Genomic DNA, 55477 nt, shown 5'->3' with positions numbered 1-55477 from the left:
CCTTCTTGGCAGCGCCCCAAGATGAGCGATTGGTTCCTTTCCCTTGTTCCACTGCTTGGCCTCTACCTGATTTTCGCAACGACGTTGCTGTCATGCCTTGCCTTGCCGGCACCCGCCTCGCTGCTTTTGCTCAGCGCGGGCGGCTTTGCTTCGGGGGGCGAGTTGGATATTTACGAGGTCGTGGCTGTCACGCTTGCCGCGGCATTGATCGGCGATAACATCATCTATTGGCTGGGGCGGCGCGGCGCGGGCTGGCTTCAGAAAAAGGCGGGGCCAATGGAACGGGCATCGGCCTTTGTTCACAAGCGTGGCGCGCTTGGCGTGTTTCTCAGCCGCTGGCTGGTCAGCCCGCTTGGCCCCTATGTCAATATCGCGGCCGGAGCCGCGCGCCTGCCCTGGCTGCGCTTCGTTATTCCGGCGTTTCTGGGCGAAATCATCTGGATCTCGATCTATACCGGGCTTGGCTACTGGTTTTCAGGCCAGGTTGTTGAAATTTATAACATTCTGGGCAATGCCAGCGGGTTCCTGGCCGCTTTGGCGCTGACAATCGGCCTGGGTATATGGCTACGCAGCGCCCTGCGTGCCGGCACTCGCAATTCGCAAAATAAACCCTAGATTAAGGCCATGTTGCGCTTGCTTCCCATTTTGCTGGCCGTGGTCATGGGGCTGGTCATGTATACCGTATCGGCACGGCGGCTGCGCCATGCGCTCAACGCGCAATCAACCGCGCTGACCGACCCGGCGCTATTGGCACATTGCGCCGTGTTCCAGCGCGAGCTTGGCCTCAAATCGCTGCCCGTGCGGGTTTACGAGGTTGAAATGCTCAACGGGCTTGCCGCGCCCGATGGCCGGGTTTTCATCACCCGCGGTTTCATGAATGCGCTGAAGGCCGGCACCTATACATCGGCCGAGCTTGCCTCGGTCATTGCGCATGAGCTTGGCCATGTCGGTCTTGGCCATGCCCGCCGCCGGATGGTCGATTTTTCGGCCCAGAACGCGCTGCGCACGACGCTGATGCTGCTTGTCGGCCGTTTCCTGCCCTATATCGGCATTTACGTGGTGAATTTCCTGATTTCACTGATCGCGGCGCGCCTGTCCCGCCAGGACGAGTTCGAGGCCGACAGTTTTGCCACCGCCTTGATGCTGCGCAGCGGGCTTGGCATCGGCCCGCAAATCAGCCTGTTTGAAAAACTGGGCAAAAAGAGTGGCATGGCGGCACCTGCATGGCTGCTCAGCCACCCCAAGGCCGACCAGCGCATCGCCGCCATTCGCGAGATCGCCAGGCAAGGCTAGGCCAGGTGCTTGCCCAATCGCGGCAGGCCCGCGCGGCGCAACAGCGGGCGCAGCGGCTGGGGACGGCCCGAAATCGCCTCGGTGCGGGCCTGCACCTCGGCCACCACGCGCGCAATCGCATGGCCTTCGGCACACAGGCTTAGCAGCAGCACATCGGGGTCGGTCACCTGAATGCCCAGTCGGCCCACCACGCGTGTGGGAAAGTCGCGCAGGTTCTTGGTGGCAAGGTAGTCGGCCTGCCCGGCCACGGCGGCACCCAGCACATGCAGATCATCGGCATCGGGCAGGGTAAGGTCATCCAGCGGGGCGGGGCGCGTTTCAGCATCGGGGAAGCGGGCGCGCAGCAGCGCAATTTCGGTGCGGGCAATGCCCTCTGCCTCGGCTCCCAGCCGCGCGGCGGCATGTTGCCATTCGCCAAGAATGCGGGCCGACCAAAGTGGCTGGAAAGCCCCTGAATGCGCCGCGCCCATCAACACCTCGCGCAGCACACTGGGCAACAGCACGCAAGCGTCGAGCAATACGCGCATTACTCCAGCGCCAGGAAGATAGCCTTCAGATAGCTGCTTTCCGCCAGATGCGGATGCACCGGATGATCCGGCCCCGCCGCGCCTTCGTGCAGAATGCGCCCGCTGCGCCCGGCCTTGCCAAGCCCGCGCAAACAGGCGGCGCGGAATTTTGCCAGATCGGCGGCGTGCGAACAGGAGCATAGCACCAGATAGCCGCCCGGCGCCACAAGCCCAGCGCCCAGGCGTGCCACACGCTCATAGGCGCGCAAGCCCGCCTCAAGCGCCGGTTTGGCGGGGGCAAAGGCGGGCGGGTCGCACACGACCAGGCCATAGCTTGCACCCTCTTCTGCGAGGCTTGTCATAATCTCGAACGCATCGCCGCGGCGCGTGCCGAATGTTTCGGCATGGCCCGACGCCGCCGCGCCGCCTTCGGCAAGCGCAAGCGCGCCAGCCGAAGCATCGACGGCCAGCACCGACTTGGCCCCGCCCGCCAGCGCCGCCAGCCCGAAGCCGCCGACATGGCTGAACACATCCAGCACATTGCGCCCCCTGGCCAGCCGCGCGGCAAAGGCGTGGTTCGGGCGCTGGTCGTAGAACAGCCCGGTTTTCTGCCCGCCGGTAATATCGGCCAGATAGGTGGCGCCGTTCATCGGCACCGGCACGGGCTTGTCATGCCTGCCAAGCAGCCAGCGGCTTTCACCCTCCAACCCCTCCAGCTTGCGCGCGCGCCCCGATGTATTGGCATAGATATGCGCCACTCCGGTGACCTCGGCCAAAGCCGCGGCAAGCTCGGCCAGCAGCAGGTCGGCCCAGGCGGCATTGGGCTGGATCACCGCGACATCGCCAAAGCGGTCGATGATCACGCCGGGCAAGCCATCGCCTTCGGCATGGATCAGCCGATAGAAGGGCGCATCGAACAGATCGTCGCGCAGCGCCAGCGCACGGGAAAGCTTCTCGGCAAACCACGCCTGGTTGATCTCGGCATCCATATCGCGGCCCAGCACGCGAATGCCGATTTTCGAGTTCGGATTGAAGCCGCAAAGCGCCAGCGGGTTGCGCTGATCATCCTGCAATTCGACAAGTGTGCCGGGGGCAAGGGCGCGGCTCCGGCGGTCCATCACCAGATTGTCGGTAAAAACCCAGGGCGCACCAAAGCGCACAAGCTGCGCAGGGCCTTTGGGCTTCAGGCGAATGACGGGGCGGGTTAGTGCTGTGGTGTCCATGCCATGCCCATAGCGCGGCGCGGGCTAATGCGCCAGTGCCAGATGCCGCAGATATTTGGTCTCGAGCCAACGAAAGGTCATGACCAGCGCAAGGGTCAGCGCCATATACAGCACCGCGGCGGTGAGAATACCCTCATAGGCCAGATAGTAACGCGCGCTCAACGTGCGCCCGGCCCCCAGAATATCCTGAATGGTGATCACGCTTGCCACGACCGAGCCATGCAGCATGAACACCACCTCATTGCCATATTGCGGCAGCGCACGGCGCAGAGCCGATGGGATAAGCACAAGCCGCGCCACCTGAAACCTGGTCAGCCCCAGCGCGGTGGCCGCCTCGATCTCGCCTTCGGGCGTGGTTTCTATGGCACCGCGAATAATCTCGGTCGCATAGGCGCCGGAATTCAGCGAAAAGGTGATCAGCGCGCACCAATAGGCTTCGCGCAATACCGGCCAGGCAAAGCTGTCTTTCACCACGTCAAACTGCGCCAGCCCGTAATAGACAAGGTAAAGCTGCACCAGCAGCGGCGTGCCGCGAAAGGCGTAGACATAGGCGTTGATCAGCGGTGACAGGAACCTTGTCCGCCGCGCCCGCGCCAGCCCGCAAGGCAGGGCAATACAAAAGCCGAAGAACAGTGCCAGCGCGGTCAACTGCATGGTCATCCAGGTGCCTTCAAGGAAAATATCGAAGTTATCAACGATCCGGTCAAGCTGCATCATTGCGCCCCTTGATCGTGTAACGCCGCTCGGCCCAGTTGAAAATGCTCTGGCTTACGAAGGTGAAGAGCAGATAGATAACGAAAACCGCCGCGAAAAACGTGAAGGGCTCGCGCACCGATTTACCGGCGTCATTGGCAAGGCCCACAAGGTCTTGCAGGCTGATGACCGACACAACGGCGGTGGACTTGATCAGCACCTGCCAGACATTCGCGTAGCCGGCAATGGCAAAGCGCACCAGTTGCGGCAGCGTGACCTTCCACAGGATGACGAAGCGCCGCAGGCCAAGGGCGCGCGCCGCCTCTATCTGGCCGCGCGGAATGGTCATATAGGCGCCGCGAAAGGTTTCGGTCAGGTAAGCGCCGTAGAAAAAGCCGATGGCCGTAACCCCGGCCCAGAATTTGGAAATGTCGATATAGCCAAAGCCGAACCAGCCGCCCAGAACGCCCAACAGACGCTGGCCACCGAAATACACCAGCAAGATCAGCACAAGGTCGGGAATGCCGCGCACAAGGCTTGTGTAGCCAAACACCACGTTGCGCGCGACCGGCCCGCCACCAATTTTGCCCGCCGCGCCAAGCGCGCCCAGAATTGTGGCCAATAGCAGCGAGGCCAAGGCAAGTTCCAGCGTGACCAGCGTGCCGCGGGCCAGCAATGGCGCGTATAATATGAGATTTTCCATAGGGGCGGCTGCGCCCCGCATTCAGGGCGCAGCCATTTCCTGTTTAGCCGCCGTAAATGTCGAAGTCGAAGTAGCGGTCGTTGATCTCGCCATATTCGCCAGATTCACGGATTGCGGCAATCGCCGCGGAAAACGCGTCGCGCAGGGCTTCTTCGCCTTTGCGCACGCCAATGCCGGCACCGTCGCCATGATATTCCGGAATGGAATAGGATTCGCCAAAGAAGCCATAGCCCTCACCGGCTTCGGTTTTCAGAAAGCCATCATCCATTGCAACCGAATCTGCCATCACCGCATCGACACGGCCGGCCACAAGGTCAAGATAGGCCTCGTCTTGCGTGCCATAAAGGCGCAGTTCAACATCGGGAAATTCGCCTTCCATAAAGTCCTGGTGGATCGTGCCGCGCTGAACGCCCACAACCCCGGCCTGCATGGCTTCCATTGTCATGCCGTCGGCGCCGATGAAGGCGGCTGGCGAATTGTAATAGGCGGCGGTGAAATCGATCACCTCCATACGGTCGGGCGTAATCGACATGGATGCGATGATCGCGTCGCATTTGCCTTCCAGCAATGCGGGGATAATGCCGTCCCAATCGGTTTTCAGCATGGTGCAATCATAGCCCATTTCACTGCAAAGCGCGTTGGCGATGTCGATGTCAAAGCCGGCAACCTCGCCCGAGGCTTCGGTATAGGAAAACGGCGGATAGGCCCCTTCCACACAAATGTTGAGCGATTGCGCCATTGCGCCGGTTGCCAAAGTGCTTGCCAAAGTGCTTGCCACAAGGGCCGCGCCAAATATGCGTTTCATATATGTTCTCCCTGAACATGTGCGTCGGTGCCTCATGCACCAATCTTTATGCCATTAGCTTTATCGCCTGGTCTGATTTGTTCAAGCTAAAACACGCAAATCAGGTGTTTATTGGAAATAGCCGGGCAGGGTTTTTGGGGCGGCTGCGGTTTTCAACCAGTCAAAAACAAAGGCTGCGACCGAGCGAAAGCAGACCAGTTCGCAGCTTTGATCATCCACCATCCAGAATGCCACGGCCACCTGCCCAAGGCGTGACCGGCGCATATCATCAGGGCCAAAGGCTTGCGCGGCAAGGTCAACCGGCGCGCCCTTGGCCAGAACCTCGCGCCAGCCGGCGCCTGTCAGCGAAAAAACGGCGCGGGCATCAGATACGACCTCGGCCAGATGGTGCTGGCCCGCAAGCGCGGTGCGCAGATCAGCAGCCAGCTTCGGCGCGGCGCCATACTCCACCACGGCAAGCAGCTCGTCGGGTGACATCCAGACCACGCGGCCCGCCTTGCCCATTACCGTTTTGCGCTGTGCAGGCAGTGCGGCGCCAAGCACTTGCCAGACTGCCGCCGCAAAATCCTTGCTGGCAAAATCGCCGCGCAGCGAGATCATGCCGCGCAAGCCTGTTTCGGCCACATCGACCGCACCGCTATAGCTGGCCCCGTTCAGGGCGGATATTGCACTAAACATTCTGGCGCGCTCCTTCAGGGTCTAGAAATACCGGGTTCACCACCTTGGCCTGCACCACCTTGCCACCGCCAATGGGGAAGTTCAGCACCTCGCCCATCCGGTTGGCCCCGCCCTTGATGATTGCCATCGCAATCGAGCGTTCCAGCGTGGGCGAATAATAGGTCGAGGTGACATGGCCGATCAAGGCATCGCGCCCATCGGGGGTTTTGCCTTCAATCGCATGGGCGCAATCGGGCAACACCACCTGCGGGTCGAGCGTTTCCAGCCCCACAAGCTGCTTGCGCATCGGGTCAACCATATGGCTGCGCATCTGGCCGCGCTTGCCAAGGAAATCCGCCTTCTTCTTGGACACGGCCCAATCCAGCGCCAGATCTTGCGGAATGACCGTGCCGTCGCTTTCATCACCGATCATGATGAAGCCTTTTTCGGCGCGCATCACATGCAAAGCCTCGGTGCCATAGGGCATGATGCCAAATTCCTGCCCGGCAGCATGGATCTTTTCCCACAATTCCAGCCCGCGCCCGGCGGGCACGGCAATTTCGTAAGAAAGCTCGCCCGAAAACGAAATGCGATAGGCGCGCACCGGAATGCCCGCAAGCACGCCATCGGCAAAACCCATAAACGGCAGGGTTTCGGCGGAAACGTCCATGCCACCGAGCTTTTCCAGCAGCTTGCGCGCCTTGGGGCCAACCACGGCGATCTGCGCGAATTGCTCGGTCAGGTTGATGGTGTAGGCCTGCAAATCCCACCATTCGGTTTGCAGCCATTCTTCCATATGCGCGTGAATCCGGTCCGACCCGCCCGAGGTGGTGTGGCACAGGAACTCATCCTCACCAATGCGCGCAACAACACCGTCATCTATGAGGAAGCCGTTCTCATTGCACATCAGCCCGTAGCGGCAGCGCCCGACCTTCAGGCTCGACATCATATTCGTATACATCAGGTCGAGAAACTTGCCCGCATCCGGCCCCTTGACGACGATTTTGCCAAGGGTCGAGGCATCGAGCATCCCCACCCCGCCGCGCGTGTTCAGAATTTCGCGGCGCACGGCATCTTGCTTGGACTCGCCGCCGCGCAGATAGGTATAGGGGCGGCGCCAATCCGCCACCGGCTCCCAATCGACACCATTGGCATCGTGCCAGTCATGCATGGGGGTGCGACGCAGAAGCTTGAACAGATCACCCCGAGCCTCGCCGGCAATCGCGCCCATAGAAATGGGGTGGTAGGGCGGGCGGAAGGTGGTTGTGCCCACGGCCGGAATGGGCGCTGCAAGCTGTTCGGCCAGAATGGCCAGCCCGTTGATATTGGAAAGTTTGCCCTGATCGGTGGCCATGCCCAGCGTGGTATAACGCTTGGTATGCTCGACCGATTCATAGCCCTCGCGCGCGGCAAGCCGCACATCGGAGACTTTCACATCGTTCTGATAATCCAGAAATGCCTTGGCCATTTTGGTTTTGTCGGCACCCTGTGGCATGGTCCAGACCGGCAAAATGGGCCTGATTGCAACCGCATCGCTGCTAGGTGCGGTCGCCTTGCCGGGGCTTTGCCCCAACGCGGCAACCGCCTGGCGCCCGGCCTCATGCGCCTGCATCAGCGCATGGTCTTGCGCCAGCGCCCCGGCGGCAGCCCCGGCGGCGATGACCATGCCCGTGCCATCGGCCCCCAAAGGCGGGCGGCTTGGATCGGGCGAGAACATGGCGTTTTCCGCGTCCCATGTGAGCTTGCCGCCGCAATGGGACCACAGATGCACGACCGGCGACCAGCCACCCGACATGGCGACGCAATCACAGGCTATGGTTTCAAGCACCGCGCCTTCGCCAGCCTGATCGCAAATATCCACACCGCGCACACGCTTGCCGCCAATCACCCGCGCCACGGCCTTGCCATTCTCAACGCGAATGCCGCGCGCGCGGGCTTCATCGGCCAAAGCGCCACCGCCTTCGGGGCGGGCATCCAGCACGACAGGCACCGACAGCCCGACATCGAGCATTTCCAGCGCCGTGCGGTAGGCATCGTCGTTATTGGTGACGACCACAGTGCGATCACCGCAGCTTACGCCATAAAGCGATGCATAATCGCGCACGGCCCCGGCCAGCATGACGCCCGGAACATCGTTGCCCGCAAAGGAGAGCGGGCGTTCGATTGCGCCAGTGGCCGTAACAATCCGGCCCGCACGAATGCGCCAAAGCCGGTGGCGGGGGCGTTCGGCACTTGGGGCCAGATGGTCGCCCACACGCTCATATCCCAGCACATAGCCGTGGTCATACACGCCCGCCCCCATTGTGCGCAGGCGCAGCGTGACATTGGGCATGGCAGCCAGGGCCTTGGTTTCTGCGGCAATCCAGGCGGCAGCGGGCTGGCCGTTGATCGGCGCGCCATCCACCAGCGCCCTCCCGCCGGCATGGGGGTTTTGTTCCAGTATCAGCACGCGCAAACCGGCCTCGGCGGCGACACGCGCGGCAGCCAAACCTGCCACACCCGCACCGATGACCAGCACATCGGTATGGGCGTAGAAATACTCATACCTGTCGGCATCGCGCTCTACCGGCGCACGGCCAAGGCCGGCGGCGCGGCGGATGAACGGCTCGAACAGATGTTTCCAGGCAAAGCGCGGGAACATGAAGGTTTTGTAGTAGAACCCCGCCGGCATGAAGCGCGCAAAGCGGGCGTTGATGGCGCCAATGTCGAAATTCAGGCTTGGCCAATGGTTCTGGCTGGCCACGGTCATCTGGGTCACAAGCTCGGTTGTCGTGGCGCGCTGGTTGGGCTCAAACCGCCCGCCCTCGCCCAGATTCATCAGCGCATTCGGCTCTTCCGGCCCCGCCGCCACAATGCCGCGCGGGCGATGATATTTGAAGCTGCGCCCGACCATGACCTTGCGGTTGGCCAAAAGCGCGCTGGCCAGCGTATCGCCGGCATAACCCCACAACCGTTCGCCGTTGAAGGTAAAGGCGCGCTTCTCGCTGCGGTCAATCAACTGGCCGCCGGTTTTCAGTCGCGTACTCATTTGTAGCCTTTCCAGTCGGGGCGTTGCGCCTTGATGGCCTTGATGATGTCGGCGGGTGGCTCGGTGGTTTGCGCCGGATAGGTGCCGAAAACCTGCAAACTTGCCGTGCAACGCGCCGCATGAAACCACTTTCCGCAGCCAAAAGCATGGCGCCAACGCTCGAAATGCACCCCTTTAGGGTTTTTTCGGCGAAACATGTAATCGGTAAAGTTGTCATCGGCTGATTCGGGACCATACCGCTTCAGATGCGCTTCGCCGCCAGCAGCAAACTCTGTTTCCTCGGCGGTTACACCGCAATTTGGACAATTTAGCATCAACATGGCGAATTCTCTCTGAAAAGTGAGTGCCCAGCACTTGGCGCAGGATTTACGTTTCTTGTGATCTCGCAGCGCGTTACGGGCCACTGCTTACATTTCACACCAAGAATACTGTTGCATACATCGACAATCTTGCGCCGAACCGCATTGAATTGTGGCAAAATCAAGGCAAAATGTGCTAATCTGTGAGGCACTGTAGTGAGTGATTTCAGAAACACAGGGAGAGAGACATGTTGGGCGACTTCGCGACAACACTGCTCGGTTTCTGGAGCGATTTTAGTACCGCGTGCCAATTGTGGATCGGCTCCGCCGTCTATGACATGACCGGTTACGTATCGAGTAACATTCTTAACGGAGTAATTTTTTACGGGTTTGTCGGAGCGACGCTGTTGGCCCTGCGGGCCTATGTCCTCCAATTCCGCAAGGTTGAACGCCGCATCAAGCACAGCTAGCTTTGATGCTGCAAAAATCGGGTTGGCCGCACAGGCTGTTTGTGCGGCCAATTCCTTTTGGGAAAGCAGATTGCGCGCCATCAATGCGCCACCCCGGCGGCCACGCTTTCATCGATGAAACGACCCTCCTTGAAACGATCAAGCGAAAAGGGTGCGGCCAGCGCGTCTGGCTCGCCCTTGGCCACGGTCGCCGCCATCGCCCAGCCCGAACCGGGGATGGATTTGAACCCGCCCGTGCCCCAGCCGCAATTCACAAATATCCCCTCGACAGGCGTTTTGCCGATGATGGGCGAACGGTCGCCCGTCATATCGACAATCCCGCCCCATTGACGCAGCATTTTCAGGCGTGAGATCATCGGGAAGGTCTCAACCAAAGCGCGCACCGTTTCCTCGATATGGTGGAAAGAGCCGCGCTGGGTGTAGTTGTTGAACCCGTCGGTGCCGCCGCCGATAACCATTTCGCCCTTGTCCGACTGGCTCATATAGCCATGCACGGTATTGGCCATTACCACCACATCCATGCAGGGCTTGATCGGCTCGGATACCAGCGCCTGTAGCGCAAGGCTTTCAATCGGCAGGCGGAACCCGGCCATTTCAGCCAGAACCGATGAATGCCCCGCCACGACCAGCGCCAGCTTCTTGCAGGCAATCGCGCCTTTTGTGGTTTGCACGCCTGTAACCTTGCCAGCTTGCACATCAACGCCCGTCACCTCGGTCTGCTGGATGATGTCTACGCCCATCGCCGCGCATTTGCGCGCATAGCCCCAGGCGACGGCATCATGCCGCGCGGTGCCGCCACGTGCCTGCCAAAGCGCGCCCAGAACCGGGTAGCGTGGCCCGTCGATATTGATGATCGGCAGGCGGCGTTTGATTTCCGCAGGACCAATGAACTCGGTCGCAACCCCTTGGGCGCGGTTGGCATGGACCGTGCGCAGATAGCCGCGCTTTTCATGCTCGGTTTGCGCCAGCATCATCACGCCGCGCGGGCTGAACATGATATTGTAGTTCAGATCCTGGCTCAGATCCTCATACAGGCTGCGCGCCTTTTCATAGATCGCCGCACTTTCATCCTGAAGATAATTCGAGCGGATGATTGTGGTGTTGCGCCCGGTATTGCCACCGCCCAGCCAGCCCTTCTCGATCACCGCGATATTGGTCATGCCGTGGTTCTTCGCCAGATAATAGGCCGTGGCCAGCCCATGCCCGCCCGCGCCGACGATCACCACATCGTATGCCGCCTTGGGTGTGGGCGAGGGCCATGCGCGCTCCCATCCGGTGTGGTAACGCATCGCCTCGCGGGCAATGGCAAAAGCGGAATAGCGGCGCATGGGCAAATCCTTCAGCTGACTTGCGCGATATGTAGCCGCGCAGCGATGGCCCCGAGCCTATTAGACCGTCATTCCCACAGTCAAATCCGACATATGGGCTGCGCCGATTGGTCGCTTGCCGCGCTTTTCACGACCCGCTAGGTTATGGCCAATTCCGAACAGCAGGACAGTTAGGCAAGGCATGGACATTTTCTGGATATTACTGGCGCTGATAACGCTTGTGCTGGCCGTGGCAATACTGGCCCCCCTACTGGCCGGCAAGGGCGAGACGGCGCCGCGTGCCGCCTATGACATGCAGGTCTATCGTGACCAACTTGCCGAGATCGACCGCGAATTGGCGCGCGGTGTGCTGGACCCGGCCGATGCCACCACCAGCCGCGCAGAAATTGGCCGCAGGCTTCTGGCCGCCGATGCTGAATTTACCGCAAGCCAGGCGGCCACCAGCGCGCCGCGCAAACTGAACATGATTGCCGTGGCCGTGCTGTCGCTCGCGTCGGTTGCGGGTATTTTCTATACCTATGGCCGTATCGGCGCGCCCGGCTACCCCGATTTTCCATTGGCCGAGCGGCGCGCGGCTCTGGCCGAAAGCCGCCCCAGCCAGGACGTGGCCGAAGAGGCCGTGGCACGCAACGGGCTGGACGACCCGGCCCAGTTTTCGCCCGACCCGCGCCTGCCAGAACTTGTTGCCCAGCTTGAGGCAGCCACGGCTGACCGGCCGGAAGATTTGCAGGGCCAGGTCCTGTTGGCGCAATTCCTGCCCCAGCTTGGCCGGTTTGCCGATGCACGGCGCGCGCAGCAACGCGTGATCGCGCTGAAAGGCACGGCAGTCACCGCAAGCGATTATATCGAGCTGGCCGAACTGATGATCTCGGCCACGCAGGGCTATGTCTCGCCCGAAGCGGAAGCCGCGCTGCGCCAAGGCCTGTCGCTGGATGGCAGCGACATGCGCGGCCGCTATTATGCCGGGCTGACAATGGCGCAAACCGGCCGCCCCGACCTTGCGCTGCAAATCTGGACCGTGCTGTTGCAAGACAGTCCGCCCGATGCGCCCTATGTGGCTGCGATTCAGGCACAAATCGACAATTTGCGCGGCGCCGCAAGCACAGCGCCCGGCCAGGCCGATATATCTGATCTGACAGCCGAAGAGCAGGCACAGGTGCGCAGCATGGTCGAAGGCCTGGCCGCGCGGCTGGCCTCGGACGGTGGCAGCGCCGATGAATGGGCCCGGCTTGTGCGCGCGCTTGTCGTGCTGGGCGAATATGACCGCGCCCGCGCCATTGCCGCCGAGGCCGAGGTGAATTTCGCCGACAATCCCGAGGCGCTGGCGCTGATCCGTGCCGAAGCCGCCAATCTGCCATGATCCTGACCGATGATATTGGCGCATTTGCGGCGGCTCTGCCGGGCTTTGGCGCCCTGGCCGGGCTGGACCTTGGCACCAAAACCATCGGTGTGGCGGTTACCGATCGCCTCCGCAGCATTGCATCGCCGCTCTCAACCATCCGGCGCAGCAAGTTCACCGCCGATGCCGAAGCCCTTGCCGCATTGCTGAAGGCGCGCGATATTGCCGGGCTGGTGCTGGGCCTGCCGCGCAATATGGATGGCTCTGAAGGGCCGCGCTGCCAGTCGACCCGCGCATTCGCGCGCAATTTCGCCAAAATCCACCCCCTGCCCCTGCTGTTCTGGGATGAGCGCCTGTCCACCGTTGCCGCCGAACGGGCGCTGCTTGAGGCGGATATGTCTCGCAAGCGTCGCGCCGAGGTGATCGACCATGTCGCCGCCGGGTATATCCTGCAAGGCGCGCTGGACCGGCTGGCGCATTTGGGGCGAAGCGTATGAGCGATGAAATCTGGGCCCGTGACGAGGTTGAAAGCCCCTGTGTCAAAATCTGCGTGGTGCATCCGGCGGCGCGCATCTGCATTGGCTGTTTTCGCACGCCCGATGAAATTGCCCGCTGGTCGCGCCTGAGCGCCGAGGCGCGCCGCGAGATCATCGCCGCCCTGCCCGCGCGCGAGCCCATGTTGCGCAGCGAGCGCCGTGGCCGTGCCGCGCGGCTGAAAGGCTAACCCGCCAGCGCCTTGCGCAGCATATTGGCGGCCATCAGCGCGATGAACAGCGCAAAGGCCAGTTTCAACGGGCGCGGATTCATGGCATGGGCCAGGCGCACACCCAGCGGCGTGGTGAGCATGGTCATCGACACGATCACCCCAAAGGCCACAAGATTCACATAGCCAATGGTCAAGGGTGGCTTGTCGGCCACATCCCAGCCGCTGAGCATGAAACCGATGACCGATGGCACCGCGATCAGCACGCCAAACCCCGCCGCCGTGGCCACCGCGCGGTGGATGGGGCGGCCATAGAGTGTCATCATCGGCACCCCGAAAGAGCCGCCGCCAATGCCCATCAGCACCGAAAGAAAGCCCAGAACCGGGCTGGCAATGGCCCGTGCCATACCTTTCGGCATGTCCGTGCCCAGCCGCCAGTGTGACCTGCCAAAGGCCATGTATAGCCCGACGATCAGCCCAAGCACGCCAAATACCAGCATCAGGCTGGAAGATTTCAGCCCCGCGGCCGCCAGCACCCCGACCAGCGCGCCCGCCACAATGCCGGGTGCCCATTGGCGCAGAATATCCCAATCCACCGCGCCTTTTTTGTGGTGCGACAAAACCGAGCGGAGCGAGGTGACCGTGATCGTCGCCAGCGAGCTTGCCACGCAAATCTGCATCAGTTTCGGGCCGCCATAGCCGAGTTGCACGAAGGCAAAGTAAAAGGCCGGCACCAGAACAATGCCGCCCCCCACGCCCAGCATTCCGGCAATAACGCCTGCGACGCCGCCAATGGCCAGCATCAGCGCCAGCAGCCCAAAATAGTCCATACACGCCCCCGTTTGCGCGCCACAAAACCAGCGCGCCCGCCGCCGCGCAAGCGGATTATGCAGCAGCCTGAATGACCTCGGCCAAAGCGCGTTCCACCAGTTCCGGCCCCGCGCCGGGCCTGTGCGCGCCTTCCGACAGCACGCGCCGCCATTGCCGTGCGCCGGGAATGGATGCGAAGGCGCCCAGCATATGGCGGGTGATCGCGTTCAGCCGCAGCCCCCGGCCAAGCTGGTCCTCGATATAGGGCAGCATCGCGCGCACCGCGCCCACCGCGCCGGGGCCGGGGGCCGCGCCGAAAATCCGTGCATCGGCATCGCCCAGCACGGCACCGCTATCGTGGTAAGCCGCCCGCCCGATCATCACGCCATCAAACCCGTCGGCCAGCGCAGCCTCGGCCGCATCAAGGCTGGTAATGCCGCCATTGAGCGTGATGTGAAGCTGCGGGAATGCCGCCTTCATTTCGGCCGCCAGGTTATAATCCAGCGGCGGAATATCGCGGTTCTGCTTGGGGCTCAGCCCCTGTAGCCACGCCTTGCGCGCATGAATGGTGACATGGCGCACGCCCGCGCTTGCAATGGTCTCGATGAAAGCCGGCAGCACATCGCGCGGTTCCTGCTCATCCACGCCAAGGCGGCATTTCACCGATACCGGCGCGTCGCTCGCCGCCATCATCGCCGCCACGCATTCGGCCACCAGCCCGGCATCCTTCATCAGCACCGCGCCAAACGCGCCGGATTGCACACGGTCCGACGGGCAGCCGCAATTCAGATCAATCCCGTCATAGCCAAAGGGGGCCGCGATTTGCACGGCCCGCGCCAGAAGATCCGGCTCCGAGCCGCCAAGTTGCAGGGTCACCGGGTGTTCAGCCGCATCATAGGCCAGTAACCGGGCTGCATCGCCATGCACAATGGCTGCCGCTGTCACCATTTCGGTGTAAAGCAAGGCGTGGCGGCTAAGCAGGCGGTGAAAATACCGGCAATGCCGGTCGGTCCAGTCCATCATCGGGGCAACGGACAGGCGCCCGGCCACGCTATGTTGTGCATCACTTGCCATGCCATCCGATTACACAGCATCAGCGCGTTTCGCCAGCAGATTCGCCTGGCCGCAGCCTGCGCTTCGCCTTGGTGCTGCCGCAAGAAATGGTCGCATTCGGCTTGTGCGTCGTGGCCCCGGCGGCACAGACCTGCGCCAGCAGGGCGCTGTCGCGCGTGCCCACGCCCGGGCCTCGGCGCACAAGATAGAATAACGGCCGCCGCCCCTGCACACGGTGCTGCCGGCCGGATGGCTCAAACACGGTGCCCTGCTCAAAGCCGTGATGTTCGAAATTTGCTGGTCAAGTTTCAGCCCCGCTGAATCGCAACACGGCGCGACGGGGGCTGGCCCGACGCACTGCTTCAACGCACCCGTGTGATCAGGCTGCGGCGGATCGCGCCCGCCGCCTTTCGTTATTCCATCGACGGCAATGCGCCGCTTTCGATGGCCGCTGCCAGCTCTTCGGCGTCGATGGCACCATCGGCATTGGTGTCGAGCAGGCCAGTTGCAGCACATTTGCGCCGGGCGCAATCTTGGCCAGCGCGGCGTTTGAAAGGCGGCGGTATTGGCCCCACAGGATTGCAGAGACAACCAGAGGCCGGTCAAAAATGCGCAGGCTGGTGGGCCTCAGATAGGCCCAGCGATAATGCCGCACCAGATAATCGGGCAGTGCCGGCGCCACCTGCACCCCGACACTGCGCAGCACCGGCTCGCCGCCGCCATCAGGCACGCCGCCGCCCCAAAACGCCGCGCGCGACGATGACCACCGCCCCTAGCCCGAAGGCCCAGAGCATCCAGGTTGGCAGATAGAATGTCATGTAGACTTCCCATCCCAGATCGCCAAGCGTTTTGGTAACAAGCGATGGTGTGCCATTGAGCGCCCCGCCCAGCGTGCCGGTGATGGTTACGACCGCAGCGCCAATCAGTGTCAGGATGAATGACACCCAACGCTGCGCGCCTTCAAACAGGTGCCGCCGATAGCGGTAACCAAGCACGCCAAGCACGGTCCAGTAGCTGAGCGTCCAGGTCGCCAGCATGATGTGGTTACGGCCCAAAGGCGATTGGGTAAGCGCTGACCAGAGGTAGATCGACTGGCCCAGCCCATAGGCGACGACCCCGGCGAGCGAGCCCAGCAAGATCAGCGGCCAGACCGATTTCTGCAAGCGCACCGCAAGGTCGGAATTCGAAAAGACCCGGAAGAAAATGAACAGCGCCGCCGTGAGCCAGAGCGCGATCGGGAAGTGAACGACAAGAATGTGATAGACAGGCGGGATTGAAAACGAAGGCGTGCCCTCAAGCTCCATTTCAACACCGCCACCCCCGCCATGCGCCAGTGCAGCCCCTGCCACAAGAACAGGCATTGCGGTTACGGCAAGACGGGACAAAATGGCCGGTCAATATTGACGTGCAGGTTTCATGTTCGGTTCCCCGTATTCTCTTGGGTTTTGATGATATTGCAATTGCGCGCTCATGCCTTGCCCTCTGGACGACGGAACAGCAGCACCATTGCCACGCCAAAGGCCACGATCAATGACAGGCTCATCGCAAGGGTCCAGAGCCATTGGCTGCGAATCTCTTCGGCAAACTCCATCTCGATCCCGTAAAGCGCAAGCTGGCGTTCGCTATGACGATAGGCCACCGGCACGCGCGCCGCGATCCGGTCTGCACCGGGGTGCTGGCGCAGGTCGACAAGCCGCCCCCAGGTTATCTGACCGGGATAGTAAACCTCGATCTCGGTCCAGGGGCCTGTCCAGTCGGGCTGGCCCGGCTCGGAGCGTCGTGCCTGAATTTGTGCAGTCGTGCCCAGCCCCAGCGACACGGGCAGCGAGATAGAGTGCCAGCGCATCGTCGAGGCGTTGCGAAACACCGCGAAGGCCAGGTCATAGCTGCGGCGATCGCGGAAAATCTTGTCATCCAGCGGGTTGCCGGTATCCATGCTGCGCTGCAAGGTCACATCCCAGAACCCATTGCGCCAGCGCGCCGAGGCGGGCTGCACCACATCTGCGCGTGACCCTGTTTCCGGTTGCAGGAAACGGCGTGGAATCGTATCGCCATTCTGCCAGGCATAGTCGGGGTCGAAGGGCACAGCGGTTTCGGCGCTCAGATAATAGGTGTCGTTAAAGCCGACAGCAGCCGAGGTCACATCGTCAATCGCCAATGCGCGGTAGCCCGCCACATCGGGGTTGAACATGAACATGGGCTGGCCAGCGGCATAGTCGAAATTGGTGATGTAGGGGCCATCGCCCGCATCGCCGCCGCGTTCTTCGGCAACAAACCCGTCATCGCCCAGCCCGATCGGGTTGGACCGGCTCGACCGCCATTGCCACAGGTCAATGAACTGGCCCGCCGCGCGCAGCATCTGCAAATCGCTTTCAGGCCGGATTGTATCAAAATCGTTTGGATCGGTCCGCGTATCGGGCAGATATTTGGTCCGTTCCTCTTCGGTCTCCGGCGTGCCGGTAAATGTGGTCAGCCCGTCGCCAATGGTTATATAGCCGCCATAGCGCGAGAACAGCGGCACCGAGCCGTCGTCGATCATCATCGCGACCCGGTCCTCGGTCAGGAAATCGGGATTGGGGCCAAGTGCTTCACCGCCGCGCGCAATCCATTCCCCATCCTGATAGACCAGCACGTCATTGAACAGGCTGGGCCGTTCGACCGGCCAGCGGTAACGAAACCAGATCGTTTCGCCATCAAAGGCTACCTTCACCTGAAGGGTGCTTTCCAACGCGTCGGGAATGACGATGTTGCGTTCAGGGTCGACTTTGAAAATCCCCGTCCCATGCGTAACCCAGGCTGCCACCAGCAGCCCCGAATTGCCCCGCGTTGGCAAGGCCTGAAAGTAAGGTAATTCACCGGATCAGAGGCACCGCATAGCTAATGGCGGGCACAAATACTCTCCTTCCAGAAGTCGCGGCTTTCAGGGTCACATTGCGCTATTCGCAGAATATGGCTGCCGGGCCCTGTGTGGCTGGCTGCCAGTGTCAATCAAACAGCACCCAGACAGCGGGTTCGCAGCCCTGCTGCGTTGCCCGCGCGTAATCCTGCGTAAATCGCCGGATTCCGCAAATAATCGCAAGGTTCCAGCGCGGGAGCCCCGTTGCCACGCCAAATTGCCGCTGTTACGCTCACCCGAAATTCGTTTAGCCAGGCGCTTACAACCATGAGTGAACTTGCCCAATACGCCATTCTGTTCGGACTGACCCTTGGCACTTTGGGATTTGTCATCAGCCTTTATGCGCTGGCCAGGGTTATCGGGCGGGGTCGCGCCGAACCGGCCAAAGACGTGCCCGCGACCGCTGGCACATTGTCGCGCGACCCGGTCTGGGTGCGCTACCACGCCAAATATTATGGCTATGCGCTGCTGTTTCTTGCCTTCGATATGGAAATGGCCTTCATGTATCCTTGGGCGGTCGTTTATCGCGAAGAGGGTCTGGTGGCCCTGCTCGACATGGGCGTTTTCCTTGCCGTTTTGTTCCTTGGGCTGCTCTATGGCTGGTCCCAGGGCGCGTTGAGGCGGCAATGAACATGCTTTCAGGGGCTGGCCAGGGGGCGATGACGGGCCTTCGCGCTCTGGTTGCGCGCGCAATGGCGCATGACCTGTGCGCCTTCGTTGTGCCGGGCGCTGATGTGGCACAGGCCTTCGGGCTGGATCTGGTCGCCGCCGGGCTGCACCGCGCCGACACGCCGCGCCATGCCAATCTGCTTCTGATCGTCGGGCCGATGCCCCCCGCGCTGCGCGATGCCGCCTGCGTTGTCTGGGCGCAAATGCCACGGCCCCGCGCCATTCTGGCGCTGGATGCCGGCAATATCGCCCCGCTGCCCGAAGCCGATGCGACCGGCGCGCTAAGCCAAGGCAGCCTGACCTCGGCGCTCGCCGATATTCGCCGCGCCTTCGTTTCGGGTGCCTTTGCGCCGCATGTGACAGATTTTACCGCTCCGGCCCTGTCAACGCGGATCGAATATACCTGCCCGATGCACCCCGAAGTGGTTTCGGACTCACCCGGAAAATGCCCCAAATGCGGAATGTTTCTGGTCGAACGCGAAGTGTCGGGTTCGGGAATGACTGGCCATGAAGGCCATGAAAAATCAACCGCGCGCCCGGCACAAGCCGAAAAGATGGTGTCGTCTGATGCGATTGTCCGCGCCGCGGAAGAACCGGCACCCTATACCTGCCCCATGCACCCCGAGGTTACCTCCTCCACCCCCGGCTCCTGCCCGAAATGCGGCATGAATCTCGTGCGGCAGGGTGAGGGTGCGGGCCATGCCGGTCATTCCGCTCCCAAAGCCGATGGCGCACATGATGGCCATGAGGGCCACGGCCCCGCGCCCGACATCCCCGGAATTGAGCCACATTTCATGTCGATGGTTGCCCTGACCGAAGGGAAGCCCGCCAGTCCGGACGGGTTGGTCATGGAGTGGATCGAGGTGCCATTTGGCCCGTTTTTCCCGGGGCTTCCGGCTGGCTTGGGGCTGATGCTTACGCTTGACGGCGACAGCGTGGCCCGCGCCGAGGTCAAAAGTCTTGCGGCTTCGGCTTTGGCATCGGGTTTTCCAGCCGCCGATTTGCCCGACAGGCTCGCTGCGCTCTCGCCGCTTGCCCCTTTGGCCTTGCGTGAACTGGCCTGCCGGGCGCTGGAGGCGGCGGCGGGCCTATCCCCCGAAGGTGCCTCCGCCCGTGCTGCCGCGCTAGAACGCGAACGCTTGGCCAGCCATCTGGGCTGGATTGCCGGGCTGGCGCGGCAATCCGGGCTGATGTGGCTCGAACGCCGCGTAGGCGCGCAGCTTGCCGGATTGCGCGTAGCCGACAAAGACGCGGTTGCACGGCGCGCGCCGGCCATCCGCGCCCTTGCCAAACGCGTGAGCCGCACACCGCTTTTACGCGACCGGCTGGCCAATATCGGGCGGATCGAGCCCAAAGCCGCCAGCAAGCCTGGCGGGCCCGTGGCGCGCGCCGCCGGCGATGCGCCAGACGCCCGGACACATGACAAAGCCTATGCCGCGCTCGACTTTCAGCCGCTAAGCCAGACGGGGGGTGATGCCTGGGCGCGTTTGGTGCAGCGGCTGGCCGAGATAGACCAAAGCCTCGATCTGATCGCGCGCGCCGGGGCCATTGCCCTGCCCGCCCCACCCGTTCCTCTGCCCATATCAGGGCATGGTATGGCGACGGTTGAAACCCCGCGCGGCCCTGCCACGCTGCACCTGAACCTCAAGGGCGGATTGGTTGAAACAATGCATCTGACAACACCCTTTGCCGCGCTTGCCGGGCTTGTCGGGCCGATGAGCGCGCAACTGGAACTGGCCGAGGCGCTTGTCGCCATCGGCTCGCTCGACCTCGATCCCTGGGGGGCAGTCGCATGACCATATTCATCATCCTGTTCGCGCTCGCGCTCGGCTGCTACGCGGTTGCCGTGCTGGAGGGTTGGGCGGTCCACGGCCGCCTCAGCCTGACACGGCCCGCCATTTCGGCGCTGGCACTGCTGGGGCGCGAACAGATCATGCCGCGCACGCCCGACCGGCTGTATTACGAGGCCGGACCGGTGCTTTTGCTGATCGCCGGGCTGCTGGCGGTGGCGGTCATCCCGCTGGCGCCGGGGCTGATCATTACCGACCTGGCCATCGGCGCGCTGTTTTTGAACGCCGCGCTGGCCTATGTTCTGGTGGCGCTGATCATGGCCGGATGGGGGCCGAACGGGGCTTACGGGATGATCTCGGGCTGGCGCTTTCTGGGCCAGTTCATTGCCTATGCCATGCTGATCGTCATGCCGATCACGGCGGTGGCGATGCGGGCGGAATCGCTGTCCACCACCCAGATCGTGCTGTCGCAGGCGGGGCTTTGGAACATTGCCTATCAGCCCATCGGCTTTGTGCTGTTCGTGGTTGCCGCAATGGGCGTGGCCTGGCTGCCACCGGTCGACCTGCCCACCGGCGGCGGCGATCTGGCCAGCGGGGTCACGGCCGAATACACCGGCGCGCGGCTGGCCGTGTTCCGGCTGGCGCGGCTGGTGATCATTGTGGCGCTGGCCGGTGCCACCGTTACCTTCTACCTTGGCGGTTGGCTGGGGCCGTGGCTGCCGGGCTGGGCCTGGAGCGCGCTCAAGACGCTGGCCGTGATTGCGGCATTGCTGCTGGGGGGCCGGCATTTACCGCGCTTGCGCGAGGCGCGCTACCTGGCCGTCAGCTGGAAGCTCGGCATTTCGCTGGCGCTGGCCAATATCTTTCTGGTGGGCGTCATCGCCCTTGTGGTGCCGCTATGAGCTTTGCCACCGCCTTTTTCCTTGCCTTTTTTGGCATTGCCGCAATCTGGTTCGGCATTGTTGTGTTCCGCACGCATTCGATGGTGCGGTCGGCCATTGCGCTGCTGTTCAGCCAAACCGCCATTGGCGCGATGTTTCTGGTCATGCAGGCCGAATTCCTGGGTGTTCTGCAAATCATGATGATGGCCACCGAAATGAGCGTCATGGCGATTTTCATGGTGATGTTCATGATGGACCCGGGCGGCATGGGCAAGATGGACATGACCCACCAGAAACGCCTGTCGCTCTGGGCCGGGGGCATTGGCCTGGTGGCGGCGCTGGCCGTAATCTGGACCGCCGGCTGGCAAGGGCCGGTGCCCGAGGTGCCGGGTGCCGATGAGCAGGCGCGCGCACTTGGCCGCGAAATTCTGGGCCGCTCGATGTTCGTCTTTGAAAGCGCCGCGCTGATGATTTTGACCGCGATGATCGCCGCAACAATGGTGGCGATTGCGCCGCAGGAAAAGGACAGGCCATGATACCCGAACTGATGATCGCGCTCAGCGTTGGCGCGGTGCTTTTTGCAATCGGGCTTTACGGCGCGCTGAGCCAGACCAACCTGGTGATGATCATCATGGGGGTAGAGCTGGTGCTGGCCGCCGCGTTGTTGAACTTGGTCGCCTTCTGGCGCTACCTGCACCCCGAAGTGACGGCTGCCAAGATGTTCGTGCTGATCGTCATGGCGGTGATGGCGGTGGAAATGGCGGTTGGCTTTGGCATTGCCATTGCCCGGTTCCGTTCGCGCGGCTCGGTCGAGATGGAAGAAGCGCGGGAGTTGAAAGGATGATCTGGCTGGCGCTCACGCTTCTGGCGCCGCTTATTGCTGCGCTTGCGGTTTTCGCGCTTCGGCGCGCGCCGGGCGCAGTGGCGCTGGCGGGCGCATGGCTTGGGCTTGCCGGTGCGCTTGGGCTGTTTGCAGGCGCCACAGGCGGTGGGGAAATTTCCGCCACCCTGCCCTTTCTGCCTGAATTGCCGATCCGGCTGCTGGCCAGCCCGCTGACCGCGACACTGGCGCTGATGGTTGCCACGGTCGCGGCTCTGGTTCTGACCTATGCGCTGGGCTACATGGCGCATGACCCTGAAAAGACCCGTTTTTTCGGCACGATGCTGCTGTTCATCGCCGCGATGGAGCTTTTGGTGCTGTCGGGTGACTGGATCACACTTCTGGCGGCATGGGAGATGATCGGTTTCGCCTCTTACCTGCTGATCGGCTTTTGGCATGGGCGCGCAGGCGTGCCCACGGCCGCCATGCGGGCGTTTCTCTACACGCGCAGTGCCGATCTGGGGCTTTATATCGCGGCCTTCCTGCTGATCGGTGTGGCAGGCACATCCGAGATTTCCGCCACCCTTGGCACCACCGGCGCCCCGGCGCTTGTTGCCGGGCTTTTGCTGCTGTTTGCGGCTATGGGAAAATCGGCGCAGGTGCCCATGCAAGACTGGCTTATGCGCGCAATGGCTGGGCCGACGCCGGTTTCGGCGCTGCTGCATTCGGCAACGCTGGTTGCGGCGGGCGCGATCCTGCTGATCCGCGCTGCCCCGATGCTGCCGGTTGGCGCGCTGCTGGCCGTGGGGTTTGTCGGCGGGCTCACCGCCGTTGTGGCCGGGCTGATGGCGCTGGCCGCGCGCGACCTCAAGCGCCTGCTTGCCGCATCTACCGCCAGCCAATACGGGCTGATGCTGGTGGCGCTGGGGGCGGGCGTGCCAATGGCCGCGCTGCTGCACCTGATCGCCCATGCGGCAATCAAATCCTCGTTGTTTCTTGGTGCGGGCGTCTTTCAGCATGACCGCGACAGCACCGACCTTGACGCGCTGGCCGGGGCGGGGCGCGCCCGGGTCGGCATATTTGCAGGCTTCGCGCTGGCCGCGCTGGCGCTGGCGGGCCTGCCACCGATGGCGGCCTATACTTCAAAGGATGCCATCCTTGCCGCCGCGCTGGACAGCCCCTTCGCGCCCTGGCTGCTGCCGCTGGCGCTGCTGGGCTCGGTGCTGACCGGCGCCTATTTGGCCCGCGCGCTGCGGGTGTTGTGGTCGGGCGAATCCGGCAGGCGCCAAGGCGCGGTGCCGCTGATGGCCCTGGGCATGGGCATTCTGGTTGCGCTTGCGGCCACGCTCGGTTTCGGCTTCAAACCGCTGGAGGCAATGCTGGGCGCGGAATTGCCCAAGCCTTCATGGGTCATCCCCGCAATGGGGCTGGCCGCCGGAATTGGCGGGCTTGCGCTTGGCTGGCTGCTGCCGCCTGCCCGGCTGCTCGGCCCGCTGCTGGCCCCGGCGCGCAACGGCTTTGCGGTTGCGGGCGGCATGGACATGCTGCTCGCCCGCCCCGCGCTGGCGCTGGCGCGCGCTTGCGACCGACTTGACCAGTGGATCATTCGCGCTGTCGCGTTTGGTGCTGTTGCTGGCGGGGCGCGCGCCCTTGCATCACGTGTTCAGAATGCTGAAACCCGTCTGCTCGCAGCCGTGCGTGCGATCGGCCGGTTCAATCTGAAAATCGGCCAGGCGACCCGCCGCACCGACCGCGACACGATCGACGGCGCGATTTTCGGGCTGGTGGACCGCACCATCGCGCTGGGTGCCCGCGCGCGCCGCCTGCAAAGCGGCCTCATCCACCGGGAAATGGCAATGACCTTCGCAGGAATCGCCCTTGTCGTTGCCGTGCTGCTTGCCGCCCCATTTTATCTTTAAGGCTCACGCTCATGCCGCTTTTGACCATCGCCACATTCCTGCCGATCCTTGCAGGACTTGCCCTTATGGCCCTGCCAAAACAGACCGCGCGCATCGCGCATCAGATCTCCATCGCAGCCACCGGGGCGGTGTTCCTGATCACGCTGGCGATCTGGGCGCGCGGCATCGTGCCAGACGGGTTTGCGCAAATCGAGGAATTCACCTGGATCCCCGCCATCGGCGCGGCCTATCGGCTAGGCCTGGACGGGCTGAGCCTGCCGCTGGTGCTGCTGACCGCGCTGCTGTTCCTGCTTTCGGCCATCTATTCGGCGCGCATCAGCGACCGCGCGCCAAGCTTTGTGGTGCTGATGCTGATGCTGGAAACCGCAGCACTTGGCACGTTCATGGCGCTTGACGGTCTGCTGTTTTACGTCTTCTTCGAGGTCTCGCTGGTGGGCATGTATTTCATGATCGCCGGTTGGGGCTACGAGGAGCGCCAGAAGGCGGCGCTGATGTTCTTTATCTATACGCTGCTGGGGTCGCTTCCCCTGCTGCTGGCCATTATCGGGCTTTATCTTGGCTCGGGCAGCTTTGACATGCGGGTCTGGATTGACGCACCGCCGCTGACCGGCCTTGCCGCCATGCTGGCGCTGATCGCCATGCTGTTTACCTTTGCCGTCAAGATTCCGGCCTTCCCGGTGCATACATGGCTTCCGGCCGCGCATGTGCAGGCGCCCACGGCGGGCAGCGTAATTCTGGCGGGGGTGATGCTGAAATTCGGCACCTACGGGCTGGTGCGCTTTGCCTTTCAGATGACGCCCGAAGCATTCGCGCAAGCCGGTCAGGTCATCCTGGCCTTTGGGGTGGTCAGCGCGCTTTATGGCGCCTTTGCAGCACTTGCGCAGACCGATCTGAAAAAGATGATCGCCTATACCTCGGTCAACCATATGGGCTATGTCGTGATGGGTGTCGCTGTGGCGGCGCTGGCGAGTGACCCGCGTATGCGCACCATCGCGCTTGACGGGGCCACATTGCAAATGGTCAGCCACGGGCTGGTCACAGGCGCGCTGTTCTTCCTTGTCGGCATGGTGCAAGACCGCGCCCATAGCCGCAACATGGCTGATTTTGGCGGGCTTCTCACCCGCCTGCCCTGGCTTGGATGGGCCTTCATCCTGTCGGCCTTTGCCTCGCTCGGCCTGCCGGGGCTGGCGCATTTCCCGGCAGAATTTCAGGTGTTTCTGGCCACGCTCAACGCAGCACCCTGGGCGATTATCGCAATATTGGCAATCGTGGTGACAGCGGCGCTGTATCTGCGCGCCATCGCGGCGGTGTTTCTGGGCGAGGCCAACCCGAAATGGGCCGATCTGCCCGATCTGGACCGCCGCGAAAAACTGGTGATTGTGCCGCTGCTGGTGCTGACGGTTCTGGTTGGCGTTGCCCCCGGCTGGCTGATTGGCCTTATCCACACCACCATGACGGGCCTTGGCATCTGATGTTGAACGATCTGTCCCTTCTTGCGCCCGAACTGCTGCTGGCAGCCGCCGCCATGCTGATGATCGTGGCGGAAATGGCGCGCGCATCGCGGCTGGTGCTTGCCATCGGCATTCTGGCGCTGGCCGCGTCTACCATGCTGACATTCGCGGTGCTGAAGGCTGATACAACCGTGTTCGGCGGCACCTACCGGATTGACACCATCGCCGGATGGGCCAAGCTGATCTTGCTGCCGGGCACAGCACTTGCACTGCTTATGGCGCGGGCCGAAATTGCCGGGCGCGACCGCGAAGGCAGCGTCTATTCGCTGATCGTGCTGGTTACGCTGGGCGCGCTGATGCTGTCGGGGGCGGGCGATATGATGGTCCTCGTCATCGGCGTGGTGCTGACCGGGCTTGGCTCTTTCGCGCTGGTCGCCTATCCGCGCGACGATGCCGCCACCGAAGCCGGGATGAAATACCTGGTTTTTGGCGCGGTTACCGGATCGGTCATGATCTACGGGCTGACCTTCTGGTTTGGCGGCTCCGGCTCGACCCTGTTTTCGGAACTTGGCCAGCTTAGCGGCCAGACGCTGTTATCCATTGCCGGGCTGATCGCGGTGATCGTGGGGCTTGGCTACAAGGCGTCGCTGGTGCCGTTCCACTTCTGGGCGCCCGATGCCTATGACGGCGCGCCCGTCTCGGTTGCGGCCTATCTTTCGGTCATTACCAAGGCGGCGGCATTTTTTGCCTTTGCCCAGGTGCTGCGCGACCTCCCGCGCGAGGGGGGCTGGCCGCTTGCGCTGGCGCTGATCTCGGCGGTAACAATGACCTATGGCTATCTGGCGGCGCTGGTGCAAACCAATCTCGTGCGGCTGATCGCCTATTCCTCGGTGGCGCAATCGGGGTATATCCTGATGGGCGTTGTGGCGCTGGGCGTCAGCCTGGTCGCAACGCCTGCAATTTTGGTTTTTGCGGCGGCCTATGTGGCAATGAATCTGGGGGCCTTTGCAATTGTCATGGTCGCCGGCCGGTCGCTTGAAAGCTTGCAGGGGTTTGGGCGAACGCGCCCCTGGCTTGGGGGGGCGATGGTGGTGTTCCTACTGTCGCTCACCGGCATTCCGCCGCTTTTCGGCTTTGTCGGCAAGCTCTATCTGTTCATGGCGGCAATCGAGGCGGGGTATCTGTGGCTTGCGGTCATCGGCATTCTGAACTCGGTTCTTGCACTTGGGGTTTACCTGCGCATGGTGGTGCCGATGTATCGCAGCGCGGACAGCGCCGCCGCTGGCCCGGTCGGGCTTTCCTTGGCAGCGGTTCTTGCCCTGACGGCGGCGGCAACACTTGGCCTTGGCGCGCTTGCGGGTTTTCTGCTTCCCTGAACGCGGGCCGGTGCATTGCCCCAAAATTTGCACCTTTTCGATGAGTCATGGCATAGGGTATTTTCAAGACTGGAAATGCAAGATTGCCCCCGTGTGGCCGCTCACATGACGAAAGGAAACCAAGGTGCTGCTTTCCATTACGCTTTCGGCGCTGGCATTTCTTGCAACAGCGGTCATGCATCTTGCAATGCTGCGCTGGTGCAGCAATGGCATGGCCAGACTGTCAATGCGGGCATCGACGCGCATCCTTGCCATAATGAGCTTGCTTTTTGTCACCCATATGCTGGAAATCGGGGTTTTCGCACTTGCCTTTGTTGTGGCGGAACGCGGGCTTGGCCTGGGCTCTTTCGCCGGCGAGCCGATTGTGACGCTGCTCGATTATTACTATTTTTCGGCCATCACCTACACGTCGCTTGGCATCGGCGATATTTTTCCCATCGGGCATTTGCGCTTTCTGACCGGGGTCGAGGCGCTGATCGGGCTGTTGCTCATCGCCTGGTCCGCATCATTTTTGTATGCGACGATGAACCGGCTCTGGGTCTGGCAACCCTGCGCAAACCCGGACGGGCCGCCGCATGACATGTCGCGCCAGCCACCAAAGGGGCAAACGCGGCCCGATGATGGCGGCGCATAAGCGCAACGCTTGCCCGGAACCGGCAAGCAACGGGCTTGTATCAGCTCGCCCGCGCCCGCCCGCCCCGTGGCTGGATCGACTTGCGCCATGTCACGGTTGAAGCCGCAATCTGCAACAGCACCACGGCCAAAACCAGCGCCACGAATGGCCAGCGCGCCCAGTTCGGTTCTGGCGTTGCGCGGTGGTAGTCGAGAAAGTGGAAAAACAGGAAATAGGCCGTGTGCAACACGGAAAGCCACCACAGAATATAGGTGCCCTGCTGAACATATTTCCAAACGCTGCTGCCCAGCCAACGCTGGCTGAAATCATTCGAGGTGACGGCCAGAACGATACCGTAAAGCAGCGCCACGATGCCGATGAGATTGGCCAATGCGAAGCCGTGATTGACCATGACATATTGTTGCAGCTGCGGGTGGAATTCAAAGCCGAACAGGCGCATCAGATCAAGCGTGACCCAGCCGAACAGGATGATGGTGGCATGAACCAGCGCCAGCACAATCGCATAAATGCCCAGTTCACGGCGATAGGGCAGATAGCGCGACGCTGCGCGCCAAAGCCGCGACATCGGCCCGATCGCCATTGCCAGCGCGACAAGAACCAGCGACATATCGCCAATGGCCCGGTTCCATCGGTGCATGGACGACCATTCGGCGCGGCTGTAAAGCAACAGCCCCGTGCCAAGACCAGACAGGACGATGACGACGAGGTGACGCTTCCACCAAGTCCATTGTTGCGAAGTGGTTTTCAAGGCCTGCGCTCCCCCGGGTTGAATTCCAACGCTATTGCGCGGGTTGGTCCATCCAGCCGCGCAGATAAACACGTTCAAATCCAAAAACCACGGCAATTGCAACCAGGGCATAGATAACAATTGCGGGATCACTTTGCAGTTTCATGGCCGTGAAGGCGGCCAGCACCACCGCATCCAGCACAAGCGCCGCGAGCAATACCGCCCCCGAGGCGCCGATTTCGGCGCGGCGATAGCGCAAAACGCCCCAATGCACGGTCATATCCATGACCAGGTAGAAAAACGCGCCCAGCGAGGCGATCCGCCCAAGATCGAAGAACACTGCCAGCGCCGAAGCGATGACCACCGTATAGACAAGCATATGGCGCCGGATATTTCCGGACATGCCAAAATGACTATGCGGGATCATCTTCATGTCGGTCAGCATCGTCAACATGCGTGAGACGGCAAACACACTGGCCAGCACGCCCGAGGCCGTGGCCACCGCCGCCAGCAGCACGGTCAGGAAAAACCCGACCTGCCCAAGCGCGGGGGCTGCCGCCTCGGCCAGCGCATAGTCACGCGCGGCGATGATCTCGTCAATCGTCAGGCTTGCCCCCACGCCAAAGGCCACAAGCAGGTAAACCACAACGCAAATTGCGATGGAGATGATGATCGTGCGGCCCACATTGCGATGCGGGTCGGTAATTTCGCCGCCACTATTGGTAATGGTCGTAAAGCCCTTGAAGGCAAGAATCGCCAGCGCAACCGAGGCAACGAAGCCAACAACGCCAAAGGAATTGCCCGCCTGTGATGCTGCGGCAAACTGAAAGCCGCTGGACCAAAGCGCCGCAATGCCAAACAGCGCGATTCCACCGATCTTGATTGCGGCCATGATCAGCGAAAACAGCCCGACCGAGCGGTTGCCGGCGATGTTGACAAGAAAGGCGAACAGGATCACCGCCACTGCCAGAACGGGCACGAGCGGCCCGCTGGTAATGTCAAAGGGCCGCAGCACATAGGTGGCGAATGTGCGCGCCACCAGGCTTTCGGCAATGACCATGCTCAGCGCCATCAAAAGTGCCGCACCCGCGGCAATCGCCCCGGGGCCATAGCATTTTTGCAAGATCATCGCGATGCCCCCGGCCGAGGGCCAGGCATTGGACATTTTGATATAGCTATAGGCGCTGAAACTGGTGACGATGGCGCCAAGAATGAAGGCCAGCGGAAACAAGGGTCCGGCCAATTGGGCGATTTGGCCGGTCAGTGCGAATATCCCCGCCCCGATCATGACCCCCGTGCCCATTGCAACAGCACTGCCCAGGCTGATCGAGCCTTTGCGATAGGTCTCATCCTTGTGGTTATGCTGCATCCTGCCCCACCTTCCTTATCTTGTCTTGTCGTGTTCAGGTTTTGGCACAACGACGCAGCAAAGTGCAGCCCCGGCTGAATGCCGGCCTAGTCATGATCCTCGGCATCGTCACCCGCATCTTCCATATGGGCCATCATGGCTTTGATATTATCAGGAATATCCGCTTCGGAAAACCGGGCCTGCTCTTCGGCATCATGCACGAAGGCGATGATTGCGGCCAGTTCATCGCCTTCCAGATAGATCACATCGCCCAATTCATCGCGCTGCAACTCCACCATCGTTTCGGCACCGCGCCACATGCGGGCGGCAAAGTCGAACGGGTTCATGGGCAGGTCCATGAATTCGGCATCCAGCATGGGCGCATCCTCGCCGCCGACACCGTTGATCGAGTGGCAGACAACGCAGCCCGTCGAGGCAAAGAGCTTGCGCCCCTCGGCTGCATCCATTTGCGGAATCACAAGCCCGCTGGACAGAAGTGATTGCGTGTTCTGGCCATGATTTTCCGCGCTTGCGGGCAAAACGCCCAGCATTGCAAAAGCCGCTGTCAGGGTTTGCACAGATCGTTTCATCGAATCCTCCTTGTCGTGATTGCGTTTTGTTTGGGCGCCAGTTCTGCTTTTGGTGAACAATGCCCGCGCCCGGCCCCGAAAGCGCGGTCAATCCGGCATCATATTTACTGCGTTCCCCGATTCCAGTTAACACCGCCCTCGGTTTCGGCCAGAGCCGTGTCCAGCGCCGCGCGGGGCGAAACGCCGCCAAGTGGCCGGATGGCGATATCCAGACGCCGCGCCGCATTGTAGCCCTGTGCCGCTGCCACGCTCGGTTCGGCGCCATAGGCGCTGCGGTAGCGTTGCGCAAAACTGCCGGCACTGTCATCGGCGGCCCAGCTGTCAGGCAGCGCGCCCGATGGCACCACACTGCCCTCAAAACCAAGTTCGGCCAGCACGGCCGCGGGAACGGGCGCATCGCCCAGAATGACCATTACATCGGGCGGAATCTGCGCTGTGCCGTTCAGCCCGGTGACCGACGCGGCCATCGCCTCGGGCAGTGGCAGAATCTGCACATCGACACCGCCAAGATGGCCATCCGAGGTTTCCGCCGGATGCCCGTCACGCTCGTCCGCGGCCAACAGGAAACCATTGACCGCCTCGGCAAGCCGCTGGGCGCGGTTTTCGCCCGTCACATAAAGCGCGGTTGTGAATTCATGCGCCATTGCTGCATTCGCGACAAGGCCAAAGCCAAAGGCTGCAAGCGCAAGCCGCGCAAGATGTCGTTTCATATTTTGGTTCCTCTCAACCGCAATGCGTTCATGACCACCGAAATGGATGAGGCGCTCATCGCAAAGGCCGCAAACATTGGGCTGATCAGGATACCAAAGAACGGATACAGAAGGCCTGCGGCCACCGGCACGCCAGAGGCGTTGTAGATCAGCGCGAAAAACAGGTTCTGGCGGATATTGCGCATGGTGGCACGCGACAGGCGCCGGGCGCGCACGATCCCGTCAAGATTGCCCTTGATCAGTGTAATGCCCGCACTTTCGATGGCGACATCGGCGCCGGTGCCCATTGCGATGCCGACATCGGCCTGGGCCAGCGCGGGCGCGTCATTCACCCCGTCGCCCGCCATAGCAACCTTGCGGCCCGCCTCTTGCAGCTCGCGGATGATCCGGGCCTTGTCTTCGGGCAGAACATCGGCGCGGATCTCGTCAATGCCCAGGCGCGCACCAATCGCCTTGGCCGTGCGCTCGTTATCACCGGTGGCCATGATGATCCGAAAGCCCAGCGCGTGCAGTGCTTTCAGCGCGGCAGGCGTTGTTTGCTTGACCGGGTCAGCGACGCTGACCAGCCCGGCAATCTTGCCTTCCAGCACGACAAACATCACGGTTTCACCCTCATCGCGCCGCGCATTGGCCTTTTCGGTCAGCGCGCCGCCGTCAAGCCCCATGTCCCTGATCAGCGCAAGGTTCCCCAGTGCAACCGTGCGGCCATCGACCATGCCGGTAACGCCCTTGCCGGTTACAGCCTCAAAATCGCTGGCATTCACCATGTCAACGCCGCGCTCCTCGGCGCCACGCACAATGGCCTCGGCCAGCGGATGTTCCGAGCCGCGCTCCAGCGAGGCTGCCAGGCGCAGCACCTCGGCCTCGTCATGGCCGGGTTCGGGCAGAACGGCAACCAGCCGGGGCTTGCCTTCGGTCAGCGTGCCGGTCTTGTCCACGATCAGCGTGTCGACCTTCTCGAACCGCTCCAGCGCCTCGGCATTCTTGATCAGCACCCCGGCCTGCGCACCACGGCCCGTTGCGGTCATGATCGACATGGGCGTGGCCAGCCCCAGCGCACAGGGACAGGCGATAATCAGCACCGCGACCGCCGCAATCAGCGCATAGCTCAGCGCCGGGTCCGGCCCCCAGATCGCCCAGGCGATGAATGACAGTATCGCGATTAAAATCACCACTGGCACAAAGAATCCGGCAACCTTGTCCGCATATTTCTGGATAGGCGCGCGGCTGCGCTGCGCGTTCGATACCATCTCGACGATTTGCGACAGCATCGTGTCGGCCCCAACCCGTGTTGCCTCCATCACCAGGCTGCCGGTGCCGTTGATCGTGGCCCCGGTCAGCGCATCGCCTTCGGTTTTTTCAACCGGCACCGGTTCGCCCGAAATCATGCTTTCATCCACCGATGAGCGGCCCTCAAGCACCGCGCCATCGACCGGCACCTTGTCACCGGGGCGCACGCGCAGACGGTCGCCAACCTGCACGTCTTCCAGCGGAATTTCTTCTTCGCTGCCATCGTCACGGATAATGCGCGCGGTCTTGGCCGCCATATCGAGCAGCGCGCGAATGGCCTTTCCCGTGCCTTCGCGGGCGCGCAGTTCCATCACCTGCCCCAGCAAGACAAGGGTCACGATCACCGCTGCGGCCTCGAAATAAACGCCGACATGGCCTTCGGCATCACGAAAACCGTCGGGGAAGATTTCCGGTGCCAGAACCGCAACGATGCTGAACAGCCAGGCCGCCATAACGCCCATGCTGATCAGCGAGAACATGTTCAGGTTCATCGTGCGGAACGAGTTCCAGCCACGCACCATGAAGGGCCAACCGCTCCAGAAAACCACGGGTGTGCCAAGCACAAGCTCTATCCACAGCGTTGCGCGCTCACCGAATATCTCGCGCACGCCGGAAAACCCCAGATAGGGGGCCATTGTCAGAACCAGCAGCGGAATGGTCAGCACCGTGCCCACCCAGAAGCGGCGGGTAAAATCCACCAGTTCCGGATTCGGCCCGTCTTCGGCCATCGCGGCGGTCGCCAGCTCCAGCCCCATGCCGCAGATCGGGCATGATCCCGGCTTTGGCTGCCGCACCTCGGGGTGCATCGGGCAGGTGTAAACAGCACCCCGATGGCTGGCTGGCACGGTGTCATACCGCCCGCCCTTTTCACCGCGCGCGGTGGCTGAATGCGCGTGCGCAGCATGATCATGGCCATGCCCGTGTTCGCCATGCTCACCCGCCTGATCGGCGGGAACAAGGTGCATACCGCATTTCGGGCAATTCCCCGGCCCGGCCTGCTGCACCTCGGGATGCATCGGGCAGGTATAGACCGTTGGGCTTTCAGCGGGGTTGGAGGAAGAATTATTCATCTGTAGTCCTACATGTTATGAGGGCGCGTTACGATACCGTTTGCCTGTTGAAGTTCGCGGATATAAGCAACGATCCGGGCGACTTCGGCGCCAGTAACCTGTTGCGGCGGCATGTTTCCAAATCGCCAGTGATGTGCCTGCACCCCGTTCCTTGCGGCGCGTTGAAAGGCCTCGTCGCCGTGATGGCCGGGATTATAGATGTCGTTGACAAGCGCCGGCCCCTGCGCCGTGCCCTGCCCGTTCTGTCCATGACAGGCTGCACAAACAGCATTGTAATAGCGTTCTCCCTCCTGTGCCTCGGCCGAAAGAGCGGGCACGACAAAGGCACCTGGTTGCGCAGTGGCGTTGGCCTGCTGTTGCGATGCGGGGCGAAGCGCGAAATAAGCGCCTAGGGCCACAACGCCCGCCGCGGCAATGACAAGCAAGCTTTTGCTGGTTATCATGAATTCGGCTCCTGTCCTAGAATTGCTAATCAGACGCGACCAGGCGCGCGCCAAAGGCCCGAGCATATCGCACAGATTTTCCGCCAAACTGGCGGCGCCCGGCGGTGATCACGGGCTGCCTTTTGTATGTGCAAAGGCGTTGAACAGGCCACCGAAGATCAGCGCGGCATACCAGCCGTAAAGAAAGCTTTCGACCAGGCCGATGGCAAAGCCCAGCGGGGTCAGCCAGACGAAGCCGGGCAGCAGGCCCGACCAGGATTCATACATCGCATAGCCCGGGAAGATCAGATCGAAGGCAACGCAGACCAGATAGGTGAGCGCCAGAAACAGGCTAAGCGCCCAACCCAAGGGAATGACGGGCAGGCGCGCGCCCTTTGCTTTTGCATCCGTGCCCATGACGCAGGCACCGCATGTCATGCGCAAGGCCAGAAACAGAAGTGCGGCAATTGCCGAAAAATATAAAATGGGCATCATGGCTTGCTCCTTTCGAAGGCCACGCTGATCAGACGACATGCTTTGCTGTGACGCGCGCCGGGCAAGCAGGCTGGCCCGGCGCCGGTTTTCTTCAGTTGCTGGCACCATCCATCGGCATATCGCCCATATCGCCACCCATCGGCATATCGCCGGTATCGGCACCCATCGGCATCCGCATGGCGGGGGCCGTCATTTCAGTCGGTGTGACCGCGCCGTCACCGTCGGCGTCAAGATATTGGAACCGATCAACCATCATCTCGCGGATCATGGCGCTGTGAAGGGTTTCGAATTCGTCCAGCGACAGGCTGCCATTGCCGTCGGCATCAAACTCTGTCAGCCGTGCCTGCATCGCGGCGGCCGCATCCTCGGCCGAGGCCATCCCCATCGCGCCAGACCCCATCATCATCTGCATCATGGTGCCATCCATGCCGCCCATGCCTGCCATGCCCGACATGCCGCCGCCCATCATGCGGCCATGCATACCCATCATCATGCTCATCATCTTTTGCATCATTTCAGCCTGCGCACCACCCATCGGGCCAGATGTGCCATCGGCTGGCCCCATCGCCCCGCCAGATTGCTGCGCAGCGTGACCATGATCATTTTGCGCAAAAGCTACACCAGTTGCGCCCAGCAACAGCGTGGCCGAAGTTGCGAGCATTTTTAGCGTTTTCATTGCCATTTTCCTTTTGAAGTTCTGTCTTCGTCCAATGCGGCGCGGCGTTATGCAGGCCGCGCCGCAGCAAATATCAGTTGGAGCCGCAACGGCAGCCCGAGCTGGCCGCCTGTTCCGGCTGCTTTTCAGCCACGGGCGGTGCGGCCTTCTCGGCAGCGGGCTTGCCATGCCCTGCGCCGCCGCAGCATCCTGTTGCGGCATCGCTGTCCTTGTTCTGATGATTTAACGGGTTGCCCATCTGAACCTCCTTTGGTTTGTGTTCATTCTGTAGACGCCGCACGGTGAAATATATTACAGGAAGAACGCGGTTTTCCTGAATTGAAGAAACCCGCCCGGCAGATGCGCCACCAATCCCTGACGGCGCCACCGCTTCGAGGAGACCGAATTGTCCGCACCCATGCCAAACCGGCCGCGCATCCCCGTGGAAGCCGATCTGCTGATCCTGTCCTTTGTCGGTCATTTTGCCTGGGAGCTGCTTCAGGCGCCGCTGTTTTCGAACCTTAATGACAAGGGCCATATCGCCGGAATCCTGATCTGCCTTCAGGCCACTCTGGGCGACCTTGGCATCGCGCTTGCAGCCTTTTGGGCGGCATCGGTTGCAGGGCGTAGCCGGCGCTGGGTTGCAAAGCCGGGCATTCGCCCTGTGGTGGTATATTTTGCAACCGGGCTGCTGATAACGGTCGTGTTCGAATTTGTAAGCGTGGAAATTCTCAACCGCTGGGCCTATGCGCCCGATATGCTGCTTTTGCCCGTGCTTGGCACGGGACTTTCCCCCATTCTGCAATGGCTGGTCATTCCGGCGCTGGTGCTGTGGTATCTGCATCGCCTTGCACCACCAGACGTTGCGTGATCCCGCGCCTCAGATACCGTAAGACCAGGCTGGCAGGCGGCCCATCTGCACATCCGTGCTGCGCACACCGGGCACATTTTCCACGGCAACGCGTATGGCCTTTTCCTGGGTATCGCTGTCGGCAACGCCCCATAGCACGACATGCCCGTCCTTGACCGTGTAGGTGATCAGATTGACCGCCACCTCGGGAACCTCTTTCAACGCCGCGTCAACGCGCGTGCGCAAGGCCCGATCATCTGCCGGCGGCGTTTGCAATGCCTGATCGGGAACCGATGCCAGCGCCTGAAGCAGGTTGGCGCGGCTGACGATGCCCACAACGCGCCCGTCGCGCAGCACCGGCACCCGCTTGATGCGGTGCTTGTCCAGCAGGCGCGCGATTGTGCCAACCGGCGTATCTTCTTCAACCGACACAATTTCGCGGCTCATCACATCGGTGACGCGCTGGCTGTTGAGCATCACGAAATCATGTGCGGCATTGCCCGGCCCATCCAGCAGTTCCAGCCACCAGGACCGGCGTGGCGCTTCTGGCGCGCGGATGCGGCGCATCAGATCGCCTTCGCTGATCAGCCCTGTCAGGCCGCCATCGGCATCGACAACCGGCAGCGCGCTGATGTGATGCTCAAGCATCAGGCGCACAGCTTGCACGATTTTGGCATCTTGCGGGATTGTAATGACAGTCGTGGTCATGATGTCGATCGCTTGCATGAAATCATCTCCTTTTGCACAAGCCTCGGATTGCCGAATATGGCTGGGCACGGTTCAGCGCACAGCCTCTGGCGAAGGGCGCGGCGCATCGGCATGAACCGGGCCTTCAATGTGAACGCCCGCATCCACATGCAGCACCTCACCCGTGATGCCGCTGGTATAGTTGCTGGCAAACAGCAAGGCGGCGCGACCCACCTCATCAGCCTCGATATTGCGCCGCAAGGGGGCGCTACGGGCGGTGGCGGCCAGCAAGCCGGAAAATCCGCTCAGGCCCGAAGCCGCACGGGTTTGCACCGGCCCCGCCGAAATGGCGTTGACGCGGATATTCGCCGGCCCGAGTTCATGCGCCAGATAGCGCACACTGGCTTCCAGCGCCGCCTTGACCGGCCCCATCACGTTGTAATTTTCCACCACACGCTCGCCCCCAAGGTAGCTGAGGGTGATCAGGCTGCCGCCAGCCTGCATCAATGGTTCGGCCAAACGCGCCATGCGGATCAGCGAATATACCGAAACCATCATCGCCTCGGCAAAGCCCTCGGCCGAACACTCGGTCAGGCGGCCATGAAGGTCGGCGGGCGGCACGCTACCCACGGCATGAAGAATGAAATCGAGCTTGCCCCAGCGCGCGGCAATGGCATCAAACACCGCTTCAAGCGCATCGGGCGCGCCAACATCACAGGGCATGACGATCGGCGCTTCAAGCCGCGCAGCCAGGGGCGCCACATAGGGCTGGGTGCGCGCATCGCGATAGGTGATCGCCAGGTCTGCCCCGGCCTGCCGGAAATGCAGGGCCGCAAGCCAGGCCAGACTCCGATCATTGGCGATGCCCGTGACCAGACCCTTGCGGCCCGACAGATCCAGCAATTCCGCCGGATCGCAGCATTCAGGAAAATCAGGCATCTTTGGCCGCCGTCTTGGTCTCGGGCTCGGGCTCGGTCCCGTTCCCGGTCTCGGTTCCGGGCGCGGGCTTTGGCTCAATTTGGGTGTCGGCTGTGTGGTCGTGCGCCGCGTGCTGCGCATCGGTCGGCCCATGCTTGTGCCCGCCATGCCCGTGCCCAAACATATGCATTGCAACCATACCGCCGATCAAAAGCAGCAACAGCCAGTTTTCAGCAAGCCATGTCATTTTGTGCGCTCCTTCAAATCTGCCCCGGCGTTTTTGGAAGCCGGGGTCGATGTTTCGCCCAATGGCTCAGCGCCAAACAGCGCGCCAAAGACATGGGCAAGCCAGGCGTCGCGCCCCTTTCGCCACGCCGCCAAACCCTCGCCCATATGCGCCAGCAGCGCGCGCTCGGACATGAGTGCGGGGTGATCCTCGGGCAGTGGCGCGCGTGACTGGCGCAGCGCTTCCGCCGTAGCTTTGACAAGCCCCATCCAGGGGTTCACCCGTTCGGAAAACATGGTTCTGCTCCAGCGCATCGGGTGCAGGGCGCGCAGGGCTTCGGCACTGGCCGGTGATGTTGCGGCCTTTATCCAGGGGCTGGCAAACAGGGTGTAGGCCGTCTCGTTGTTTTGCGAAATCCGCGCCACGTGCGACAGCGCCACATCATCATTGGCGATGCCAAGATTTTCAACTTCGCGCGACACAAACCGCACATCCGGCGCCCCGCGCTGATCGTGTTTCGGCTGATCGATCTGCATTTCGTATAGGCCCGGTGCCAGCGATTCAACCGCTTCCAGATGCGCCAGTATCGCCCGATGCTGAAGCCGCGCGACCGACCCCGAAACAAAAATACCCAAATGCCCGACCGTTTCATGCGTCAGATAGACGATGCGCTGCCCCGCGGCTTTAAGCGCGCCCGTATCGGGGTAAAGCCGCGCAATCCACCCCAGCGCCTGCTGCGGCGGCGTGATATTGTCACCCTCCGAGGCGAAGATGACAATCGGATTGCTGATCCGCCGCAGGTCTATGCTGCAATGCGCATCCAGGGCCATTTCGCCCCGTTCCAGCCGGTTGCCGATGAACAGGTTCTGCGTGATGGCAAGAATCTCTTCGCGGCTCAGCGTGTAATAGCCGTTCCACCAGCGTTCGAATTCCAGAAACCGCGCGCGCTCGGTATCTACATGGTTGAAAAGATTTGCATATTTTTCCCAGATCGCCTTTTCGGGTTGCAGGTTTTCGAAATTCTGCGCCAGCCAGGCACCGTCAAAGCGCCCATCATCCAGATCGGCGACCAGATGTGCCGCCCAGGACCCGCCGGTAAGCGCGCCCATCATCCGCATCGGGCTGGTTTGCGCCGCGCCCGACCAATAGCTGAGCGGCGAGCCGTTCAGCACGATGGGCCCGACCAGCCCCTGACAATCGGCGGCCAGCAGGGTGGCGGCCCAGCCGGCCTGGCAATTGCCGTAAAGAACGGGGGTCGCATTCGGGTGGCGCCGGGCCACTTCGGTCACGAAATCCCGCAACGCATAATGCACATCGGCAAGGGTCTGGCCGGGCATGGGTTCGGGGAAGAAGATTACGAAATATACCGGGTGCCCCTCGTGCAGGGCCATGCCGACTTCGCTGTCATGCTTGAAGCCGCCAATGCCCGGCCCATGCCCGGCGCGCGGGTCGATGATGATGACGGGCGGCTTGGTCTCGTCCACGCAATCATCCCAGCAGTCTTCTCCCGCCCGCGTGATGCGCAGCAAGGCATAATTCGCAGGCCGTTCGAAGCTGCGCGCATCCAGCAGCAGTTCATAGTCGAAATCCAGAAGCGGCGGCATTCCCTGACGTTCATGCGCGATCATGTTATCGGCACGTTCGCGCAGCGTATCAAGAAACAGCAGCCAACGCTCCATCGCGTCAATGACATAAGGTGGTTGCGCGCCCGGCTTTGCGGCTGGCACCGGTTTGGCGCCTGCCGGTCCGGCTTTGGTGCGCGCGGGTTTGGTGCGCGCAAGGCTCAGTGGCTCAGTCATGGTCAATCTCTCCTTGCGGCAAGGTTTTCTTGCGCGGCGGCTTTGCGCCCAACACGCTTACAAGTGTCTGCGCCATATCCGCGCGCAAACCGGCCAGCAGATAGGTTGCATCGCCATAGCCCAACCCAAGTTCGCGTGCGGCCAGTCGGCAGGGCTGGCTCAAGATATCAACACGATGCACCAATGCCCGCGCGATGGGGGCATCGGCAAATGCGGCGCAATTGGCGCAGGCGCATGTCATGCGCGACAGGAATTCCGGAATGTCGGAATTGCGCAAAAGCGGCGGTGCAGAAGCTGAATTTTCGGTCTCGTGTGGTGCTGGCATGGTCTGGATACTCCCGCATTGGTGCCCTTGGCCCGGTTGTAGAAGTAGACGTCAGACACTGGCCAGCATTACAGAACCACGCCTGCAAGGCTCAGGCCGGCACGGGTTCGGGCGCGCAACTGCTGGCATGAGTGGCACTCTCGCAGCCCTCTGGCGGGCAGGAACAGTCATCCCGGTCATTCTGGCAACAATCGCCGCAATGCTGTGTCATCGCCTTGCGCAAGGCGGCACGCGCCCGGTGCAGACGAACGCGCAGCGCATTGCGCGAAAGGCCAAGGTCTTGCGCCACGCTTTCGCGGCTTTCCTCACCAACATCGATGCGCCGGATCAGCTCGGACTCTGTTGCGTTCAATTCGGAGATCAGCCCGCTATGACAGGTGCAGACCCGCGCCATTTGTGTTGGCGCATCTGCAATCCAATCCTGTGGCTCGCGCGCGACAGCTTCGGCCAGGCGGTTACGCCTTGTGCCTTTGCGGTAGTGATCGTTCAGCGTAGAGCGCAGGATCGCATAAAGCCAGGCATCCATCCGATCAACATCGCGAAGCTGGTGCTTGCGTGCCAAGACGCGAATGCAGAAATCCTGCAACACATCTTCGGCATCGGCCCGGTTGCCAAGCCGCTTGACGAGGAAGCCCATGAACGCACTGCGCCCGTTCAGCAACGCGCGTTCCGGCGATGTATCCGGCGCCTCTGGTCGATAGCTCTTCTGCGGTAACATCAGGTAACAGCCTTTCCGACAACCCTGCTCATAGGTCGTCTTGAAATTGCGTATAGCCCGCGCACCGTCTTATGACATTGATCTGCATCAACCGCTTCAAAACCTGCTGTGCCAAGCCATTGCGGCGGACCGATCCGGTCCGGCTCCTGCTATGCGCGCAATGCTGGTTGGCTCAGCCAGATTTTGGCAACATCCATTGCAGATCACGGTCGTAAGCTGGCGCAGCAACGCCAGCGCAAGGTGATCATGGCCCCGACTCATCTGGGCGGTGTAAACGACACGACAGACGAAGACTGCGACGTTACAGAAAAACTGCGTGCGCGAAGAAATGCGCCGCTGCATCGAACACGGTAAACAAAATTTGCCGCTTCGCCCCTTGAAGGTCTGGCAACATTGTTCTGTAATGTCACGTGGTTTCATTCGTCTGTTTTGATGGACAGGGGCCAGACATGCCCCGTCCGGATTTAATGAACGCGGAGGCAAAATTCATGTCCAATAGCGAAATCACACCCGATGAACGTCTTGACGCGCATGACGGGCACAAGAAAACGCGGCGCGGCCGGTCCGGACGGGGGGCCATGTGGCTGCTGGCCAAAACCCTGCACCGCCTGGTGCGCAACGGCCGCCTGACAGTGATCGATGCGCAGGGTGGCACCTGGCAGTTTGGCAGCCAGACCAGCCCGGCGGTGAGCATTCGCCTGGGCACTGCACGCCTGCCATCGCGGCTGCTGGCCAATCCAAGCCTTGCGCTTGGCGAGGCGTATATGGATGGCACGCTGCGCATCGAAAGCGGCAGTCTGCGCGATTTTCTGGCGATCTGCATGTCCAATATCGATGCGCTCGATGCCCTGCCCGCCCGGCGCATCAGGCGCTGGCTCGACCAGCGCATTGGCCGCAAGCTGCACCATAACCCGATCAGCCGCGCCTTGGCCAATGTGGCGCATCACTACGATCTGTCAACCGCGTTATACGACCTTTTTCTTGATACCGACCGGCAGTATTCCTGCGCCTATTTCCCGACAGGCACCGAAACGCTGGACATGGCGCAAGCGCTCAAGAAGCGGCATATCGCCGCCAAGCTGCGGCTGGAACCAGGCCTCGATGTGCTGGACATCGGTTCGGGCTGGGGCGGGTTGGGGCTGGAGCTTGCCCAGGCGCATCAGGCCCGCGTGACCGGGCTCAGCCTTTCGGCAGAGCAGATTGCGGCCGCACGGGCGCGCGCGGCGCAATCAGGCCTGTCAGACCGGGTGCGCTTTGAACAACGCGACTATCGGCAAGAGCGCGACCAGTATGACAGGGTTGTGTCGGTCGGCATGTTCGAACATGTCGGGCGCAGCGGTTTTGATGCTTATTTTTCAACGCTGAACCGCGTGCTGAAGCCCGACGGCGTTGGGCTGGTTCATGCCATTGGCACAATGGAGCCCCAGGGCGGCAGCGACCCCTGGACCCGCAAATACATCTTTCCGGGTGGCTATATTCCAACCCTGTCTGAAACCATTGCCGCGATCGAGCGCGCGGGGCTTTGGGTGACCGATGTCGAAATCCTGCGCCTGCATTACGCCGAAACCCTGCGCCACTGGTCTGAACGTTTTGCCGCCAACCGTGCGGCTGCGCGCACGCTTTACGACGAGCGGTTCTGCCGCATGTGGGAGTTTTATCTGGCCGCCAGCGAAATGTCCTTTCGGCACGGGCGGCTGATGGTGTTCCAGATCCAGCTCGCCAAGCGCCGCGATGCCGTTCCGCTGACGCGCGACTATATCGCCAAAGCCGAAGCGGATTACGCTGGCACCATTCGCGCCGATGACACCGCATCCGAGTGCAAAGGATGAACGGCAAAAATCCGATCAAGGTGGCGGTAAACGGCTATGGCGTGATCGGCAAGCGCTTGGCGGATGCGGTGGGGCGCGGCACGCTGTTGCGATGCGCCACCGACCCGTGGGAAAGCCATTTGGGCGGCATCGTGAACACGTGGTGCCCGAACCCGAAATCCCCAGCCATCAGGGCCCCGATGCGCAAAGCGTTGACCCCGATCTGGATGTGATCACGATGGCGGTCAAGGTGCCGCAAACCCTTGCGCATCTGCATTACTGGGCGGTGCGGATGCCGCGCAAGGCTTCAAAGGACGAGGTGCTGGCGGCATTTCGCGCGTCGTCCCGCATTGCCCTGATCCGCATGGCCGACGGGTTGGACGCGCTCAACCCGGTCAAGGAGATGATGGCCGATCTTGGCCGGCCCAATGACAGCCTTTACGAAGTCGCCCTGTGGGAAGACATGCTGAAGGTCGAGGGCGACGAACTTTTCTATGCCTATATGGTCGACAATCAGGCGATTGTAATTCCCGAAACCATCGACGCAATCCGCGCCCTGACCGGGGCCGAGCCCGACGGCGCCGCATCGATTGCGCGCACGAATGCAGCACTTGGTGTTGGTGCGTTCACAACGGGCGCATCGGCGCAATAGGCCGGGGTATTGCGCCGTTTCTACATACGATGCGCGGCCAGGCGCAGCTGCGTCCCGGCCGTTCCATCCAGAAGCGCCAGCGCATCTTTCAGGCGGCCGATTGCGGCCAGCCCGCCGGATTGAGCAAAATCGGCTGCTGCCGCAATTTTCGGGCCCATCGAGCCGGCGGGAAGGTCCAGTGCGCGGGCCTCTTGTGGCGTGATACGCGCGATCGGCGCGGCGTGATCGGTGCCAAAATCGCGATAGGCGGCATCGACATCGGTCAGCAGCAGCAGCGCATCTGCCCCCAACCGCCGGGCCAGCAGCGCGCTGGCGGCATCCTTGTCGATCACCGCTTCGATTCCGATCATCGCGCCATCGGGCAGGCGCAGCACCGGAATGCCGCCGCCGCCGGTGCAGATCACGATCACACCCTGGTCCAGCAACAGGCGCAGCACCCGCAGATCGGGAATGTCCTGCGGTTTGGGCGAGGCGACAACCCGCCGCCATTTGTCGCCATCCGGCGCGATGTGCCAACCGGCGGCGTCGGCGCGGGCCTCGGCTTCGTTGCGCTCATAGACGGGGCCGATGAATTTGGTCGGGGTCAGAAACGCCGGATCATCGGCATCGACCACAACCTGCGTCAACAGCGTGGCGACAGGCTGCTTATGGTCCAGCGCGTTCTCAAGCTCTTGTTCGATCATATAGCCGATCATGCCGCCGGTTTCGGCCCCCAGCACATCCAGCGGATAAGCCTCGTCCGGTTTATAGGCCGCGCCCTGCAACGCTAGAAGCCCGACCTGCGGGCCGTTGCCGTGGGTTACGACCAGCCGGTGCCCGGCGCGCACAATATCCGCCAGCGCCATGCAGGCGGTGCGGATATTGGCGCGCTGGTTCTGGGCGGTCAACGGCTGGCCGCGCTGCAACAGCGCGTTCCCGCCAAGGGCGGCCACCACCAGCATCTCAGCCCCCTAGCGTGGCGACAAGCACCGCCTTGATCGTGTGTAGCCGGTTTTCCGCCTGATCAAAAACAATCGAGGCGGGGCTTTCGAACACCTCCTCTGTCACCTCCATCGCCTCAAGGCCGAATTCGTCCCTGATCTGCGCGCCCATCTCGGTTTCGGCATTGTGAAAGGCGGGCAAGCAATGCATGAATTTCGTGCGCGGATTGCCGGTTTGCGCCATGACCCCGGCGCTCACCTGATAGGGGGTCAACAGCGCAATGCGCTCGGCCCATTTCACCTTGGGCTCTCCCATCGACACCCAGACATCGGTATAGACGAAATCGGCCCCCTTCACGCCGGTCGCCACATCCTCGGTCAGGGTTATGCGCGCGCCGGTTTGCGCGGCAATCGCCTCGGCCTCGTCGCGGATTGCCTGTTCCGGCCACAGGCTTTCTGGTGCGCAAAGCCGCACATCCATGCCCATCTTGGCCCCGCCAATCAGCAGGCTGTCACCCATATTGTTGCCCGCATCGCCCATGAAACAATAGGCGACCTCGCGCAGCGGTTTGTCGGAATGCTCCATCATCGTCAGAAAATCGGCCAGAATCTGGGTTGGGTGGAACTCATCCGTAAGCCCGTTATAGACCGGCACACCGGCATATTGCGCCAGCGTCTCGACAATCGGCTGGCCAAAGCCGCGATATTCGATCGCATCATAGACGCGGCCCAGCACACGGGCAGTATCCTTTACGGTTTCCTTCCTGCCGATATGGCTGCCGCTTGGCCCCAGATAGGTGACATGCGCGCCCTGATCATGGGCCGCCACCTCAAAGCCCACGCGGGTGCGGGTGCTGTCTTTTTCAAAGATCAGGGCGATTTCCTTGCCGGTCAGGCGCGGCACCTCGTAGCCGCCGTATTTCGCCGCCTTCAGATCGGCCGACAGTTTCAACAAGAAGCCGATTTCCTGTGGGGAAAAGTCGCGCAGCGTCAGAAAATGGCGGTTTCGCAGATTGTAGGACATGGGGTTTCCTTTTGTCAGATTGCGTCGCGGATGGTCGGGCAGCTCATGCAATGGCTGCCGCCCCGGCCCCGCCCCAGTTCGGCACCGGGGATGGCCAGCACCTCGATGCCGGCATCCTTCAGCGCGGCATTGGTGTCGTCGTTGCGGTCATAGCCGATGACAACGCCGGGGCGCAGTGCCAGCACATTGTTGCCATCGTTCCACTGTTCGCGCGACTGTTCGGCCAGATCGGCGCCACCCGTCGGCACCAGATGCAGCTTTTTGAACCCCAGGATCTCGGCCGTGATCTCGAACAGGTGGCGGGGGTCGCGCCGGATATCCAGCGGCGCCTTGCCCGGCCCCGGGCGCAGATCGTAACAGGTGATCGCATCGGCCACCTCCTGAAAGGTCGTCACCACATCATTGCCGCAATGGGTAAAGACCGTGTCCAGATGCATGGCCGCGCGCGACCGGGGCATCTGGCAGGCGATGACGCGGCTTACATCGCCGCCCGCAAACAGCGCCTCGGCCAGTTGGCCGACGGCCTGCGGGGACGAGCGTTCGCCCATGCCGACCATTACCACACCATGCCCGATGGGCATGATGTCGCCACCCTCCAGCGTGGCCGCGCCGAATTCGCGCGTGGGGTCGCCGAACCAGACGCGTGCGCCCGCGAATTTCGGATGGAACTTGTAGACCGCGGCCATCAGCAAGGTTTCGGGCCGCCGCGCCGGCCAATACATCGGGTTCAGGGTGACACCGCCATAAACCCAGGCCGAATTGTCGCGGGTAAAGATGAAATTCGGCAAGGGTGGCAGAACAAAGCCGTTCAGCCCGAGATAGCTGCCAAACATGCCGGACGGGGTGAAGGGCAAATCGGCCACCGTGATCCCGCCAACCAGAAAGCGCGCCAGCTCGACGCCGGGCATGGCCTCCATCCAGTTGCGCAGATCGTCGCGCATTCCCACCCCCACATCGTTGCGACTTATCCGGTGGTCCAGCACGAAGGCCCGTGCCTTGGCAATGTCCAGCGTTTCGGCCAGCAGGGTCATGGCGTTGAGAACCTCGATGCCCTCGTTGCGCATGATATCGGCAAAAACCCCGTGATCCTTGATCGCCTGCTTGACCCAGAACACATCGTCAAACAGCAGATCGGCGCAATTGTCTGGGGTCAGGCGGCGGTGGGCCAGGCCTGGCGGCGACACGATCACCTGCCTAAGCTGCCCGGTTTCCGAATGGACACCCGGTTGTGTTTCAGACATGAAAGTAAGCTCCTTTGGATTGGCTCAGAGAATTGCGGCCACGCTGATGCTGGCCGAGATGAACAGGACGAGAATGAGCAGCAATGGCCAGATGAAAACGATCCAGCGGTCAAACGACACCCGCCCGATGGCCAGCCCGCCGATGACAACGGCCGAGGTTGGCGTGATGAGGTTCACCAGCCCGCTTGCCGATTGATAGGCCGTCACCACGACATCGCGCCCGACTCCGGCGAAATCTGCCAAAGGCGCAAGGATCGGCATCGACAGCACCGCCAGTCCGGATGACGAGGGCACAAGAAAGCTCATCCCCGTTTCGATCCAGAACATCAGGTTGATAAAGGCCATCTGCGGCAGCCCGCCCAGCGTATCGGCGGCGCTGTTCAAAATGGTGTCGGCAATAAGCCCCTGCTCCATGATCACGACAATGCCACGCGCCAGCCCGATGACCAGCGCCACGCCCAGCAAATCCTTGGCGCCATCGACAAAGGCCGATGTCAGCTTCTTTTCGCCCATCCGCGCGACCAGCCCGACAACGATGGCCATGCCAAAGAACAGCGCCCCCATGCGCGCCATCCACCAGCCCTGGCTCGACACGCCCCAGATCATCACCGCGAAGGTGGCGAAGAACAGGACAAGCACCAGCTTTTGAGTGCCGCTCAGCCTTGGCGTGGCGGCTTGCGCATCGGCATCCTTCAAGAAAAACCGCCGGTCGCTGTCACGCTGGGCGGCAATGACCGAGCGGGCCGGATTGGCCTTGATGCGCGCGGCATAGCGCATCACATAAGCAATACAAATCGCAAGCCCGCCAAGCAGAATGACCAGGCGCAGCGCCATGCCTTCGGTAAACGGAATGCCCGCCGCGTTCGAGGCGATGACCGTGGCAAACGGGTTGATGGTCGAGCCGAGCGTGCCAATCCCCGCGCCGATCAGGATGATCGCAACGCCCGTGACCCCGTCAAACCCCGCCGCAATGACAACCGGAATAAGCAGCCCGTAAAAGGCCAGCGTTTCTTCGGCCATGCCATAGGTGGTGCCGCCCAGCGCGAAAAGCGACATCAGGATCGGTATCATCCATATCTCGCGGCCCTTCAGCCGGCCCATCGCGGTCTTGATTCCGGTGTCGATTGCGTTGGTTGCGTTCACCACGCCCAGAAACCCGCCAAGCAGCAGCACGAACAGCGCCACATCGATGGCATTTGCGGCATAGCTGTCCGGGTCATAGAAGCCGGCAACCGGCGCCAGCAGGATATCGACAAACCCCTGCGGGTTGGACTCGACGGTCTGATAGGTGCCGGGCACGGCAATTTCGCGCCCGACCTCGTCATTCATCGCCCGGTCATATTGCCCCGCCGGGATGATCCAGGTCAGCCCCGCCATAAGGATGATCAGCAGGAAAAGAATCGTGTAGGCGGTTGGAAACCGCGCCGCCAGCCCGCTGCCTTCGGGCTTTTTGTCAGTTGATGTCTCAGCCATGTCCCTGTCCCTTCCGTTCAGGATTTACTCTGTGGTGAAAACCCGCCAATCCCCGCCAGCCGCACCCGTTTGAGCAGCAGCGCATTGATCGCGACCAGCGCCGAACTGCCCGACATCGCCAGCGCCGCAACGGCGGGGCTGATGATCAGCGGGTAGAAGACGCCCGCCGCCATCGGGAAGGCGACAACGTTATAGGCCACCGCCCAGAACAGGTTCTGGTGCATCTTGCGCAAGGTGGCGCGCGACAACTCGATCGCGCCGACAACATCGTAAGGGTCGCTTTTCATCAGCACGACATCGGCGCTTTCCATCGCCACATCGGTGCCCGCGCCAATGGCAAAGCCGACATCGGCCTGGGTCAGCGCGGGCGCGTCGTTGACGCCGTCACCGACCATGCCCACCTTCTTGCCCTGGGCCTGCAATTCCTTGACCTTGTCGGCCTTCTGGCCCGGCAGCACGTCGGCCAGCACCATGTCGATGCCAAGCTCGCCGGCAATCCGCCGCGCCGTGCCCTCGTTGTCGCCGGTCAGCATCGCCACCTCGACCCCGCGTTCGCGCAGCTTGGCCACGGCGGCCTTGGCGCTGGGGCGCGGCGCGTCGGCAATGGCGATCAGGCCGATCAGCCGGCCGCCCTGCGCCACATGCACCACGGTGCGCCCCTCGCCTTTCAACCGTTCGGCCTGTGCGTTCAGCGCACCAAGCTCAACGCTTTCCTCGTCCATCAGCCGCCGGTTGCCCACCAGCACGGTCTGCCCGCCGATCTCGGCGCGCGCGCCCCGGCCCTCAAGGTTCTCGAAACCGGCCATCTGCGGCACATCAAGCGCCTCGGCGCGCTGGACGATCGCCAGCGCCAGCGGGTGGTCCGATCCGCGATCGACAGCGGCGGCGGCGCGCAGCGCGTCATCCTCGGCGCTGCCCTCGGCGGCCACGATCTCGACAACGCGCGGCTCGCCCATCGTCAGCGTGCCGGTCTTGTCGAACACGATCACGTCGAGCTTGGTCGCATCCTCCAGCGCCCCGGCATTCTTGAACAGGATGCCATGCTGCGCCCCAAGGCCGGTGCCGACCATCACCGCCATCGGCGTGGCCAGCCCCAGCGCATCGGGGCAGGCGATGACGAAAACCGTGATTGTCAGCGTCAGCGCGAACAGCAGCGGCGATCCGATCCACCAGAACCAGACCGCGAATGTGGCCAGCCCGATCACGATGGCAATCACCACCAGCCATTGCGAGGCCCGGTCGGCCAGCAGCTGCGCCGGCGCCTTGGAATTCTGCGCCTCCTGCACCAGCTTGACGATCTGCGCCAGCGCGGTGTCGGCGCCAACCTTGGTGGCGCGGTAGCGGAAGGTGCCGCTCTTGTTGATCGTGGCGCCGATCACGGTGTCGCCCACGGCCTTGTTGACCGGCATCGATTCGCCGGTCAGCATGGATTCGTCCACCAGCGATGTGCCCTCAAGCACCTCGCCATCCACGGGAATCTTGTTGCCCGGCCGGATGACCACGGTTTCGCCCTGAAGCACCTCGGCGGTCGGCACCTCAACCTCGCGCCCGTCGCGGATTACAACGGCCATCGGCGGTGCAAGATCAAGCAGCGCCCGGATCGCCGCCGAGGCCCCGGCCCGCGCCCGCATTTCCAGCCAGTGGCCCAGCAGGATGAACACCAGCAGCACCGCGACCGCCTCGTAGAACTGCACACCGGGAAAGAAGAAGGTCGAGCCGACGCTGAACACATAGCCGGTGCCGACCGACAACACGACAAGCACCGCCATGTTGAGGATGCCATTGCGAAGCGCCCGTGCGGCGGCCACAAAGAACGGCCAGCTTGGCCAAAGAATTGCCGCACTGCCAAGCACGAACAGCCACAGATCGAGCCGCAAGCCAAGGGGCGGTGCGGGCGGTGTGAACATGCCGCCCATCGGCGAATAGATGAAGATCGGCACGGTAAACAGCAGCGCCACCCAGAAACGGTTGCGCATGTCGCGCACCATGCCCGCCATGTCCTTGCCGCCACCATGCCCCATTTCATGCGCCATCGCATCGTGGCCAGCCGGGGCGTTTTTGCCATGTGCTGCATGGCCCGTATGGCCCGCATGTTCGGCAGGCACCGACTGGCAGATATGGTTCGGAACCCGCTCACCAGCACAATGAAACCCACAGGATTCAATTGCCTTGCGCAGCGCCGCTTCGCCCAGAACGGTTTCGTCATACTGCACGGTCACACTGGCCGAGGCTGGGTTGGCTTGGGCGCGCCGCACCCCCTTTAGCGCAGACAGATGGCGTTCAACCGCAAGGTGGTCGAGTATCTCGAACAGCCCACGGACCTCAAGGGTCATGGTTTTCAATATTGGCTCCTATCGATTCATCCTTGCGATCGCAAAAGACCGTCGGAGGAAAAGACGTTGCCAGAATTTGAACATTACACCGGCAGAAGAAAAAATTTTATTCGACCGACCGAGGCAATGCCACATTTGGTAATGCCGTGGCTTGGCAAGCGTCTATCGGCGGGATAACCAAGCACGTAGCCATTCAAGCGTTGTTGATTGACCTGAACAACGGAGCCTGAACATTGACCCGCCACGCCCAGCGCAATAACCGGCCACACAAATCCTTTGCACTTGTATTCAGTGGCGGCGGGGCGCGTGGCCTGTCACATGCGGGTGTTTTGCGCGCGCTGATTTCGCGTGGCTATATGCCCAGTGCTGTGGTTGGCGTGTCGATGGGCGCGGTTGTTGGCGCGACCTATGCGCTCAACGATGACTGGTATGATGCGCTGGTCGGCATGGATACCAGCGGGTTTCCCGCAGCACCCGACTTTCGCCAGCCGGGGCTGAGGGCAAAAATAAGGGGGTTGCGCATTGCCTTGCTTGCGGCGCGCGACATGTATTTCGGCTGGGGGGTTGGCGCGCGCACCGAGACCTGGGGCCGCAATGTGCTTACAGAACTGACCCGGGGCAAAACCCTGCAAGAGGGGCGGATTCCGGTTTTCGTTTGCGCAACCGACATGCTTACCGGCGAGCGTGTGGTCTTTTCGCAGGGCCGGGCCACCGATTATGTCTATTCCAGCGCGGCACTGGCCGGGATATTGCCGCCCCTGGTCGACGGCCCGTATGTGCTGATGGATGGCGCCTATGCCGACATCGCACCGGTTGATGTTGCCCGCGCCACCGGCGCCGAAGTCGTGATCGCGGTTGACCCTGGCCAGCGCGAAAATGCCGCCGGCCCGAAAAACGGAATGCAGGCCATGCTGCGCTCTGTCGAAGTCTGCCAGTATGAACATGCACGGCTGCGCTTCGAGCGGGCCGATATGGTCATAAGGCCAATGTTCCGCCAGACGATAGGCACACTGGAATTTGCACAAAAGCGCCATTGTATCGCCGCAGGGGCGATGGCCATACGCCGCGCCTATCCACAAATCGGCCAATTGCTCGATCGCCCTTCGCCGGGCTGAAGCCTTGCATTTGCGCCCGGGCCAGAACCCATGCCGCCTTGCCTTATCGGGCGGGCATATGGGCGCGACTTTGGCGGCTTTCCAGCGCCGCCCAAAGCTCTGCGACAATCATCGCGGCAATCACGCCCGGTTCCTTGCTGGCGGTTTTGCGGCCCATCGGGCAATGCAGCGGGCCTGGGTTTAGCCCCTGCTCGCGGCAAAAACGCGCAAACCGCGCGGCTTTCGTGGCCGAGCCGATCATCCCGCAATAGGCGGCATCGTGGCGCGCCAGCGCCTCGGCCCCAAGCAGAAAGTCGAGCGCATGGTCATGGGTCAGGATGATGAAGGCGCTGCCCGCAGGCGCGGCCCGCAGTTCAGATTCTGGCAGTGCGGTAAGTGTCTGGGGCAGGTCAGCAGCCAGCGCCAATTCCGCGGCACGGCTGTCGATCAGCCGTGCCGCACAGGGCAAGGGCTGCACGGCGCGGGCCAGGGCGCGGCCAATATGACCCGCGCCAAAAATCAGCACATGCGGGTGGGTTTGGCGAATGGTTTCCAGCGCGACAAGTTCCGCCTCTGGATCGGTTAGCCGCGTCAGTTCAACCTGCACGCGCCCGCCGCAGCACTGGCCGATTTCGGGGCCAAGCGGCACATCCATGCGTGCTGCCAGCCCCCCGCTGGCCAGCAAGGCGCGCGCCTGGTCAAGCGCCATATATTCAAGCTGCCCGCCACCGATCGTGCCAAGCTGTCCGGCGGCTCCGACATACATGCTCGCCCCCGCCGCGCGCGGCGATGAGCCGGCAACATGCGCCAGACGAAGCCGCACTACCGGGCCTTGATGCACAAGCGCGCGCAATGCGGCCGGTTCAGTCACGCAGCCGCTCCAAAGCCATAAGCACGCGTTCCGGCGTTGCGGGCGCATCCAGACGCGGGCAGGTCTTGTAGTCCTTCACGCTGGCCACGGCCATCGACAGCGCCTCGAACACCGAAATGCCCAGCATGAATGGCGGCTCGCCCACGGCTTTGGACCGGCGGATCGTGGGTTCGGCAGCCCGCGCCCAATCTGCAAGTTCTACATTAAAGACGCGCGGCAAGTCACTGGCCAGCGGTATTTTATAGGTGCTGGGCGCATGGGTGCGCAAGCGGCCCTTGTCATCCCACCACAGCTCTTCGGTGGTCAGCCAGCCAACGCCCTGCACGAAGGCGCCTTCGACCTGCCCCTTGTCAAGTGCCGGGTTCAGGCTGCGGCCGACATCGTGCAGCACATCGCTGCGCAAAATGCGGTATTCGCCGGTGAGCGTGTCTATCGCCACCTCGGAAACCGCCGCGCCATAGGCGAAATAGTAAAACGGGCGACCCTTGCCGGCGTCACGATCCCAATGGATTTCGGGGGTTTTGTAAAACCCCGTGGCCGAAAGCGAAACACGTGCCATATAGGCGGCTTTGATGACGGCTTCAAAGCCCATAACTTCGCCGCCCACCCGCACACCTTCTGCTGTAAATTCAACGTCTTGCGGCGAAACCTTCCAGTGTGCCGCGGCAAATTCCACCAGTCGGGCGCGAAGGGTGAGCGCGGCATCCTGCGCAGCCATGCCGTTCAGATCGGTGCCCGAACTCGCCGCGGTGGCTGATGTATTTGGCACCTTGTCGGTGGTCGTTGCCGTAACCCGCACGCGCCCCAGATCAACCTGAAAACAATCGGCGACCACCTGTGCCACCTTGGTAAACAGGCCCTGGCCCATTTCGGTGCCACCATGATTGAGCAGCATAGAGCCATCATTATAGATATGCAGCAGCGCACCGGCCTGATTATACCAGGTCGCGGTGAAGGAAATGCCGAATTTCACCGGCGTCAGCGCAATGCCCTTTCGCAGCGTTATGCCCCTGGCATTATGCGCCAGAACGGCAGCGCGCCGCGCCTGATAGTCGGATGATTTCTCTATCTGATCAAGGAGTTGCGGCATGATGTTATCAGCCACGGTCTGATGATAGGGCGTGATGTCGCGCCCATCTGCATAGAGGTTGGCGCGGCGCACGGCGAGCGTGTCCATCCCGCGATGATAGGCGATCTCCTCGATGATCCGTTCCGCCGCAATCACCCCCTGCGGGCCGCCAAAGCCCCGAAAGGCGGTGTTTGAAACGGTGTCGGTCTTCATCGGGCGCGAGACAAGCCGCACGGCGGGGTAGAAATAGGCGTTGTCGGCATGAAACAGCGCACGATCAGTGACCGGGCCGGACAGATCGGCGGAAAAGCCACAGCGCGCGGCAAAGCTGCCGTCAACCGCCAGAATGCGGCCAGCATCATCAAAGCCCACCTCGTAAGTGATGAGAAAGTCATGCCTTTTTCCGGTGGCAACCATATCGTCATCGCGATCCGGGCGCAGTTTTACAGCGCATTTATGCTTGGACGCGGCCACGGCAGCCACGGCGGCGAACAGGTTCGGCTGGGTTTCCTTGCCGCCAAATCCACCGCCCATACGGCGCACGGTAATGGTTACATCATGGCTGTTTTTGCCCAGAACATGCGCCACCATATGCTGCACTTCGCTGGGGTGCTGGGTGCTGGAATAGACCTGAACCGCGCCGTTTTCCCCCGGAATAGCCAGCGCGATATGGCCTTCCAGATAGAAATGGTCCTGCCCGCCGACACGCATTTCACCCTTTATTCTATGGGGCGCGCCGGCCATTGCACTGGCGATATCGCCGCGTTCCAGCGTGAGCGGTTTGGTGACATGGGGGTAGCCCTTTTCCATTGCCTCGCCCACATCGCAAACATGCGGCAACCCGTCATATGCCACCTTGGCCAGTTGCGCGGCCCGGCGGGCCTGATCGCGGGTTTTGGCGATGACGGCAAACAGCGGCTGGCCCCAGAAGGCAACCTCGGAATCGGCCAGAACAGGCTCGTCATTCAACCCCGTCGGGCTGATATCGTTATGGCCGGGAATGTCGGCTGCGACAATCACATCGACCACGCCGGGGGCGGCGCGCACGGCCGACAGGTCCATGCTGGTAATGGTTGCCCGTGCGATTGTCGACAGGCCAAGATAGGCGTGTAACGTATTGGCAGGGCTGGGAATATCGTCGGTATAGTCCGCAGCACCAGTGACATGCAGGCGGGCGGAGTCATGGGGTTCTTCGGTGTGGATGGCACCTTGCAGGGCTTTGGTCATGCCACATTCTCCTGCCGCAATGTCAAGGTTTCGTCTTCCCCGGCCATCTGGTCATAAAAGCGCAACAGCAGGTTCGCGGCGACCGTGGCGCGATATTCTTTTGAGGCGCGCCAATCGGTCAGCGGGGTGAAATCATCGGCAATGGCGCGCGCGGCGGCGGCAAAGCTTTCACGGGTGAAGGGCTGGCCGATAAGCGCCGCCTCGGCCTTTTTGGCGCGCAAGGGGGTGCCCGCCATGCCGCCATAGGCCAGCCGCGCAGAAGTTACATTGTAACCGTCTTTTTGCACCAAAAAGCCCGCTGCAACCGCCGAAATGTCTTCATCCCGCCTTTTAGTTACTTTGTAACCGCAAAACAGCGCATCGGCCGCAAGCGGCGGAATGTGGAGCGCGGAGACGAACTCGTCTGCCGCACGGTCTTGCTTGCCATATGCGATGAAGAAATCCTGAACGGGTATGCGGCGGTTGCCGCGCGTCGATGTCAGCGCTACCTCGGCACCCAGCGCGATCAGCACCGGCGGTGTGTCGCCAATGGGCGAGCCGTTGGCGACATTGCCGCCCACCGTGCCCATATTGCGCACCTGCGCGCCGCCAATGCGTGGCCAGAATTCGGCAAGCTGCGGATAGGCGGCCAGCAGCGCGGGCGCGGCATCGGTATAGGTAACACCCGCGCCCAGGGTCAGGCCGGAGGCGTCTTGCGTGATCGTCTGAAGCTCGGCCAGATTGGTGATGAACACGGCGGGCGAAATATCGCGCATGTGTTTGGTGATCCACAGGCCGACATCGGTCGAGCCCGCAACGATGGTCGGGTTTTCATGCGCCGCCAGAACCTCGGCAAGATCGGCCAGACTGGCGGGGATGATGGCGCGGTCTGTGCCGCTTCGCGACAGCTCTACCCGCGCGCCATCGGCGAGTGCGGCGAGCCTTGTGTCCATTTCCGCACGGTGACTGATCAGCGCATCCATCCCCTGCCCGCCCATCTCGCTGGCGGCCCTGGCGGCGCGCAAGATCGGGGCGTAGCCGGTGCAGCGGCACAGGTTGCCTTGTAGTGCCACCTCGATCTCGGCCACGCTCGGCTTTGGGTTATCCATCCAGAGCGCATAGAGCGACATGACGATGCCGGGCGTGCAAAAGCCGCATTGGCTGCCGTGATGGTCGAGCATGGCCTGCTGCACGGGGTGCAGCGCACCGCCCTGGCCCGACAGGTGTTCGACCGTGACGACATGGCACCCATCAAGGCTGGGCATGAGGCGGATGCAGGCATTGACCGCCTCGTAAACCAGCCCGCGCGCGCTGCGCCGCCCAACCAGCACGGTGCAGGCGCCGCAATCGCCCTCGGCGCAGCCTTCCTTGGTGCCGGTCAGGTTGCAATGAAGGCGCAGAAAGTCGAGCAAAGTATCGCTGGCCCCGATCTCGGCCAAGCTGACGGGTGCATCATTCAGGATGAAGTGCAGATGATTGCGCCTGGCCATTCAGCTACCCCTGTAGGTGGAATAAGCAAAGGGAGAGACGAGCAACGGCACGTGGTAATGCTGGGCCGGGTCGCGCACACCAAAGCGCAGCGGCACGATATCAAGAAACAGCTCGCCATC

58 protein-coding genes (2 of these 58 only partly in view) are annotated in these 55477 nt (G+C 62.3%); 20 read left to right on the top strand and 38 right to left on the bottom strand.

From position 1 onward, the window contains the following. The 3 genes in view from LGT41_RS09350 to LGT41_RS09340 are tightly spaced (at most 9 nt apart) and all read left to right on the top strand, a layout consistent with a single transcriptional unit that may run on beyond the window. On the top strand, positions 1–25 hold the end of the coding sequence (locus LGT41_RS09350; RefSeq protein ID WP_274126611.1) for a hypothetical protein. 335 nt of this gene lie to the left of the window's left edge; only the last 25 of its 360 coding nucleotides appear in the window; the start codon falls outside the window, past its left edge; the stop codon is at positions 23–25. Further along, positions 22–615 (top strand): DedA family protein, encoded by a 594-nt coding sequence (locus LGT41_RS09345; protein ID WP_274126610.1) that lies wholly within the window; start codon positions 22–24, stop codon positions 613–615. The genes LGT41_RS09350 and LGT41_RS09345 overlap by 4 nt, the downstream gene beginning before the upstream one ends. Positions 616–624: 9 nt before the next feature. Next, positions 625–1293 carry a M48 family metalloprotease gene (locus LGT41_RS09340; RefSeq protein ID WP_274126609.1) on the top strand — a complete coding sequence of 223 codons (669 nt, stop codon included), beginning with the start codon at positions 625–627 and terminating at the stop codon, positions 1291–1293. Here the strand turns inward: LGT41_RS09340 and LGT41_RS09335 are convergent. The 8 genes from LGT41_RS09335 to LGT41_RS09300 form a co-directional block, all read right to left on the bottom strand. Then, on the bottom strand, positions 1290–1820 hold the full coding sequence (locus LGT41_RS09335; RefSeq protein WP_274126608.1) for an RSP_2648 family PIN domain-containing protein: 531 nt from the start codon (positions 1818–1820) through the stop codon (positions 1290–1292). The genes LGT41_RS09340 and LGT41_RS09335 overlap by 4 nt on opposite strands. Then, the gene (locus tag LGT41_RS09330) at positions 1820–3022 is read right to left on the bottom strand and encodes an RSP_2647 family RNA methyltransferase (protein WP_274126607.1); all 1203 of its coding nucleotides are present in this window, start codon (positions 3020–3022) and stop codon (positions 1820–1822) included. The genes LGT41_RS09335 and LGT41_RS09330 overlap by 1 nt, the downstream gene beginning before the upstream one ends. 24 nt (positions 3023–3046) lie before the next feature. Then, a complete protein-coding gene (locus tag LGT41_RS09325; protein WP_274126606.1) occupies positions 3047–3739 on the bottom strand; it encodes an ABC transporter permease in 693 nt (230 codons plus the stop codon). Next, on the bottom strand, positions 3726–4418 hold the full coding sequence (locus LGT41_RS09320; RefSeq protein ID WP_274126605.1) for an ABC transporter permease: 693 nt from the start codon (positions 4416–4418) through the stop codon (positions 3726–3728). Before LGT41_RS09320 ends, LGT41_RS09325 begins: the two co-directional genes overlap by 14 nt. A 43-nt stretch (positions 4419–4461) precedes the next feature. Beyond that, positions 4462–5223, bottom strand: a complete 762-nt coding sequence (locus tag LGT41_RS09315) for a transporter substrate-binding domain-containing protein (protein WP_274126604.1) — start codon at positions 5221–5223, stop codon at positions 4462–4464. Positions 5224–5331: 108 nt separating this feature from the next. Beyond that, a complete protein-coding gene (locus tag LGT41_RS09310) occupies positions 5332–5901 on the bottom strand; it encodes a sarcosine oxidase subunit gamma (protein ID WP_274126603.1) in 570 nt (189 codons plus the stop codon). Further along, positions 5894–8908 carry a sarcosine oxidase subunit alpha family protein gene (locus LGT41_RS09305; protein WP_274126602.1) on the bottom strand — a complete coding sequence of 1005 codons (3015 nt, stop codon included), beginning with the start codon at positions 8906–8908 and terminating at the stop codon, positions 5894–5896. The genes LGT41_RS09310 and LGT41_RS09305 overlap by 8 nt, the downstream gene beginning before the upstream one ends. Then, positions 8905–9228: a sarcosine oxidase subunit delta gene (locus tag LGT41_RS09300; RefSeq protein WP_274129701.1), complete on the bottom strand. Its 324-nt coding sequence runs from the start codon at positions 9226–9228 to the stop codon at positions 8905–8907. Before LGT41_RS09300 ends, LGT41_RS09305 begins: the two co-directional genes overlap by 4 nt. 227 nt (positions 9229–9455) lie before the next feature. Here LGT41_RS09300 and LGT41_RS09295 point away from each other — a divergent pair, with 227 nt between their 5' ends. Then, the gene (locus LGT41_RS09295; RefSeq protein WP_274126601.1) at positions 9456–9677 is read left to right on the top strand and encodes a hypothetical protein; all 222 of its coding nucleotides are present in this window, start codon (positions 9456–9458) and stop codon (positions 9675–9677) included. A gap of 80 nt (positions 9678–9757) precedes the next feature. On the opposite strand, the gene LGT41_RS09290 is transcribed toward LGT41_RS09295, so the two are convergent. Beyond that, the gene (locus LGT41_RS09290; protein WP_274126600.1) at positions 9758–11005 is read right to left on the bottom strand and encodes a sarcosine oxidase subunit beta family protein; all 1248 of its coding nucleotides are present in this window, start codon (positions 11003–11005) and stop codon (positions 9758–9760) included. Between the two features lie 181 nt (positions 11006–11186). On the opposite strand from LGT41_RS09290, the gene ccmI reads away from it, so the two are divergent. Genes ccmI through LGT41_RS09275 form a run of 3 tightly spaced genes read left to right on the top strand, consistent with a single transcriptional unit; the run spans position 11187 to position 13068 of the window. After that, positions 11187–12365, top strand: a complete 1179-nt coding sequence (ccmI, locus tag LGT41_RS09285; protein ID WP_274126599.1) for a c-type cytochrome biogenesis protein CcmI — start codon at positions 11187–11189, stop codon at positions 12363–12365. Next, complete coding sequence (gene ruvX, locus LGT41_RS09280) at positions 12362–12841, top strand: Holliday junction resolvase RuvX (RefSeq protein WP_420720178.1); 480 nt, start codon at positions 12362–12364, stop codon at positions 12839–12841. The genes ccmI and ruvX overlap by 4 nt, the downstream gene beginning before the upstream one ends. Beyond that, the gene (locus tag LGT41_RS09275; RefSeq protein ID WP_274126598.1) at positions 12838–13068 is read left to right on the top strand and encodes a DUF1289 domain-containing protein; all 231 of its coding nucleotides are present in this window, start codon (positions 12838–12840) and stop codon (positions 13066–13068) included. Before ruvX ends, LGT41_RS09275 begins: the two co-directional genes overlap by 4 nt. Here the strand turns inward: LGT41_RS09275 and LGT41_RS09270 are convergent. The 5 genes from LGT41_RS09270 to LGT41_RS09250 all read right to left on the bottom strand — a co-directional run bounded on the left by LGT41_RS09270 (position 13065) and on the right by LGT41_RS09250 (position 17713). Further along, positions 13065–13877: a sulfite exporter TauE/SafE family protein gene (locus tag LGT41_RS09270; RefSeq protein WP_274126597.1), complete on the bottom strand. Its 813-nt coding sequence runs from the start codon at positions 13875–13877 to the stop codon at positions 13065–13067. The genes LGT41_RS09275 and LGT41_RS09270 overlap by 4 nt on opposite strands. Positions 13878–13932: 55 nt before the next feature. Continuing rightward, positions 13933–14931, bottom strand: coding sequence for a tRNA dihydrouridine(20/20a) synthase DusA (dusA, locus tag LGT41_RS09265; protein ID WP_274126596.1), 999 nt, complete (start codon positions 14929–14931; stop codon positions 13933–13935). Positions 14932–15289: 358 nt separating this feature from the next. Then, positions 15290–15640, bottom strand: coding sequence for a hypothetical protein (locus LGT41_RS09260; protein ID WP_274126595.1), 351 nt, complete (start codon positions 15638–15640; stop codon positions 15290–15292). Further along, positions 15633–16271, bottom strand: coding sequence for a DUF2231 domain-containing protein (locus LGT41_RS09255; RefSeq protein ID WP_274126594.1), 639 nt, complete (start codon positions 16269–16271; stop codon positions 15633–15635). Before LGT41_RS09255 ends, LGT41_RS09260 begins: the two co-directional genes overlap by 8 nt. 107 nt (positions 16272–16378) lie before the next feature. Then, a complete protein-coding gene (locus LGT41_RS09250) occupies positions 16379–17713 on the bottom strand; it encodes an ethylbenzene dehydrogenase-related protein (protein ID WP_274126593.1) in 1335 nt (444 codons plus the stop codon). Positions 17714–18073: 360 nt separating this feature from the next. On the opposite strand from LGT41_RS09250, the gene LGT41_RS09245 reads away from it, so the two are divergent. The 9 genes from LGT41_RS09245 (at position 18074) to LGT41_RS09205 (ending at position 27346) form a co-directional block, all read left to right on the top strand. Then, positions 18074–18436 (top strand): NADH-quinone oxidoreductase subunit A, encoded by a 363-nt coding sequence (locus LGT41_RS09245; protein ID WP_274126592.1) that lies wholly within the window; start codon positions 18074–18076, stop codon positions 18434–18436. After that, positions 18433–20271, top strand: a complete 1839-nt coding sequence (locus LGT41_RS09240) for a heavy metal-binding domain-containing protein (RefSeq protein ID WP_274126591.1) — start codon at positions 18433–18435, stop codon at positions 20269–20271. The genes LGT41_RS09245 and LGT41_RS09240 overlap by 4 nt, the downstream gene beginning before the upstream one ends. Next, entirely contained in the window at positions 20268–21167 is a 900-nt protein-coding gene (locus LGT41_RS09235) for a complex I subunit 1/NuoH family protein (RefSeq protein ID WP_274126590.1), read from the top strand. Before LGT41_RS09240 ends, LGT41_RS09235 begins: the two co-directional genes overlap by 4 nt. Next, a complete protein-coding gene (locus tag LGT41_RS09230; RefSeq protein WP_274126589.1) occupies positions 21164–21682 on the top strand; it encodes an NADH-quinone oxidoreductase subunit J family protein in 519 nt (172 codons plus the stop codon). Before LGT41_RS09235 ends, LGT41_RS09230 begins: the two co-directional genes overlap by 4 nt. Continuing rightward, on the top strand, positions 21679–21990 hold the full coding sequence (gene nuoK / locus LGT41_RS09225; RefSeq protein WP_274126588.1) for an NADH-quinone oxidoreductase subunit NuoK: 312 nt from the start codon (positions 21679–21681) through the stop codon (positions 21988–21990). The genes LGT41_RS09230 and nuoK overlap by 4 nt, the downstream gene beginning before the upstream one ends. Further along, positions 21987–23885: an NADH-quinone oxidoreductase subunit 5 family protein gene (locus LGT41_RS09220; protein ID WP_274126587.1), complete on the top strand. Its 1899-nt coding sequence runs from the start codon at positions 21987–21989 to the stop codon at positions 23883–23885. The genes nuoK and LGT41_RS09220 overlap by 4 nt, the downstream gene beginning before the upstream one ends. A gap of 11 nt (positions 23886–23896) precedes the next feature. Next, entirely contained in the window at positions 23897–25357 is a 1461-nt protein-coding gene (locus tag LGT41_RS09215; protein ID WP_274126586.1) for a complex I subunit 4 family protein, read from the top strand. Then, positions 25357–26712 carry an NADH-quinone oxidoreductase subunit N gene (locus LGT41_RS09210; RefSeq protein WP_274126585.1) on the top strand — a complete coding sequence of 452 codons (1356 nt, stop codon included), beginning with the start codon at positions 25357–25359 and terminating at the stop codon, positions 26710–26712. Before LGT41_RS09215 ends, LGT41_RS09210 begins: the two co-directional genes overlap by 1 nt. Before the next feature lie 124 nt (positions 26713–26836). Then, complete coding sequence (locus LGT41_RS09205; protein ID WP_274126584.1) at positions 26837–27346, top strand: potassium channel family protein; 510 nt, start codon at positions 26837–26839, stop codon at positions 27344–27346. A 40-nt stretch (positions 27347–27386) separates the two neighbouring features. On the opposite strand, the gene LGT41_RS09200 is transcribed toward LGT41_RS09205, so the two are convergent. From LGT41_RS09200 to LGT41_RS09160, 9 genes are all read right to left on the bottom strand, one after another. Further along, positions 27387–28094 (bottom strand): ferric reductase-like transmembrane domain-containing protein, encoded by a 708-nt coding sequence (locus LGT41_RS09200; protein ID WP_274126583.1) that lies wholly within the window; start codon positions 28092–28094, stop codon positions 27387–27389. Between the two features lie 31 nt (positions 28095–28125). Further along, complete coding sequence (locus LGT41_RS09195) at positions 28126–29442, bottom strand: APC family permease (RefSeq protein ID WP_274126582.1); 1317 nt, start codon at positions 29440–29442, stop codon at positions 28126–28128. Positions 29443–29528: 86 nt separating this feature from the next. Further along, on the bottom strand, positions 29529–30011 hold the full coding sequence (locus LGT41_RS09190) for a c-type cytochrome (RefSeq protein WP_274126581.1): 483 nt from the start codon (positions 30009–30011) through the stop codon (positions 29529–29531). Positions 30012–30115: 104 nt separating this feature from the next. Beyond that, the gene (locus LGT41_RS09185; protein WP_274126580.1) at positions 30116–30721 is read right to left on the bottom strand and encodes a type 1 periplasmic-binding domain-containing protein; all 606 of its coding nucleotides are present in this window, start codon (positions 30719–30721) and stop codon (positions 30116–30118) included. Next, the gene (locus tag LGT41_RS09180) at positions 30718–33081 is read right to left on the bottom strand and encodes a copper-transporting P-type ATPase (protein WP_274126579.1); all 2364 of its coding nucleotides are present in this window, start codon (positions 33079–33081) and stop codon (positions 30718–30720) included. The genes LGT41_RS09185 and LGT41_RS09180 overlap by 4 nt, the downstream gene beginning before the upstream one ends. A gap of 8 nt (positions 33082–33089) precedes the next feature. Next, positions 33090–33524, bottom strand: coding sequence for a c-type cytochrome (locus LGT41_RS09175; RefSeq protein WP_274126578.1), 435 nt, complete (start codon positions 33522–33524; stop codon positions 33090–33092). 108 nt (positions 33525–33632) lie between these two features. Continuing rightward, positions 33633–33998 carry a DUF5676 family membrane protein gene (locus tag LGT41_RS09170; protein ID WP_274126577.1) on the bottom strand — a complete coding sequence of 122 codons (366 nt, stop codon included), beginning with the start codon at positions 33996–33998 and terminating at the stop codon, positions 33633–33635. Positions 33999–34089: 91 nt separating this feature from the next. Continuing rightward, on the bottom strand, positions 34090–34674 hold the full coding sequence (locus LGT41_RS09165; RefSeq protein ID WP_274126576.1) for an EF-hand domain-containing protein: 585 nt from the start codon (positions 34672–34674) through the stop codon (positions 34090–34092). A gap of 73 nt (positions 34675–34747) precedes the next feature. Next, a complete protein-coding gene (locus tag LGT41_RS09160; protein WP_274126575.1) occupies positions 34748–34912 on the bottom strand; it encodes a hypothetical protein in 165 nt (54 codons plus the stop codon). Between the two features lie 147 nt (positions 34913–35059). Here LGT41_RS09160 and LGT41_RS09155 point away from each other — a divergent pair, with 147 nt between their 5' ends. Further along, the gene (locus LGT41_RS09155) at positions 35060–35524 is read left to right on the top strand and encodes a hypothetical protein (RefSeq protein WP_274126573.1); all 465 of its coding nucleotides are present in this window, start codon (positions 35060–35062) and stop codon (positions 35522–35524) included. 9 nt (positions 35525–35533) lie between these two features. On the opposite strand, the gene LGT41_RS09150 is transcribed toward LGT41_RS09155, so the two are convergent. From LGT41_RS09150 to LGT41_RS09125, 6 genes are all read right to left on the bottom strand, one after another. Then, positions 35534–36229: a CBS domain-containing protein gene (locus LGT41_RS09150; protein ID WP_274126572.1), complete on the bottom strand. Its 696-nt coding sequence runs from the start codon at positions 36227–36229 to the stop codon at positions 35534–35536. 54 nt (positions 36230–36283) lie between these two features. Next, a complete protein-coding gene (fabI, locus tag LGT41_RS09145; protein ID WP_274126571.1) occupies positions 36284–37129 on the bottom strand; it encodes an enoyl-ACP reductase FabI in 846 nt (281 codons plus the stop codon). Then, entirely contained in the window at positions 37122–37355 is a 234-nt protein-coding gene (locus LGT41_RS09140; RefSeq protein ID WP_274126570.1) for a hypothetical protein, read from the bottom strand. Before LGT41_RS09140 ends, fabI begins: the two co-directional genes overlap by 8 nt. Continuing rightward, positions 37352–39133, bottom strand: a complete 1782-nt coding sequence (locus LGT41_RS09135; RefSeq protein ID WP_274126569.1) for a DUF3141 domain-containing protein — start codon at positions 39131–39133, stop codon at positions 37352–37354. The genes LGT41_RS09140 and LGT41_RS09135 overlap by 4 nt, the downstream gene beginning before the upstream one ends. Continuing rightward, a complete protein-coding gene (locus LGT41_RS09130; protein ID WP_274126568.1) occupies positions 39126–39458 on the bottom strand; it encodes a hypothetical protein in 333 nt (110 codons plus the stop codon). Before LGT41_RS09130 ends, LGT41_RS09135 begins: the two co-directional genes overlap by 8 nt. 91 nt (positions 39459–39549) lie before the next feature. Next, positions 39550–40176 carry an RNA polymerase sigma factor gene (locus tag LGT41_RS09125; protein ID WP_274126567.1) on the bottom strand — a complete coding sequence of 209 codons (627 nt, stop codon included), beginning with the start codon at positions 40174–40176 and terminating at the stop codon, positions 39550–39552. Positions 40177–40664: 488 nt separating this feature from the next. Here LGT41_RS09125 and LGT41_RS09120 point away from each other — a divergent pair, with 488 nt between their 5' ends. Together LGT41_RS09120 and LGT41_RS09115 are read left to right on the top strand one after the other, a co-directional pair. Further along, positions 40665–42005, top strand: a complete 1341-nt coding sequence (locus LGT41_RS09120) for an SAM-dependent methyltransferase (RefSeq protein ID WP_274126566.1) — start codon at positions 40665–40667, stop codon at positions 42003–42005. Positions 42006–42147: 142 nt separating this feature from the next. Next, positions 42148–42636, top strand: coding sequence for a hypothetical protein (locus LGT41_RS09115; RefSeq protein ID WP_274126565.1), 489 nt, complete (start codon positions 42148–42150; stop codon positions 42634–42636). Between the two features lie 20 nt (positions 42637–42656). On the opposite strand, the gene arcC is transcribed toward LGT41_RS09115, so the two are convergent. From arcC to LGT41_RS09090, 5 genes are read right to left on the bottom strand one after another with little or no spacing between them, the layout of a single operon-like run. Next, positions 42657–43577: a carbamate kinase gene (arcC, locus tag LGT41_RS09110; RefSeq protein WP_274126564.1), complete on the bottom strand. Its 921-nt coding sequence runs from the start codon at positions 43575–43577 to the stop codon at positions 42657–42659. Position 43578: 1 nt separating this feature from the next. After that, entirely contained in the window at positions 43579–44580 is a 1002-nt protein-coding gene (gene argF, locus LGT41_RS09105) for an ornithine carbamoyltransferase (protein ID WP_274126563.1), read from the bottom strand. A gap of 14 nt (positions 44581–44594) precedes the next feature. Next, the gene (locus LGT41_RS09100; protein ID WP_274126562.1) at positions 44595–45821 is read right to left on the bottom strand and encodes an arginine deiminase; all 1227 of its coding nucleotides are present in this window, start codon (positions 45819–45821) and stop codon (positions 44595–44597) included. Positions 45822–45845: 24 nt separating this feature from the next. Next, positions 45846–47294 carry a YfcC family protein gene (locus LGT41_RS09095; RefSeq protein ID WP_274126561.1) on the bottom strand — a complete coding sequence of 483 codons (1449 nt, stop codon included), beginning with the start codon at positions 47292–47294 and terminating at the stop codon, positions 45846–45848. 17 nt (positions 47295–47311) lie between these two features. Further along, on the bottom strand, positions 47312–49627 hold the full coding sequence (locus tag LGT41_RS09090; RefSeq protein WP_274129699.1) for a heavy metal translocating P-type ATPase: 2316 nt from the start codon (positions 49625–49627) through the stop codon (positions 47312–47314). 233 nt (positions 49628–49860) lie between these two features. On the opposite strand from LGT41_RS09090, the gene LGT41_RS09085 reads away from it, so the two are divergent. Beyond that, positions 49861–50742 (top strand): patatin-like phospholipase family protein, encoded by an 882-nt coding sequence (locus LGT41_RS09085; protein ID WP_274126560.1) that lies wholly within the window; start codon positions 49861–49863, stop codon positions 50740–50742. 43 nt (positions 50743–50785) lie between these two features. Here LGT41_RS09085 and xdhC read toward each other — a convergent pair whose 3' ends face one another. The 4 genes in view from xdhC to uraH are tightly spaced (each overlapping or abutting the next) and all read right to left on the bottom strand, a layout consistent with a single transcriptional unit that may run on beyond the window. After that, the gene (gene xdhC / locus LGT41_RS09080) at positions 50786–51592 is read right to left on the bottom strand and encodes a xanthine dehydrogenase accessory protein XdhC (RefSeq protein ID WP_274126559.1); all 807 of its coding nucleotides are present in this window, start codon (positions 51590–51592) and stop codon (positions 50786–50788) included. Beyond that, positions 51585–53888 (bottom strand): xanthine dehydrogenase molybdopterin binding subunit, encoded by a 2304-nt coding sequence (gene xdhB / locus LGT41_RS09075; protein ID WP_274126558.1) that lies wholly within the window; start codon positions 53886–53888, stop codon positions 51585–51587. Before xdhB ends, xdhC begins: the two co-directional genes overlap by 8 nt. Beyond that, a complete protein-coding gene (gene xdhA / locus LGT41_RS09070) occupies positions 53885–55357 on the bottom strand; it encodes a xanthine dehydrogenase small subunit (protein ID WP_274126557.1) in 1473 nt (490 codons plus the stop codon). Before xdhA ends, xdhB begins: the two co-directional genes overlap by 4 nt. Further along, on the bottom strand, positions 55358–55477 hold the end of the coding sequence (uraH, locus tag LGT41_RS09065) for a hydroxyisourate hydrolase (RefSeq protein ID WP_274126556.1). It continues 234 nt past the right edge of the window; the window shows 120 of its 354 coding nt (coding positions 235–354); its start codon lies off the right edge, out of view; the stop codon is at positions 55358–55360. It lies immediately after the preceding gene.

Origin of the sequence: Abyssibius alkaniclasticus (genome assembly GCF_020447305.1) — a bacterium.
In the GTDB taxonomy this organism is placed as follows: Bacteria; Pseudomonadota; Alphaproteobacteria; order Rhodobacterales; family Rhodobacteraceae; genus Abyssibius; species Abyssibius alkaniclasticus.
Note: the sequence above shows the minus strand (reverse complement) of the source record. Positions and strands in the feature narration are given on the sequence as shown.

Excerpts from the sequence above, each read along its gene's own strand:
- LGT41_RS09310 (WP_274126603.1), bottom strand. The coding sequence starts at position 5,901 with ATGTTTAGTGCAATATCCGCCCTGAACGGGGCCAGCTATAGCGGTGCG.
- LGT41_RS09125 (WP_274126567.1), bottom strand. The coding sequence starts at position 40,176 with ATGTTACCGCAGAAGAGCTATCGACCAGAGGCGCCGGATACATCGCCG.
- LGT41_RS09270 (WP_274126597.1), bottom strand. The coding sequence starts at position 13,877 with ATGGACTATTTTGGGCTGCTGGCGCTGATGCTGGCCATTGGCGGCGTC.
- LGT41_RS09235 (WP_274126590.1), top strand. The coding sequence starts at position 20,268 with ATGACCATATTCATCATCCTGTTCGCGCTCGCGCTCGGCTGCTACGCG.
- LGT41_RS09220 (WP_274126587.1), top strand. The coding sequence starts at position 21,987 with ATGATCTGGCTGGCGCTCACGCTTCTGGCGCCGCTTATTGCTGCGCTT.
- LGT41_RS09230 (WP_274126589.1), top strand. The coding sequence starts at position 21,164 with ATGAGCTTTGCCACCGCCTTTTTCCTTGCCTTTTTTGGCATTGCCGCA.
- LGT41_RS09290 (WP_274126600.1), bottom strand. The coding sequence starts at position 11,005 with ATGCGCCGCTATTCCGCTTTTGCCATTGCCCGCGAGGCGATGCGTTAC.
- LGT41_RS09140 (WP_274126570.1), bottom strand. The coding sequence starts at position 37,355 with ATGACATGGCTTGCTGAAAACTGGCTGTTGCTGCTTTTGATCGGCGGT.
- LGT41_RS09240 (WP_274126591.1), top strand. The coding sequence starts at position 18,433 with ATGAACATGCTTTCAGGGGCTGGCCAGGGGGCGATGACGGGCCTTCGC.
- arcC (WP_274126564.1), bottom strand. The coding sequence starts at position 43,577 with ATGCTGGTGGTGGCCGCCCTTGGCGGGAACGCGCTGTTGCAGCGCGGC.
- ccmI (WP_274126599.1), top strand. The coding sequence starts at position 11,187 with ATGGACATTTTCTGGATATTACTGGCGCTGATAACGCTTGTGCTGGCC.
- LGT41_RS09195 (WP_274126582.1), bottom strand. The coding sequence starts at position 29,442 with ATGCAGCATAACCACAAGGATGAGACCTATCGCAAAGGCTCGATCAGC.
- LGT41_RS09180 (WP_274126579.1), bottom strand. The coding sequence starts at position 33,081 with ATGAATAATTCTTCCTCCAACCCCGCTGAAAGCCCAACGGTCTATACC.
- fabI (WP_274126571.1), bottom strand. The coding sequence starts at position 37,129 with ATGCCTGATTTTCCTGAATGCTGCGATCCGGCGGAATTGCTGGATCTG.
- LGT41_RS09305 (WP_274126602.1), bottom strand. The coding sequence starts at position 8,908 with ATGAGTACGCGACTGAAAACCGGCGGCCAGTTGATTGACCGCAGCGAG.
- LGT41_RS09135 (WP_274126569.1), bottom strand. The coding sequence starts at position 39,133 with ATGACTGAGCCACTGAGCCTTGCGCGCACCAAACCCGCGCGCACCAAA.
- LGT41_RS09340 (WP_274126609.1), top strand. The coding sequence starts at position 625 with ATGTTGCGCTTGCTTCCCATTTTGCTGGCCGTGGTCATGGGGCTGGTC.
- LGT41_RS09335 (WP_274126608.1), bottom strand. The coding sequence starts at position 1,820 with ATGCGCGTATTGCTCGACGCTTGCGTGCTGTTGCCCAGTGTGCTGCGC.
- LGT41_RS09320 (WP_274126605.1), bottom strand. The coding sequence starts at position 4,418 with ATGGAAAATCTCATATTATACGCGCCATTGCTGGCCCGCGGCACGCTG.
- xdhB (WP_274126558.1), bottom strand. The coding sequence starts at position 53,888 with ATGACCAAAGCCCTGCAAGGTGCCATCCACACCGAAGAACCCCATGAC.
- nuoK (WP_274126588.1), top strand. The coding sequence starts at position 21,679 with ATGATACCCGAACTGATGATCGCGCTCAGCGTTGGCGCGGTGCTTTTT.
- LGT41_RS09130 (WP_274126568.1), bottom strand. The coding sequence starts at position 39,458 with ATGCCAGCACCACACGAGACCGAAAATTCAGCTTCTGCACCGCCGCTT.
- LGT41_RS09095 (WP_274126561.1), bottom strand. The coding sequence starts at position 47,294 with ATGGCTGAGACATCAACTGACAAAAAGCCCGAAGGCAGCGGGCTGGCG.
- LGT41_RS09150 (WP_274126572.1), bottom strand. The coding sequence starts at position 36,229 with ATGCAAGCGATCGACATCATGACCACGACTGTCATTACAATCCCGCAA.
- LGT41_RS09090 (WP_274129699.1), bottom strand. The coding sequence starts at position 49,627 with ATGACCCTTGAGGTCCGTGGGCTGTTCGAGATACTCGACCACCTTGCG.
- LGT41_RS09245 (WP_274126592.1), top strand. The coding sequence starts at position 18,074 with ATGAGTGAACTTGCCCAATACGCCATTCTGTTCGGACTGACCCTTGGC.
- argF (WP_274126563.1), bottom strand. The coding sequence starts at position 44,580 with ATGTCCTACAATCTGCGAAACCGCCATTTTCTGACGCTGCGCGACTTT.
- LGT41_RS09190 (WP_274126581.1), bottom strand. The coding sequence starts at position 30,011 with ATGAAACGATCTGTGCAAACCCTGACAGCGGCTTTTGCAATGCTGGGC.
- dusA (WP_274126596.1), bottom strand. The coding sequence starts at position 14,931 with ATGGCAAGTGATGCACAACATAGCGTGGCCGGGCGCCTGTCCGTTGCC.
- ruvX (WP_420720178.1), top strand. The coding sequence starts at position 12,362 with ATGATCCTGACCGATGATATTGGCGCATTTGCGGCGGCTCTGCCGGGC.
- LGT41_RS09120 (WP_274126566.1), top strand. The coding sequence starts at position 40,665 with ATGTCCAATAGCGAAATCACACCCGATGAACGTCTTGACGCGCATGAC.
- LGT41_RS09165 (WP_274126576.1), bottom strand. The coding sequence starts at position 34,674 with ATGAAAACGCTAAAAATGCTCGCAACTTCGGCCACGCTGTTGCTGGGC.
- LGT41_RS09160 (WP_274126575.1), bottom strand. The coding sequence starts at position 34,912 with ATGGGCAACCCGTTAAATCATCAGAACAAGGACAGCGATGCCGCAACA.
- LGT41_RS09325 (WP_274126606.1), bottom strand. The coding sequence starts at position 3,739 with ATGATGCAGCTTGACCGGATCGTTGATAACTTCGATATTTTCCTTGAA.
- LGT41_RS09295 (WP_274126601.1), top strand. The coding sequence starts at position 9,456 with ATGTTGGGCGACTTCGCGACAACACTGCTCGGTTTCTGGAGCGATTTT.
- LGT41_RS09315 (WP_274126604.1), bottom strand. The coding sequence starts at position 5,223 with ATGAAACGCATATTTGGCGCGGCCCTTGTGGCAAGCACTTTGGCAAGC.
- LGT41_RS09215 (WP_274126586.1), top strand. The coding sequence starts at position 23,897 with ATGCCGCTTTTGACCATCGCCACATTCCTGCCGATCCTTGCAGGACTT.
- LGT41_RS09345 (WP_274126610.1), top strand. The coding sequence starts at position 22 with ATGAGCGATTGGTTCCTTTCCCTTGTTCCACTGCTTGGCCTCTACCTG.
- LGT41_RS09210 (WP_274126585.1), top strand. The coding sequence starts at position 25,357 with ATGTTGAACGATCTGTCCCTTCTTGCGCCCGAACTGCTGCTGGCAGCC.
- LGT41_RS09100 (WP_274126562.1), bottom strand. The coding sequence starts at position 45,821 with ATGTCTGAAACACAACCGGGTGTCCATTCGGAAACCGGGCAGCTTAGG.
- LGT41_RS09330 (WP_274126607.1), bottom strand. The coding sequence starts at position 3,022 with ATGGACACCACAGCACTAACCCGCCCCGTCATTCGCCTGAAGCCCAAA.
- LGT41_RS09175 (WP_274126578.1), bottom strand. The coding sequence starts at position 33,524 with ATGATAACCAGCAAAAGCTTGCTTGTCATTGCCGCGGCGGGCGTTGTG.
- LGT41_RS09255 (WP_274126594.1), bottom strand. The coding sequence starts at position 16,271 with ATGCCTGTTCTTGTGGCAGGGGCTGCACTGGCGCATGGCGGGGGTGGC.
- LGT41_RS09300 (WP_274129701.1), bottom strand. The coding sequence starts at position 9,228 with ATGTTGATGCTAAATTGTCCAAATTGCGGTGTAACCGCCGAGGAAACA.
- xdhA (WP_274126557.1), bottom strand. The coding sequence starts at position 55,357 with ATGGCCAGGCGCAATCATCTGCACTTCATCCTGAATGATGCACCCGTC.
- LGT41_RS09170 (WP_274126577.1), bottom strand. The coding sequence starts at position 33,998 with ATGATGCCCATTTTATATTTTTCGGCAATTGCCGCACTTCTGTTTCTG.
- LGT41_RS09275 (WP_274126598.1), top strand. The coding sequence starts at position 12,838 with ATGAGCGATGAAATCTGGGCCCGTGACGAGGTTGAAAGCCCCTGTGTC.
- LGT41_RS09185 (WP_274126580.1), bottom strand. The coding sequence starts at position 30,721 with ATGAAACGACATCTTGCGCGGCTTGCGCTTGCAGCCTTTGGCTTTGGC.